At 43.8% G+C, this 57,671-nt stretch carries 52 protein-coding genes (1 of these 52 running past the window's edge); 32 read left to right on the top strand and 20 right to left on the bottom strand.

Annotated elements, in window-relative coordinates; genetic code table 11:
* The first annotated feature begins 363 nt into the window (after positions 1 to 363).
* The 5 genes from B3X18_RS03020 to B3X18_RS03040 all read left to right on the top strand — a co-directional run bounded on the left by B3X18_RS03020 (position 364) and on the right by B3X18_RS03040 (position 8,094).
* Positions 364 to 1,728, top strand: coding sequence for an MFS transporter (locus tag B3X18_RS03020; protein ID WP_005022885.1), 1,365 nt, complete (start codon positions 364 to 366; stop codon positions 1,726 to 1,728).
* A 429-nt stretch (positions 1,729 to 2,157) separates the two neighbouring features.
* The gene (locus B3X18_RS03025; RefSeq protein WP_005022887.1) at positions 2,158 to 3,408 is read left to right on the top strand and encodes an esterase-like activity of phytase family protein; all 1,251 of its coding nucleotides are present in this window, start codon (positions 2,158 to 2,160) and stop codon (positions 3,406 to 3,408) included.
* 94 nt (positions 3,409 to 3,502) lie between these two features.
* Positions 3,503 to 4,699: an MFS transporter gene (locus B3X18_RS03030; RefSeq protein ID WP_005405752.1), complete on the top strand. Its 1,197-nt coding sequence runs from the start codon at positions 3,503 to 3,505 to the stop codon at positions 4,697 to 4,699.
* A gap of 212 nt (positions 4,700 to 4,911) precedes the next feature.
* The gene (locus B3X18_RS03035; RefSeq protein WP_017400638.1) at positions 4,912 to 7,305 is read left to right on the top strand and encodes a YgiQ family radical SAM protein; all 2,394 of its coding nucleotides are present in this window, start codon (positions 4,912 to 4,914) and stop codon (positions 7,303 to 7,305) included.
* A 264-nt stretch (positions 7,306 to 7,569) separates the two neighbouring features.
* The gene (locus B3X18_RS03040) at positions 7,570 to 8,094 is read left to right on the top strand and encodes a DUF2726 domain-containing protein (RefSeq protein WP_005022895.1); all 525 of its coding nucleotides are present in this window, start codon (positions 7,570 to 7,572) and stop codon (positions 8,092 to 8,094) included.
* An 89-nt stretch (positions 8,095 to 8,183) separates the two neighbouring features.
* Here the strand turns inward: B3X18_RS03040 and B3X18_RS03045 are convergent, their stop codons facing one another.
* The 4 genes from B3X18_RS03045 to mdtD form a co-directional block, all read right to left on the bottom strand.
* Positions 8,184 to 8,537 carry a RidA family protein gene (locus B3X18_RS03045; RefSeq protein ID WP_005022898.1) on the bottom strand — a complete coding sequence of 118 codons (354 nt, stop codon included), beginning with the start codon at positions 8,535 to 8,537 and terminating at the stop codon, positions 8,184 to 8,186.
* A gap of 366 nt (positions 8,538 to 8,903) precedes the next feature.
* Positions 8,904 to 9,959 carry a DNA polymerase IV gene (gene dinB / locus B3X18_RS03050; protein WP_005022900.1) on the bottom strand — a complete coding sequence of 352 codons (1,056 nt, stop codon included), beginning with the start codon at positions 9,957 to 9,959 and terminating at the stop codon, positions 8,904 to 8,906.
* Positions 9,959 to 10,711 carry a GH25 family lysozyme gene (locus tag B3X18_RS03055; protein ID WP_005017227.1) on the bottom strand — a complete coding sequence of 251 codons (753 nt, stop codon included), beginning with the start codon at positions 10,709 to 10,711 and terminating at the stop codon, positions 9,959 to 9,961. The genes dinB and B3X18_RS03055 overlap by 1 nt, the downstream gene beginning before the upstream one ends.
* 65 nt (positions 10,712 to 10,776) lie before the next feature.
* Positions 10,777 to 12,183, bottom strand: a complete 1,407-nt coding sequence (mdtD, locus tag B3X18_RS03060; protein ID WP_034688750.1) for a multidrug transporter subunit MdtD — start codon at positions 12,181 to 12,183, stop codon at positions 10,777 to 10,779.
* Positions 12,184 to 12,443: 260 nt separating this feature from the next.
* Here mdtD and B3X18_RS03065 point away from each other — a divergent pair, with 260 nt between their 5' ends.
* A complete protein-coding gene (locus tag B3X18_RS03065) occupies positions 12,444 to 13,412 on the top strand; it encodes a hypothetical protein (RefSeq protein ID WP_034688762.1) in 969 nt (322 codons plus the stop codon).
* 43 nt (positions 13,413 to 13,455) lie between these two features.
* Here the strand turns inward: B3X18_RS03065 and B3X18_RS03070 are convergent, their stop codons facing one another.
* Positions 13,456 to 14,079, bottom strand: coding sequence for a TIGR00730 family Rossman fold protein (locus tag B3X18_RS03070; RefSeq protein WP_005017221.1), 624 nt, complete (start codon positions 14,077 to 14,079; stop codon positions 13,456 to 13,458).
* Positions 14,080 to 14,208: 129 nt separating this feature from the next.
* Between B3X18_RS03070 and B3X18_RS03075 the strand changes: the two genes are divergently transcribed.
* From B3X18_RS03075 to B3X18_RS03105, 7 genes are all read left to right on the top strand, one after another.
* A complete protein-coding gene (locus B3X18_RS03075; RefSeq protein WP_005404518.1) occupies positions 14,209 to 14,412 on the top strand; it encodes a hypothetical protein in 204 nt (67 codons plus the stop codon).
* The gene (locus B3X18_RS03080) at positions 14,409 to 16,010 is read left to right on the top strand and encodes a TerC family protein (protein WP_005405845.1); all 1,602 of its coding nucleotides are present in this window, start codon (positions 14,409 to 14,411) and stop codon (positions 16,008 to 16,010) included. Before B3X18_RS03075 ends, B3X18_RS03080 begins: the two co-directional genes overlap by 4 nt.
* Positions 16,011 to 16,074: 64 nt before the next feature.
* Entirely contained in the window at positions 16,075 to 16,554 is a 480-nt protein-coding gene (locus tag B3X18_RS03085) for a YchJ family protein (protein ID WP_034688764.1), read from the top strand.
* 37 nt (positions 16,555 to 16,591) lie between these two features.
* Positions 16,592 to 17,236: a trimeric intracellular cation channel family protein gene (locus tag B3X18_RS03090; protein ID WP_005017209.1), complete on the top strand. Its 645-nt coding sequence runs from the start codon at positions 16,592 to 16,594 to the stop codon at positions 17,234 to 17,236.
* A 37-nt stretch (positions 17,237 to 17,273) separates the two neighbouring features.
* The gene (locus B3X18_RS03095) at positions 17,274 to 18,593 is read left to right on the top strand and encodes an MFS transporter (RefSeq protein ID WP_248088790.1); all 1,320 of its coding nucleotides are present in this window, start codon (positions 17,274 to 17,276) and stop codon (positions 18,591 to 18,593) included.
* A 171-nt stretch (positions 18,594 to 18,764) separates the two neighbouring features.
* A complete protein-coding gene (gene parC, locus B3X18_RS03100) occupies positions 18,765 to 20,984 on the top strand; it encodes a DNA topoisomerase IV subunit A (protein WP_034688767.1) in 2,220 nt (739 codons plus the stop codon).
* Positions 20,985 to 21,128: 144 nt separating this feature from the next.
* Entirely contained in the window at positions 21,129 to 22,808 is a 1,680-nt protein-coding gene (locus B3X18_RS03105; RefSeq protein ID WP_286935129.1) for a long-chain-fatty-acid--CoA ligase, read from the top strand.
* A 39-nt stretch (positions 22,809 to 22,847) separates the two neighbouring features.
* Here the strand turns inward: B3X18_RS03105 and B3X18_RS03110 are convergent, their stop codons facing one another.
* A complete protein-coding gene (locus B3X18_RS03110; protein ID WP_005017201.1) occupies positions 22,848 to 23,228 on the bottom strand; it encodes a membrane protein in 381 nt (126 codons plus the stop codon).
* A gap of 108 nt (positions 23,229 to 23,336) precedes the next feature.
* Here B3X18_RS03110 and B3X18_RS03115 point away from each other — a divergent pair, with 108 nt between their 5' ends.
* The gene (locus tag B3X18_RS03115; RefSeq protein WP_034688770.1) at positions 23,337 to 23,735 is read left to right on the top strand and encodes an MAPEG family protein; all 399 of its coding nucleotides are present in this window, start codon (positions 23,337 to 23,339) and stop codon (positions 23,733 to 23,735) included.
* Between the two features lie 118 nt (positions 23,736 to 23,853).
* Positions 23,854 to 24,390, top strand: a complete 537-nt coding sequence (gene ppa / locus B3X18_RS03120; protein ID WP_005017195.1) for an inorganic diphosphatase — start codon at positions 23,854 to 23,856, stop codon at positions 24,388 to 24,390.
* 96 nt (positions 24,391 to 24,486) lie between these two features.
* Here ppa and B3X18_RS03125 read toward each other — a convergent pair whose 3' ends face one another.
* Positions 24,487 to 25,755 carry an OprD family outer membrane porin gene (locus B3X18_RS03125; protein WP_286935130.1) on the bottom strand — a complete coding sequence of 423 codons (1,269 nt, stop codon included), beginning with the start codon at positions 25,753 to 25,755 and terminating at the stop codon, positions 24,487 to 24,489.
* Between the two features lie 564 nt (positions 25,756 to 26,319).
* Between B3X18_RS03125 and B3X18_RS03130 the strand changes: the two genes are divergently transcribed.
* Positions 26,320 to 27,087, top strand: coding sequence for a TorF family putative porin (locus B3X18_RS03130; RefSeq protein WP_034688773.1), 768 nt, complete (start codon positions 26,320 to 26,322; stop codon positions 27,085 to 27,087).
* Positions 27,088 to 27,141: 54 nt separating this feature from the next.
* On the opposite strand, the gene B3X18_RS03135 is transcribed toward B3X18_RS03130, so the two are convergent.
* A complete protein-coding gene (locus B3X18_RS03135) occupies positions 27,142 to 28,626 on the bottom strand; it encodes a YifB family Mg chelatase-like AAA ATPase (protein WP_034688775.1) in 1,485 nt (494 codons plus the stop codon).
* A 63-nt stretch (positions 28,627 to 28,689) separates the two neighbouring features.
* On the bottom strand, positions 28,690 to 28,917 hold the full coding sequence (locus B3X18_RS03140; RefSeq protein WP_034675884.1) for an accessory factor UbiK family protein: 228 nt from the start codon (positions 28,915 to 28,917) through the stop codon (positions 28,690 to 28,692).
* Between the two features lie 269 nt (positions 28,918 to 29,186).
* Here B3X18_RS03140 and glnK point away from each other — a divergent pair, with 269 nt between their 5' ends.
* The 6 genes from glnK to B3X18_RS03170 all read left to right on the top strand — a co-directional run bounded on the left by glnK (position 29,187) and on the right by B3X18_RS03170 (position 34,617).
* A complete protein-coding gene (gene glnK / locus B3X18_RS03145; RefSeq protein ID WP_005017180.1) occupies positions 29,187 to 29,525 on the top strand; it encodes a P-II family nitrogen regulator in 339 nt (112 codons plus the stop codon).
* 58 nt (positions 29,526 to 29,583) lie between these two features.
* Entirely contained in the window at positions 29,584 to 30,966 is a 1,383-nt protein-coding gene (locus B3X18_RS03150) for an ammonium transporter (RefSeq protein ID WP_005017177.1), read from the top strand.
* Positions 30,967 to 31,087: 121 nt separating this feature from the next.
* Entirely contained in the window at positions 31,088 to 31,540 is a 453-nt protein-coding gene (gene nrdR, locus B3X18_RS03155) for a transcriptional regulator NrdR (RefSeq protein WP_005017176.1), read from the top strand.
* Between the two features lie 18 nt (positions 31,541 to 31,558).
* The gene (ribD, locus tag B3X18_RS03160) at positions 31,559 to 32,647 is read left to right on the top strand and encodes a bifunctional diaminohydroxyphosphoribosylaminopyrimidine deaminase/5-amino-6-(5-phosphoribosylamino)uracil reductase RibD (RefSeq protein ID WP_005022938.1); all 1,089 of its coding nucleotides are present in this window, start codon (positions 31,559 to 31,561) and stop codon (positions 32,645 to 32,647) included.
* The gene (locus B3X18_RS03165; RefSeq protein WP_005017173.1) at positions 32,644 to 33,936 is read left to right on the top strand and encodes a DNA adenine methylase; all 1,293 of its coding nucleotides are present in this window, start codon (positions 32,644 to 32,646) and stop codon (positions 33,934 to 33,936) included. Before ribD ends, B3X18_RS03165 begins: the two co-directional genes overlap by 4 nt.
* Positions 33,937 to 33,957: 21 nt before the next feature.
* Positions 33,958 to 34,617 (top strand): riboflavin synthase, encoded by a 660-nt coding sequence (locus B3X18_RS03170; protein WP_005017171.1) that lies wholly within the window; start codon positions 33,958 to 33,960, stop codon positions 34,615 to 34,617.
* 409 nt (positions 34,618 to 35,026) lie between these two features.
* Here the strand turns inward: B3X18_RS03170 and blhA are convergent, their stop codons facing one another.
* From blhA to B3X18_RS03185, 3 genes are read right to left on the bottom strand one after another with little or no spacing between them, the layout of a single operon-like run.
* Entirely contained in the window at positions 35,027 to 35,659 is a 633-nt protein-coding gene (blhA, locus tag B3X18_RS03175; protein ID WP_005017169.1) for a cell division protein BlhA, read from the bottom strand.
* Positions 35,660 to 35,704: 45 nt separating this feature from the next.
* Complete coding sequence (locus B3X18_RS03180) at positions 35,705 to 36,112, bottom strand: DNA polymerase III subunit chi (RefSeq protein WP_034671028.1); 408 nt, start codon at positions 36,110 to 36,112, stop codon at positions 35,705 to 35,707.
* Positions 36,105 to 37,553 carry a leucyl aminopeptidase gene (locus B3X18_RS03185; RefSeq protein ID WP_034671027.1) on the bottom strand — a complete coding sequence of 483 codons (1,449 nt, stop codon included), beginning with the start codon at positions 37,551 to 37,553 and terminating at the stop codon, positions 36,105 to 36,107. Before B3X18_RS03185 ends, B3X18_RS03180 begins: the two co-directional genes overlap by 8 nt.
* A gap of 154 nt (positions 37,554 to 37,707) precedes the next feature.
* On the opposite strand from B3X18_RS03185, the gene lptF reads away from it, so the two are divergent.
* From lptF to B3X18_RS03205, 4 genes are all read left to right on the top strand, one after another.
* Entirely contained in the window at positions 37,708 to 38,808 is a 1,101-nt protein-coding gene (lptF, locus tag B3X18_RS03190) for an LPS export ABC transporter permease LptF (protein ID WP_005022954.1), read from the top strand.
* Positions 38,808 to 39,878 carry an LPS export ABC transporter permease LptG gene (gene lptG / locus B3X18_RS03195; protein WP_005022957.1) on the top strand — a complete coding sequence of 357 codons (1,071 nt, stop codon included), beginning with the start codon at positions 38,808 to 38,810 and terminating at the stop codon, positions 39,876 to 39,878. The genes lptF and lptG overlap by 1 nt, the downstream gene beginning before the upstream one ends.
* 118 nt (positions 39,879 to 39,996) lie before the next feature.
* A complete protein-coding gene (gpmI, locus tag B3X18_RS03200; protein ID WP_005022960.1) occupies positions 39,997 to 41,547 on the top strand; it encodes a 2,3-bisphosphoglycerate-independent phosphoglycerate mutase in 1,551 nt (516 codons plus the stop codon).
* Between the two features lie 19 nt (positions 41,548 to 41,566).
* A complete protein-coding gene (locus B3X18_RS03205) occupies positions 41,567 to 42,754 on the top strand; it encodes a S41 family peptidase (protein WP_005022963.1) in 1,188 nt (395 codons plus the stop codon).
* On the opposite strand, the gene B3X18_RS03210 is transcribed toward B3X18_RS03205, so the two are convergent.
* From B3X18_RS03210 to gacA, 3 genes are read right to left on the bottom strand one after another with little or no spacing between them, the layout of a single operon-like run.
* Entirely contained in the window at positions 42,755 to 44,170 is a 1,416-nt protein-coding gene (locus B3X18_RS03210) for a sigma-54-dependent transcriptional regulator (RefSeq protein WP_005022966.1), read from the bottom strand.
* Positions 44,171 to 44,194: 24 nt separating this feature from the next.
* Positions 44,195 to 45,760: a sensor histidine kinase gene (locus tag B3X18_RS03215; RefSeq protein WP_005022968.1), complete on the bottom strand. Its 1,566-nt coding sequence runs from the start codon at positions 45,758 to 45,760 to the stop codon at positions 44,195 to 44,197.
* Between the two features lie 14 nt (positions 45,761 to 45,774).
* The gene (gacA, locus tag B3X18_RS03220; RefSeq protein WP_005017150.1) at positions 45,775 to 46,410 is read right to left on the bottom strand and encodes a response regulator transcription factor GacA; all 636 of its coding nucleotides are present in this window, start codon (positions 46,408 to 46,410) and stop codon (positions 45,775 to 45,777) included.
* 218 nt (positions 46,411 to 46,628) lie between these two features.
* On the opposite strand from gacA, the gene pbpG reads away from it, so the two are divergent.
* Positions 46,629 to 47,660 (top strand): D-alanyl-D-alanine endopeptidase PBP7/8, encoded by a 1,032-nt coding sequence (gene pbpG, locus B3X18_RS03225; protein ID WP_005017149.1) that lies wholly within the window; start codon positions 46,629 to 46,631, stop codon positions 47,658 to 47,660.
* An 87-nt stretch (positions 47,661 to 47,747) separates the two neighbouring features.
* On the opposite strand, the gene thrC is transcribed toward pbpG, so the two are convergent.
* From thrC to xerD, 4 genes are all read right to left on the bottom strand, one after another.
* Positions 47,748 to 48,893, bottom strand: a complete 1,146-nt coding sequence (thrC, locus tag B3X18_RS03230; protein WP_005017146.1) for a threonine synthase — start codon at positions 48,891 to 48,893, stop codon at positions 47,748 to 47,750.
* Positions 48,894 to 48,950: 57 nt separating this feature from the next.
* Entirely contained in the window at positions 48,951 to 50,255 is a 1,305-nt protein-coding gene (locus B3X18_RS03235; protein WP_005022971.1) for a homoserine dehydrogenase, read from the bottom strand.
* A 123-nt stretch (positions 50,256 to 50,378) separates the two neighbouring features.
* Positions 50,379 to 51,194 carry a DsbC family protein gene (locus B3X18_RS03240; RefSeq protein WP_005017141.1) on the bottom strand — a complete coding sequence of 272 codons (816 nt, stop codon included), beginning with the start codon at positions 51,192 to 51,194 and terminating at the stop codon, positions 50,379 to 50,381.
* A 102-nt stretch (positions 51,195 to 51,296) separates the two neighbouring features.
* A complete protein-coding gene (gene xerD, locus B3X18_RS03245) occupies positions 51,297 to 52,217 on the bottom strand; it encodes a site-specific tyrosine recombinase XerD (protein WP_034675897.1) in 921 nt (306 codons plus the stop codon).
* Between the two features lie 164 nt (positions 52,218 to 52,381).
* Between xerD and B3X18_RS03250 the strand changes: the two genes are divergently transcribed.
* From B3X18_RS03250 to ftsW, 5 genes are all read left to right on the top strand, one after another.
* On the top strand, positions 52,382 to 52,645 hold the full coding sequence (locus B3X18_RS03250) for a FeoA family protein (protein WP_005017133.1): 264 nt from the start codon (positions 52,382 to 52,384) through the stop codon (positions 52,643 to 52,645).
* Positions 52,642 to 54,495 (top strand): ferrous iron transport protein B, encoded by a 1,854-nt coding sequence (feoB, locus tag B3X18_RS03255; RefSeq protein ID WP_005017131.1) that lies wholly within the window; start codon positions 52,642 to 52,644, stop codon positions 54,493 to 54,495. Before B3X18_RS03250 ends, feoB begins: the two co-directional genes overlap by 4 nt.
* Positions 54,496 to 54,514: 19 nt before the next feature.
* Complete coding sequence (locus tag B3X18_RS03260) at positions 54,515 to 54,772, top strand: DUF6587 family protein (protein WP_005022979.1); 258 nt, start codon at positions 54,515 to 54,517, stop codon at positions 54,770 to 54,772.
* Positions 54,773 to 54,938: 166 nt separating this feature from the next.
* Positions 54,939 to 56,285 (top strand): UDP-N-acetylmuramoyl-L-alanine--D-glutamate ligase, encoded by a 1,347-nt coding sequence (murD, locus tag B3X18_RS03265; RefSeq protein WP_005022981.1) that lies wholly within the window; start codon positions 54,939 to 54,941, stop codon positions 56,283 to 56,285.
* A gap of 24 nt (positions 56,286 to 56,309) precedes the next feature.
* Positions 56,310 to 57,506 carry a putative lipid II flippase FtsW gene (gene ftsW, locus B3X18_RS03270; RefSeq protein ID WP_005017125.1) on the top strand — a complete coding sequence of 399 codons (1,197 nt, stop codon included), beginning with the start codon at positions 56,310 to 56,312 and terminating at the stop codon, positions 57,504 to 57,506.
* 5 nt (positions 57,507 to 57,511) lie between these two features.
* Here ftsW and B3X18_RS03275 read toward each other — a convergent pair whose 3' ends face one another.
* On the bottom strand, positions 57,512 to 57,671 hold the 3' portion of the coding sequence (locus tag B3X18_RS03275) for a zinc-ribbon domain-containing protein (RefSeq protein ID WP_005022982.1). It continues 71 nt past the right edge of the window; only the last 160 of its 231 coding nucleotides appear in the window; its start codon lies off the right edge, out of view; the stop codon is at positions 57,512 to 57,514.

Consider the following 57,671-nt stretch of genomic DNA (forward strand, 5'->3'; position numbering starts at 1 on the left):
GCCAGCTCATTATTCTAAAAAAGCCCCCTCATCGAGGGGGCTTTTTTTATACTTAGAGGGTTTATATAAAATAATAGTTAATTTGAGATATCATTTTTCAGTTCAATATCTCTTTAGTCTTATAAATTTGGCTTATATCCTTAAGTAACTGTTAAAATTCATAAATTTAAATATAGACTGGGTAGTTTTTTAAATTTTTTGATTTAAATGTTGATTTTTTATTCAAGTCAAGCTGACATTTTATATCATATCTTCGTTTTAATGCCTTTAGGGTATGTATTTATACCTTTAGGGTTTTAGACAAAAAGTGAATCATAATTCATTTTAGTTGAAATTATAAACTCACAGTGGAGGTGAGAACTAATGTCAACTAACATAATAAATGTCAATACGGTTATTGATCATGCCAAATTTAAGCCCTTTCATATGACTATAGTATTGTGGTGCTTATTTATTGTCATTTTTGATGGTTATGATCTGGCAATTAATGGTGTTGCTCTACCTTTATTAATGCAAGAGTGGAATATGACTGCTGTACAGGCAGGCATGCTGGCCAGTACTGCTTTAGCGGGGATGATGTTTGGTGCAATGCTGTTTGGAATGCTAGCCGATAAGATTGGCCGAAAAAAAGTTATTTTGATCTGTGTCACTTTATTTAGCGGATTTACTTTTTTAGGTGGTTTTGCTTCAAACCCGACTGAATTTGGTATTTTACGTTTTATTGCCGGGCTGGGTATAGGCGGAGTACTACCCAACTTGGTTGCGCTTACATCAGAATATGCGCCTCAAAAATTAAGAAGTACTCTGGTTACTACCATGTTCAGTGGCTATGCCATGGGCGGCATTATGGCGGCATTATTGGGGGCTCAGTTTACGCCGACCTTTGGTTGGGAGATCATGTTCTATATTGCAGGTATTCCTTTACTGATTTTACCAATCATATGGAAGTTTTTGCCTGAATCTTTAACTTTTCTGGTTAAAAAACAACAGCAGGATAAAGCCCGTAAGATTGTTCAAAAGATTATGCCTCAGGAAAGTATGACCTTACAGACCCAGCTGGTCTTAAATGAAGTTAAAGTTCCAGATGCCTCAGTTGCAGCTTTATTTAGACAGGGACGTGGTATGAGTACACTACTGTTCTGGAGCTGTTTTTTCATGTGCCTGCTTATGGTATATGCATTAGGTAGCTGGTTACCGAAACTAATGATGGCTGCTGGTTACTCTCTGGGAAGCAGTTTAATATTTCTGATGTCTATGAACATTGGGGCAGTAATTGGTACGATTGGCGGGGGAATTCTGGCAGATAAATTCCATCTGAAACCGGTGATCATCGGAATGTTCTTGATGGGGGCACTGGCTTTGGTTGGATTAGGATTTAATTCACCACCAGCCGTAATTTATTTACTGGTAGCATTAGCGGGCGCTTCAGCAATTGGCAGCAGTATTCTTCTCTATAGTTATGTTGCTCAGTACTATCCGTTAGCAGTACGTTCGACTGGAATCGGCTGGGCTTCAGCAGTTGGGCGGATTGGTGCAATTGTTGGTCCGATTTTGATTGGTTTCCTATTGGGTATGGAATTACCACATAAAATGAATTTTCTTGCAGTTGCTATACCGGCAGTCATTGGAGCAATAGCAGTGGCTTTAATTAAAGTTGTACCGATGAGTGATGAGGTAACGGAGCCTGTTATTCCGGTTAAAAAACCGCGTCGCATTGTAGAGCTCTAAAACTGTGATTAAAAAGCCTCAACTGAGGCTTTTTATTTTTATTAAATATTTAGAATAAAATAGAGCGGCCCGATCATCCTGACCGGGCCGCTCTACCTATCTGTTTAGATAGTCTCATTCGGTACAACCGGAAAAGTTTCCTGTCTATTACTTTATAACTGTTGTTTTATATATTAGAGATATTCTGTCTCTATATATTTTTATATCAGTTTAAAGCTGATAAAGACTATAGCGGTAGAAAGCCTTATTCCCTCTAAGCCAGAGACGACAGAAATTTATTATTTTAAAGATACTCAAGTTTTTATGTGACTGGAGATAATTTTCTCTATTTCATTTTCTGTAATAAGATCGTCATTAACTTTTCATCTTATTGTCGTTAGATTTTCATAATTGATTGCTTTAATTGAATAAAAATTTTTATAAGTACATATGATGAATAAGAAACTTCTATCTCTGCTTTGTTTTACAGCTCTCAGTTTAAGCGCCTGTAATGATGATGATCATGATCAGTTCTCTTCACCAGAAACCCTTACAGTACCTACCCTGATTTCATTTGCCAAACTTCCAGTTTCAACTTATGCAGAAGGCCCCGACTCAGGCGCTGCCGTATCGGGGGCTAATGGAATTTATCCGCCCTTTAAAGGGCAGCCTGTACAGGGTTTCTCAGCTGCAGTTAAAAATAATGATGGCAGTTATATGGCCATGTCAGATAATGGTTTTGGGACTCAAAACAATTCAGCTGACTATTTGCTAAGAATTTATAAAATTAAGCCTGATTTTAAAACCAAGACCAAGGGAACAGGGCAGGTGTCTGTTCAGGATTTTATCCAGCTACGTGATCCGAATAAGTTGGTTCCTTTTGAAATTGTAAATAACAATACACCAGATCGTCTTTTAACTGGGGCGGATTTTGATCCGGAATCAATGCAGCGAGTAGCCGATGGGACTTACTGGATTGGTGATGAGTTCGGACCTTATTTACTGCATTTTTCTGCAGAAGGCGTACTGCTTGATGCCCCTATTCCTCTTCCGCATCCTTTAGTTAAAGGACAGGAGCTACGATCACCACAGAATCAGCTCAACAAGGCAGGAATTAACTATATCGAACCATTGATTCAGCAAAGTGGCGGATTTGAAGGCATGGCACTTTCTAAGGATGGCCAATATCTTTATCCATTACTGGAAAAACCATTAAAAGGTGATGCCAGCGGCCAATTGATTATTTCCCAGTTTGATCTAAAGACTAAATCCTATACCGGAAAATACTATCTGTTCACGCTGGATAGCAAGGCTTCAGCGATTGGAGACTTTCAGCTCTTTAATAATCAGGAAGGCATCATTATTGAGCGCGATGCCAGCCAGAATAATCTCGGTGGCTATAAGAAGTTGATCAGGATCAAGCTGGGTGAGTCCGGCAAGGTAATTGAGCGTGAAGAACTGCTGGACTTAATTAAGATTGCAAACCCGAACCAGCTTTATACTTCGGTACGTGATGGAGACATTGGTACAGGCACACAGTTTGCTTTTCCATTTGAGACTATAGAAGATGTCGTTATTGAAGATGGCCGTACCCTGACCGTATTAAATGATAACAATTTTCCGGGGTCGAGCGGTCGTAATGCTAAACTTGCTGATGATAATGAAATTATCCAGATCCAGTTGCCGAAAGCTTTATATTAGTCTGGAAAAAATATGTAAAGCTCGTCTATGTGAAAATCAAGTCACTTTAAACTGATTTAAACAGGCGTATACTCATCAGGCATAAGGAGCTTTTATGTCTGAATTTGTAGAGTCGCAGTCTTATATCGAGTATGGGACGCGACCTTTTTTTGCTATTCTACTTTCATTGTTTCTGGCAGGCTTTGCCATATTTTCATCATTGTACTGTGTACAGCCAATGATGCCTTTCCTTGCCAAGTTCTTTGCTATCAGCCCGACCCATAGCAGTTTCCCGCTCTCATTCTCCACTATTGCACTGGCACTTGGCTTGTTGTTTGCCGGACTGATTTCAGACCGTTATGGTCGTAAGCAGGTTATGGCAATTTCCCTATTTTCGACCTCAATATTGTTGCTGGTCAGTTCCTTTCTGCCTTACTGGGAAGTTTTTTTAAGTACCCGAATGTTAATTGGCCTGGCTGTAAGTGGTGTTGCTTCAGTAGCCATGACTTATATCGGTGAAGAAATTGCACAAAAAGATGTCGGCTTTGCCATGGGGCTATATATTTCAGGGACAGCAATTGGTGGCATGAGTGGTCGTCTCATTGCAGGTGTACTACTAGATTTTATTTCTTGGCAAACTGCCACAATGATCATTGGTGTGCTTAACCTTATCATTGCTATTGTATTTTATATTGCCTTGCCCGCTTCACGGCACTTCAAGCCTTATCCGATCAATTTTTCGAGGTTTAAGCAGTCATTCACCAAAAATTTGTCAGACTCAAGACTTAGGCTCCTGTTTGCAGAAGGCTTTTTATTGATGGGCTGTTTTGTAACGGTCTTTAATTATATTAGCTATCATTTACTGGAAAAACCGTTTGAACTCTCTCAGGCCTGGATTGGCCTGATTTCAATTGCCTATCTTTCAGGCATCTATAGTTCACCGCGGGCCGCAGGTTGGGGTCGTAGATATGGTCGGGGTAAAGTTTTACCAGCCATGTTTATCTGTATGATCTTGGGGTTATGGATTATGCTGATTCCCTCAATCTGGTGCATATTGCTGGGTCTGCTGATTTTTACCTTTTCTTTCTTTGCAGCACATTCTACAGCCAGTAGCTGGGTATCTGTACAGGCTTTACAGTATCGAGCAGTCGGCTCTTCACTTTACCTGTTCTGCTACTATTTGGGTTCAAGCGTATTAGGCAGTAGTGGCGGGCTGGTTTGGGAGAACTGGGGCTGGGGTGGTTTAACGGTGATAATTACCCTGTTTCTCGGTCTCGGTCTCATCATCTCATTACGTTTAAACCGCAGCTGACCCTCTTTTATTATTCTTGTTAAAACTGCGGGTATGAATATTTTAATTTCAAAAAATCGTTTTTGTACAAAGATTAGCCGATATAAATTGTATCTCCTTGTTTATAAAATTCTTATAGTCAAGAAAGATGAACAGGTTTCATGTTAAAATGATCGGCTTTCATCTTTGATCTTTTTTTTGATCTTCCATCTGCCAGCCGAGAATTGCTAGCCATGTCTACTGCTTATACCGCTCAGACTGCGCCAAAAGCGTTGTTTGATTACGACAAATATTGGGCGTCATGTTTTGAACCTGCGCCATTTTTGCCGATGTCACGCGAGGAAATGGATCAACTCGGCTGGGATAGCTGCGATTTTATTTTAGTCTGTGGCGATGCCTATATTGATCACCCTTCATTTGTGTCCGGAATTATCGGACGCGTATTAGAGGCACAAGGTTTTCGGGTTGGTATTATTGCGCAGCCAGACTGGACCAATGTCGATGCCTTCCGCGCGTTGGGTAAACCGAATGTTGCCTGGGGTGTAACAGCAGGTAATATGGATTCCATGATCAACCGCTATACGGCTGACCGTAAAATCCGTTCAGATGACGCCTATTCTCCAAACAATGTACCTAACAAACGTCCAGACCGTGCAGCAACTGTTTATTGCCAGCGCTGCCGTGAAGCTTTTCCAGATGTTCCGGTCCTGTTAGGCGGAATTGAGGGGTCACTACGCCGCATTGCACATTATGATTACTGGTCAGATAAAGTCCGTCGCTCTATCTTAATGGATTCGAAAGCTGACCTGCTCATGTACGGCAATGGTGAGCGTTCAATTATCGAAGTAGTGCATCGTCTAGCCAAAGGCGAAAAGATTCACGAGATTACTGATGTTCGTGGTACAGCATTTATTATTAATAAACATAATCGTGCCTCCAAGGCCCAGTTTATCGAAATTGCCTCGAATGACGTAGATACGGTGGGTCGTGTTGATCCTATCATTAACCCGTATGTAATGACTGAAGATATTGATGGCTGTGAAATTGAAAAAGATAAGGGGAATTCACTAACCCAATATCAGAATTTCCAGAAAGAAATTGTTCATAATCCGATCGTGCGTGAAGGGGACCAGCTTGAACCGGATACACAAATTGTGCAATTGCAGCCAGCATCCAAAGCCATTAAACACAAGTTACCTCCACGTGAGCTGGCAGTAATTCGCTTGCCTTCATTTGAACAAGTTGCAAATGATCAGGTACTGTATGCCCATGCTAACCGGATTCTGCACTTGGAAACTAATCCTGGCAATGCGCGTGCACTAGTGCAGCGGCATGGTGAGCGTGACGTATGGCTAAATCCGCCGCCGATTCCATTGACTACTGAAGAAATGGATTATGTATTTGACCTGCCATATGCACGTCTGCCACATCCATCCTATGCCGATGCACGCTTCCCGGCTTTTGATATGATCAAGTTTTCGGTAAACATCATGCGTGGCTGTTTTGGAGGTTGTACGTTCTGCTCAATTACAGAGCATGAAGGACGGATTATTCAAAACCGTTCGGAAGAATCAATTCTGCGTGAGGTTGAAAAGATTCGGGATACCGCGCCGGGCTTCACAGGTATTATTTCAGATTTAGGTGGCCCTACTGCAAATATGTACCGTTTGCACTGTAAAGACCCTGAAATTGAGAAAAACTGCCGTAAACCTTCATGTGTCTATCCGGGCGTTTGTCAGAATCTGCATACTGACCATGCTCCATTGACTCAGCTTTACCGCAAAGCACGGGCGATTAAAGGAATTAAAAAAATTCTTATCGGTTCGGGACTGCGCTATGACCTTGCCGTACTCAATCCCGAATATGTGAAAGAGCTGGTACAGCACCATGTGGGCGGCTATCTGAAAATCGCACCAGAGCATACTGAGAGAGGTCCATTATCGAAGATGATGAAACCTGGTATTGGTACTTATGACCGCTTTAAACAGATGTTTGACCGCTTTAGTAAAGAGGCAGGTAAAGAACAGTACCTGATACCTTACTTTATCGCTGCGCATCCGGGTACAACTGACTATGACATGATGAACCTGGCGGTCTGGCTGAAAAAGAATGGTTTCCGTGCCGATCAGGTCCAGACTTTCTATCCGTCACCTATGGCGACGGCAACGACCATGTATCACACCAGTAAGAATCCACTGGCAAAAGTGGCACGTTATACTGAAGATGTTGATATTGTAAAAGGTGAAAAGCGTCGCCGCTTACACAAGGCTTTCTTGCGTTATCATGATCCAAATAACTGGCCAATGCTTCGTGAAGCTTTAAAAGAAATGGGGCGTCAGGATCTGATTGGTAATTCCAAACAGCATCTGATTCCAACCTATCAGCCGCAAGGGATTGAGGGCGAATATAAATCGGCGCGCAAAAAGAACTCGACAGTAGCTGGAGATTCACAAAAACGTGTTACCGGTGTGAGAGGACAAGGACAAAATCAGGGGCAGAACCAGCGGCCGAAAAAAGGGCAGATGCTGACCCAGCATACAGGTTTACCGCCACGTGAAACAGGTGAGAAGCGCCCTTTTGAATTGACCAAGAATAAGCGTAAAGGTAAATTCAAAACTCCCCATTAATTGATCAAGGCACTTCGGTGCCTTTATTTTTACACTCGATAATTCCGATACGGATAACATTCGGTAAAGAAAAAACTGTATAAATAGATTGCCTACTGTTTATATGTATTTAAGATAAAACAGATAGGCAGGAATATGACCAACTGACTTGCTCTTACTGCCAAAATCATTTAAGTTGGACCGGTGAGTTTTAAATTTTTAACTAGAATAAAGCGGTTATAAACCGAGCTGATTATAAAAATAGATTAAAGGATTAATATTATTATGTTTTACCTGATTATAGCAGGCCTTATTGCACTGTGTGTTGTAGCAGTCATGCTCTTTAACAGACTCAAGCCCCGTGACAAATATGATAGTGCGCTCAAACGCCGTGCAATTTTCAGTCCTGCCCAACAGTTGACTTTTAACCGCCTGCAACAGGTATTACCAGACTACTATATTCTGGCTCAAGTTTCTTTCGATACATTACTCACCACTAAATATAATCATACCCGTATAAAATATCAGCATATGATTGCTGACTTTGTGATTTTAGATCGAGAAAGCCAAATTTTTGCAATTATTGAAATTGATGATGCATTGAGTTTAAAAAAATTAAAATATCAGCATTATCAGTGTAGTTTACTTGAAACGGCAGGTTATAAAGTGGTGCGTTATAAAGGTGTACCTGAATATGAGCAGCTTCGTTCTGATTTTTTGGGAAAGCTGCCGCTAGCAGGAGTAGCTTCCTCCCGCTCTCCCCAGTTTGAAAATATTATGCACTACCGAGACTGTGTAAGACAGTATTAGTAAAATTAAGCTGTTATTTTTAATAAATTCTATAAAACTGTATTAAGACACCCGACAAACGTCAGGTGCCTGTTCTGCTGATCATGAGGTTAGGGTAAAACTGCCGTAACAGTCATTTCAACCAATACATCTGGAGCATAAAGTTTAGCTTCAACACAGGTTCGTGGTGGAGCGGCACCCTCTGGTACCCAAGCATCCCATACCTCATTCATGGCAGCATAATCCTGCTCAATATCTTTGAGAAATATAAGTACTGACATAATATGAGATTTGTCTGTACCTGCCTCAGCCAGTAGCTTGTCAATCAGCTCTAGTGTTTGGCGTGTTTGTCCCTGTATATCTAGACGGGTATCTTCAGCCAGCTGACCGGCCAAATGTACCAGTTGGCCACTAATAGTCACCTCACTAAAGCGTGGAGTGGTATGCAGACGTTGTACAGGCATGTTTTACTCGACATTTAATTCATGAATGATGAGTTACCATAACATGCAGCTATTTCTCAGTAAAATTGGAAATGAAAAGTAAACTAAAATCGAATTATTAAAAACAAAAAATGAATGAGAGGAATTATAAGAAAATATTGTGCAGTTTTATATGTTATACCCTGACTGTCGAGTTGCCCTGTAACATTCGGATTTGATCGTCACGCCAATCACAGGACAGCATGCTAAAAGTAAAGGTGATTTCTAGCATCTCAAAGTACATGGATAAATGTACTGCACTGTCTAGAGTACCTTAATCTATAGAAAAAGCGAGCACAAGTTGCTGGATTTTTCTCCGGTTGATGAAAGAGTAACCAGAAATGGACCTCACCATAAACTCAATTGGTTTTCCTGTTGTGCTTGTTGCAGCTGGTATACGCCTACACCAACCAGACGGAATAGTGAATTTTCACCAATATGCATTTCTTGTAGCAGCAGCTCTACGGCTTGGGCAAACTCTAGTACAGAGCGTAGTGGCAGGCGGAAGCTTTTACTGTGTTGCAGGGTCTGAAAGTTTTTAAGTCGCAGTTTTAAACTGATCCCGCAGGCAACCAGATTCTTATTGATGAGGGATTGCCAGACTTTTTCAACCAGTATTGGCCAGTAAGAATTACATTCCTGCAAACTTAAGTCTCGATCAAAGGTAATTTCCTTGGAAATCTGTTGGCGCTGTCGATTGGCCTCTACCGGACGATGGTCAATCCCTTGGCCATAGAGATAAAGCTGCCGGCCATATTTACCAAAATGCTGAATAAGAAGACTTTCTTCAACCTGCTGTAAGTCTCCCAAGGTATCTAGCTTTAACTGCTGCAGTTTTTGCTGCATGACTTTACCAACGCCCGGGATTTTCTTTAGGGGCAGGTCTTGAATAAAAGCCTGAACCTGATGAGGTTTAATTACACAAATGCCATTAGGCTTGTGCCAGTCGGAAGCAATTTTAGCCAGAAATTTGTTAGGAGCGACGCCAGCTGAAGCAGTCAGATGAAGTGTTTTAAAAATATCTTCACGAATCTGCATTGCTACAGCCGTAGCACTAGGCAGGTTTTTCAGATTTTCAGTGACATCCAGATAAGCTTCATCTAGTGAAACCGGTTCAATTACCGTAGTGTATTGCTGAAAAATGTGATGTATCTGGGCTGAAATAGCCCGATATTTAGCAAAGTCCGGCTCAATCACATACACATCAGGACATAATTTTCTTGCTTGAGTCATCGACATGGCTGAACGCAGACCAAAACTGCGGGCTGGATAAGAAGCGGCCGCCACTACAGCACGAGGGTGGTGGGAGGCAATGACCACAGGCAAATGTACTAGTTCCGGCCGCTCCCGCAGCTCAACTGACGCATAGAATGCATCCATATCGATATGAATAATCTTGCGCATCAGAGTTCAGGACTCAGACCGATATTTTTCAGATAACGCTGCCATTCTGCGGGACTGCCCCGGTAGGCATTCAAATCTACCGGTTTGGGAATTCCCTTAATTTTCCCCTGACGGCTGTACTGCCAAAAGCTCCAGGCACGTTTATCCTTCAGCTCGGGCATTCCATCATAATCACGAATCCAGAGTGGGGTATGTGGAAAACTGTCGGTTAGTACCAGATGATAAAAGTTTTTGGATACATAAAATATGGGCGGCTTGCCATAGTGAGTTTTCAGGCGGTCATGCATCAGCTGGATTTCTTTAAGTAACTGCTCCTTGGTATAGGTATTAATACAGTTACTATCGTATTCAAGATCAATTACCGGAGCAAGCGCGTCTGCTTTATGCGGTACAGTCTGTATAAAATTATCGGCCTGTACTGCGCCATTACGGCATAGGCGGTAAAAATGATAGGCGCCTACGCGTAAGCCTTGTTCGCGTGCAGCCAGCCAGTTGTGCTGGAATTTACGGTCCTGAAAATCTCCTCCTTCTGTCGCCTTTAAATAGACAAACTGATAGCGCTTGGGAGAAATTTGCTTCCAGTCAATATCACCCTGATGATGCGAAACATCAAAACCCTGAACAGGGAATTCTTCTCCCGCCTGTGGCCGGTTGCTAAATACACTCAGCAGTACTAAACCCAGTAGCAGCAGGCTTCCAACAACGGCCAGCATCCATGACCAGGCAATTTTTGGCGAAATAGTCTGAGGCATAACTTAGCAGGTAATAGGCAGAAGGCTTAAGCATAAACTGCTTCTACTAAAAGTTCGAGTCAAATTCAGGACTCCGGCTGTATCTGCTTTTCATCTGGAACACGCCAAAAGATCAGCACTGCCAAGATATTGATCAGACCCAGGCAGATCAAGGCAGAATGAAAGGCCTTGCTAACATCAACTGGACCATAGTAATTACTAAAAATATTAATCAGTGTACCAGCCAGCGCTACCCCGATACTCATGGAGACCATCTGAATCATGGAAAGAAAGCTATTACCTTTACTGGCATCCTGCTGGGGCAAATCTTTTAGGGTCAGAGTATTCATTGATACAAACTGCAGGGAGTTAAGCAGACCCATTACCAGAAAATGTAAAGTTCTTAACCAGATGGGTGTATCGGCAGTAGTCAAGGCAAAACTGGCAATAGTTAAACCGACCAGACAAGTATTGGCAATAAGAAAACGGCGATAACCAAATCTTGAAATCAGCGGCCTGATCAGTGGTTTAGAAATCAGGGAACCCAAAACCAGTGGAATCATCATCAGACCGGTCTGTAGCGGACTGATATCAAATGCAACCTGTAACATTAACGGCAATACAAAGGGAATTGAATTTCCACCGAGCCGTGCAAAAAAGTTACCTAATATTCCAATTGAAAATACAGGATTTTTTCGGAACAGGCTGCTACGGAACAGGGCATTCTGATGCCAGTGTGCATGCGTAGCATATGCCATCATAGCGATGGCTCCTACAGCAAATAATATCCAGCCTAAGGTATTGGAGTAGTTTTCATTAGAAATCACTTCAATAGACAGTGATATACCGACCATACTCAGCACAAGCAGAATAAAACCACTAAAGTCAAATGAACTGACATTGGCTTCGGTGACATTCGGCATGGCTTTAAAGGTCATGATACAGCCGAGCAGACCAATCGGAACATTAATCAGAAAAATCCAGTGCCATGAAAATGCTTCAACAAACCAGCCACCGAGAGTAGGGCCCATCAATGGCCCAAGCAGCCCTGCCAAGCTCATCAGGCTCATGGCTGAGAGGAATTGTGTGCGCGGAATAATTTTCAGCATAGATAGCCGGCCGATGGGCAAAAGTAAAGCAGCACCAGCGCCCTGAATTACCCGGAAAAACAACAGCTGGTTCAAGTTTTCAGACAGACCACAGCCCAGTGAAGCTAGGGTAAAAATTACAATGGCTGAAAGATAAGTATTGCGCACACCAAAACGGTCAGCCAACCAGCCACTTAGTGGAATACAGGCTGCCGAGGCCAGTACATAGGCCACCACTACACTATGCATCTTGAGCGGGTCTTCATTCAGCTGCTCGGCCATTGCCGCAATTGCCGTATTGACAATGGTGGTGTCCAGACCTTGCATGAAGAAGCCGATTGATACCAGAAAAACTAAAAGACGGTATTCAGCTTGTACAGGTTGATGCTCAGCGGTAACAGCCATAATATTATAAATAATGATATTTTTTGATAGTTTATCGAATCTAGAATAAAAGTCCTGTAGTGCTCTGTACTTTCTCAGTAATGATTAATTTGCAAATAAGCCCCACATTAAAATATTTTATTTATTCTTTAAAGGTAAACCTCTCAGAAAATTCTCGTCATCAGAATGTCATGAAGCTGCAATAAAAATGTCATAATCTTGTCACAGCCGACCGCTTGGGGCAGTCGTGATACTTATTCTTCAAGAGAATCCTGACCTCTATGACAATCGAAATTTTTATGATTGTAGGCTTCTGTCTAGCAGCTTATTCAATTGTCGGAAATGATGTGCCACAAACCTTAGGTACGTTTATTTCATCCAATGCACATCGTCCCTGGTGGGTACTGTGGTTATATACTAGCAGTATTCTAGCGGTAGTGCTGATGTATGGCTGGTGGACTTCGGGTATCGGCGATGCTTCTTATGGACGTCTGGAAACCATTCCCTTTCCTGAAGAAGGAATTACCTGGTTATATATAGTTCCTCCCATATTACTGATTCTGCTCACGCGCTACGGTATTCCGGTCAGTACTACTTTTCTGGTTCTTACTATTTTCTCGCCAAGCAGTCTGGGTTCAATGCTGACCAAATCGATGATGGGTTATGCAGTGGCTTTTATTGTGGCAATTTTGGTTTATCGATTTGTCATTAAAAGAATCTCTGTTTATTTTAGCCAGACCCGGCATCATCCTACCCCCAAATTCTGGGTTGGTCTGCAATGGGTCTCGACTGCATTTTTATGGAGCCAATGGCTGATTCAGGATCTGGCCAATATTTTCGTTTATGTTCCCCGTGTAGTTCCTTTTGGTTTTATGATATTTGCCATTTCAGTCTTTATTATTTTGCTTGGCGTCATTTTTTACCAGCGCGGCGGGAAAATCCAGAATATTATTGATACCAAAACAGGTGTAGCAGATATTCGCTCAGCCACCATTATTGATTTTATCTATGCCTTTATTCTGTTGGTGTTCAAGGAATGGAGCAATATTCCGATGAGTACCACCTGGGTCTTTTTGGGTCTCCTGGCCGGGCGTGAGTTTGCCATGTCAATGCACCTGGTTGAAGTAAACCGGCACCGGACTTCACGCAATGTCAGTAAAGATGCCATGAAGTTGCTCTTCGGACTGGCTGTAAGCGTACTTTTGGCAACCACCTTACCTTGGCTCTATCAGCTGATTTCGGGGACATAATATTAAAAAAACGGGCCTAAGCCCGTTTTTTACAGTTAGTTGACTAAATTGCAAAGCGGCTTGGACTGTTCAGGTTCTTCATTGCATTAAAGATGGCTTTACTGTGTTCACACACTACAATTTTGGCGCGATGCTGAGCAGGCAGAAAACCTTCTTGTACTGCATGATCCAGCTGGTTGATCAGTGCATTATAAAAACCATTTACATTATATAAAATCATCGGCTTCTGGTGCTGATTCAGCTGCCCCCAAGTGGCAATTTCCAGAATCTCTTCAAAGGTACCCAAACCACCCGGCAGGGCAACAAAAGCACTGGCTCGTTCTGCCATGAGTGCTTTACGTTCATGCATGCTTGCAACAATATGCAGCTCTGTTAGCTGGTTATGGGCAATTTCATAATCCAGCATAAATTCTGGAATTACCCCTACGACTTCACCGCCAGCTTCCAATACGCTGTCAGCCACTTGACCCATCAGGCCGATACTGGCACCGCCATAAACGATGCCAAACCCATGTTGTGCCAGTCCTTGGGAAAGTTCAATTGCTTTTTCACGGTAAATTGGATTGTTGCCCGGACGCGAACCACAATATAAAGCTACCAAATGCTGAGTTGTTCTTGGTTCAGGATTAACTGGGGCATTTCTCATTTCTAGTACACTATTCATCATTATATTTTTACCTTAGCATGTTCTTTTTTCTCGCTCTAGCTCTAGCTTAAGTAAAAAATATGACATCTTCAGTAGAAGGCTATAATGGTTTTACATAGGGTTTGTATCAAGTTGGTGAAGAGCACAAGATTGAAAAACAAAAAAGATGAATTTCTAAAAAATCTTGCCTATACTGAAAATCTGTTAAACAACATATTGATCAACATGGGCAGTGGTTGTAGTCGCTCCGAATATCCTGACTTTTATAAAGAAAAAATAGTGACCCGAATCCGGGACTTCAGTAACAGTTCTCCAAGAGAAAGTGTAAGTCGCCAGCAGGAGCATGTTCAATGATTTTTGAATGGATGTCTGATCCTTCTGCTTGGGTAGGCCTGGTTACTCTGGTCGTTCTGGAAATTGTACTGGGTATTGATAACCTGGTATTTATTGCCATTCTGGCTGAAAAACTGCCGCCACATCAGCGAAATACCGCGCGTATTTTGGGTCTGATCCTGGCTCTGGGGATGCGGCTGATCCTGCTTGCTTCTATTGCCTGGGTGGTCACCTTAACTGATCCTCTCTTCCATATTTTTGATCATCCGTTTTCCGGCCGTGACTTGATTCTGCTGTTCGGTGGGGTATTCCTGCTCTTTAAGGGGACTATGGAACTGCATGAACGGATTGAAAGTAATCATGCACATAAAGAAGAAAATCCGGTACATGCGGCTTTCTGGATGGTTATTGTCCAGATTGTTGTGCTTGATGCGGTATTCTCGCTTGACAGCGTGATCACGGCAGTAGGCATGGTGAAAGAGCTTTCGGTCATGATGATTGCAGTCATTATTGCTGTAGGAATCATGTTGTGGGCATCTAAACCACTCATGGAGTTTGTCAATCGCCACCCGACCGTAGTGATCCTGTGTCTAGGCTTTTTGATGATGATCGGCTTCTCGCTGGTGGTTGAAGGCTTTGGCTTCCATATTCCAAAAGGCTATCTGTACGCTGCAATTGGCTTCTCGGTGCTGGTAGAAATGGTCAACCAGACCATGCGTCGTAACCAGGAAAAGCTGGTAACCACCACTGATTTACGTTATCGCACTGCCTCAGCAGTGATGCGGATGCTCGGCGGTAAAAATACCAGCAATAGTAATGAGTCACCATCAAACGAGCCGGAAGATGTGCTGGCAACACGCGCCTTTGCCGATGAAGTTTTTGATGAAAAAAATGGTGTATACCACAGTGTAATGGTGCAGGGCGTACTTGGACTTGCCGAAAGACCGGTCAAATCCGTGATGACTCCACGACCAGAGCTTGAATGGATTGATCTGGATGAAGATGCTGAAGTCATTAAAGAGCGTCTCTTAAGCATGACGCATTCCCGCCTGATTGTGGCGCATGGAGAGCTTGATAATATTGCCGGTATTGCATTGACCCATAAAGTCCTGAATGAATACATTGAAACCGGGACTCTAAATTTCGAAAAACATCTGCGTGAACCGGTGATTGTGCATGAAAATGCTCAGGTTCTGATGGTAATGGAACAGTTACGTCAGGCACCCTTACAGATGGCAATTGTTTTAAATGAATATGGTTCTATTGAAGGTATCGCTACACCGATTGATGTACTTGAAGCCATCGCCGGTGAATTTCCGGATGAAGATGAGCTGGAAGCGGCTGCAGAGAGCCTTGAGGATGGTTCACTGATGCTGGAAGGCTCAACCGATATTCGACATGTGTCCTTATTGCTGGGCCGTAATTTGGTTGACGAAAGTGAGCAGTATTCAACGTTATCGGGTTATATGTTGTATCACTTGGGCCACTTACCTGTAAATGGTGAAAAGCTACAGGCAGATGGGCATATCTTTGAAGTGGTCACCATGGACGGTCATAAAATTGAGAAAATCCATATTATGACCAGTGACCAGCCGGCATCTGATGAAGAATATCGTTAGAAGCTGTATTAGAAAATTCGCTACAATAGCCCCTTCATAAGGGCTATTTTTTTGGATTCAGCTTATGTCAGGCGCATCATGTCCATGTGGTAAAGGCTTATATAAAGATTGCTGTGAACCTCTGCATAGTGGCAAAACCCGAGCGGTACATGCTGAACAGCTCATGCGTTCGCGCTACAGTGCTTTTGCTTTACAGCAGATTGGCTATATCGTAAAAACTACAGCATCTGGTCAACAGCCTTATCTCGAAGTACCTGCTATACAGCAGTGGAGTGAGACAAATCGCTGGTTAGGACTTGAAGTAATCAACTTTAAAGAAAAGCTGACCAAACATCATGCTGAAGTCGAATTTAGAGCTCATTATCATGATGGCGAGCAGCCACAACTTCATCATGAAATATCGTATTTTGTGCAGCAGGCTGGGCAATGGTTTTTTCTGGACCCGACGGTTGATATGCCGGTTACCATGAAACAGCCATGTATTTGTGGTTCAGGCAAAAAATTTAAGCAATGCTGTGCCCCTTTTCTGGTAACTTTAACTTAAAATAGCGCTATTTTTAGCCTGGACGGAACACAGGGCAATGCTTCTCACTATAATTTATATTATTGCAATTACAGCCGAAGCCATGACTGGCGCTTTATCTGCCGGGCGACGCAGCATGGACTGGTTTGGTGTAGTGCTGATTGCCTGCGTGACGGCATTAGGAGGAGGTTCGGTCCGGGATGTGCTGCTGGGTCATTATCCTCTCACCTGGGTGAAACATCCTGAATATTTAGTGCTGACCTGTGCAGCGGCTTTTTTTACCATTTTGATTGCTAAATGGATGCGTCATTTACGGAATATCTTTCTGGTTCTGGATGCCTTGGGTCTTATTGGTTTTACTATTATTGGCTGTCAGATTGCCCTGCAAATGGGACATGGTTTCGTAGTTTCGGCAGTTGCAGGAGTGCTTACCGGAGTCTCTGGTGGTATTTTGCGAGATATTCTATGTAACGACGTGCCTCTAGTATTCCGCCGTGAACTGTATGCCAGTATCTCTTTTGTTGCAGTGATCTGCTACTGGAGCTGTCTGAATCTGGGTTTATCGCTTGAACTGACAGTGATTGCAACTCTGGTATTTGGCTTTACCTTGCGGTTGATTGCTATTTATTTTGGTCTGGAAATGCCAAAATTTATTTATAAAGATGAAGACGATAGTTCAGCCTCTTCTAAAGATTTGTCCTGACCATCAATCAAAACTTGAATTACCAGAGTACTGCAGCATGGATTTAGTCTCACGAGTACAGCGCCTGCCAATTGGCAGATTTCATTATACCCTGTTATGGGTAGTGGGTCTGGGCTGGATGTTTGACGCCATGGATACCGGAATTATTGCTTTTATCATGGCGACTCTGGTCAAGGACTGGACACTGACACCGGTACAGAGTGGCTGGATTGTCAGTATCGGCTTTGTAGGAATGGCTATTGGTGCTGTTTTTTCAGGAGGGCTGGCTGACCGTTTCGGACGGCGTACAGTATTCGCGACTACGCTGGGAGTTTATAGCGTGGCTACCGCACTTTGTGCTGTAGCTCCGAATCTTACCTGGTTGCTGATTTTTCGTTTTATTGTGGGCTTGGGGCTGGGAGGGCAGTTACCGGTTGCAGTAACACTGGTCAGTGAATATGTACCGGCACATGTGCGTGGCCGTTTTATTGTACTGCTGGAAAGCTTTTGGGGTTTAGGTTGGCTGGTAGCAGCTCTGATATCCTATTTTATTATTCCCAGCTTTGGCTGGCATGTGGCTTTCTTAATTGGTGGACTGCCTGCTTTATATATTTTTATTATTCTTAAAAAAGTACCGGAGTCTGTCCCTTATCTGATTAACCGTGGTCGGATTAATGAGGCGCATATATTAGTACAGCAACTGGAACGCCAGTGTGGTGTAGAGGTAATAGAAACACTAGAGGTTCAACCGGTTGCTAGCCAGAAAAGTGTTTCGTTCAAGCAGCTCTGGTCAGGGCAGTTTGCGCGTCGCAGTCTGATGTTATGGCTAATCTGGTTTGGGATCGTCTACTCTTATTATGGAATTTTTACCTGGTTACCTAGCCTGCTGGTTAAACAGGGTTATAGTATTGTCCAGTCCTTTGAATATGTCCTGATTATGATTTTGGCCCAGCTTCCAGGTTATATTGTGGCAGCCTGGCTGGTCGAGAAATTAGGCCGTAAAATCACTCTGGCGGGTTTTATTGGGTTTTGTGCAGTCTCGGCCTATTTCTTCGGTCAGGCTTCTAGTGTCAGTATGATCATGTTCTGGGGCTGTCTGATGTCTTTCTTCAACCTCGGCGCATGGGGCGTACTCTATACATATACCCCGGAACAGTATCCGGCCAATATCCGGGCTTTTGGTTCAGGCTGGGCTTCAGCCGTTGGCCGCATGGGCGGCATACTGGCGCCACTGGTAGTGACACAAATGATGGTAGCAGACCATGGCTTTAGCCATGTGTTCCTGATGTTTACATTGGTCCTAGTTGCTGTAGCGCTGGTGATCATTATTCTGGGTGAAGAAACCAAGGGTAAAACACTGGAGTCAATTGGTCTGTAAAGTTGGGTTATCTCATGGTTTTCCGGTTGCCTAAAAATTCCAAAACGTTTAGTTTCACATCATAAGACATAAATTGTCGCACTGTATTCCGGCATACTCTTGTGTATCTGGCAGGTGCGGCATAGCATAAGAACCCAGATAAAAACGATTGATTTAGGATTATAGGTTGTTATGACAAGCCTTGCGCATCATGCGACAGAAAACCGCTCAGTAGCAGAATTTACCGAACAGGCTTACCTGAACTATGCCATGTATGTAATCATGGATCGTGCCTTACCGCATATTAGTGATGGCCTTAAACCTGTTCAACGCCGTATCGTTTATGCTATGAGCGAACTTGGTCTGAAACACAGTGGCAAGCCAAAAAAATCCGCGCGTACAGTGGGTGATGTGCTGGGTAAATATCATCCGCATGGTGACTCGGCCTGTTATGAAGCTATGGTATTGATGGCACAACCGTTCAGCTACCGTTATCCGTTTATTGAAGGCCAAGGTAACTGGGGTTCACCGGATGATCCAAAATCATTTGCAGCCATGCGTTATACCGAAGCGAAGCTGTCCCAGTATAGTGAAGTATTATTGTCTGAACTTGGGCAGGGCACAGTAGAATGGCAGGATAACTTTGATGGCTCGCTTAAAGAACCGGTAACCTTGCCTGCCCGCGTACCTAATATTCTTATGAACGGTACTACAGGCATCGCGGTTGGTATGGCAACAGATATTCCGCCGCATAACCTGCGTGAAGTCATTAAGGGAACTATTGCATTAATCCGTAATCCGAATACCAGCGAGGCCAAACTGGCCGAGTATATTCCAGGGCCTGACCTGCCGACTAAAGCTGAAATTATCACCTCAAAAGATGAACTGCTAAAAATCCAGTCTACCGGGCGTGGCAGTTATCGTATGCGTGCAGTGTATACGGTCGAAAAAAATGAAATTATTATTACTGAGCTGCCTTATCAGGTCTCAGGCTCTAAAATTATTACCCAGATTGCTGACCAAATGCAGGCCAAAAAGCTGCCATTAGTTAGTGATCTTCGGGATGAGTCTGATCATGTCAATCCGACCCGCCTGGTCATTGTCCTGCGCTCTAACCGGGTAGATGCCGACACTGTGATGAGCCATCTGTTTGCTACTACGGATTTGGAAAGTAGTTACCGTGTCAATCTGAACATGATTGGTGCCGATGGGCGTCCACAGGTTAAATCTATCCGGAAAATCCTGCTGGAATGGATTGAAATCCGTAAAGAGACAGTTACCCGCCGACTGCAGTATCATCTCAACAAGATTGAAAAACGTCTGCATATATTGGCCGGACTTTTAATTGCCTATCTGGATATTGATACTGTAATTCGCATTATTCGTGAAGAAGATCATCCTAAGGCCGTACTGATTCAGACCTTTAAAATTGATGAAACCCAGGCTGAGGCAATTCTTGAATTAAAACTGCGGCACTTGGCCAAGCTTCAGGAAATAGAAATCCGTCAGGAACAGGATGAGCTTTCGGCACGTGCTGCTCTTATTCGTGAACAGCTGGCTAATCCTGAGTCTTTAAAGAATCTGATTATTGGTGAATTAAAAGAAGACGCCAAAAAATTTGGGGATGGGCGCCGTTCTCCTATTGTGGAGCGTGAAGGTGCGGTTCAGATGCGTGAGCAGGACCTGATTCCGGCAGAACCAGTCACTGTAATTCTATCAGAAGCAGGCTGGATTCGCTCTGCTAAAGGTGCAGATGTCGATGCAGAAAAGCTTAACTATCGTGCTGGAGATCAGTATTTAAGTCATGCTTCTGGTAAAAGTAACCAGCGTGTTTATATTCTGGATGAAACCGGCCGGAGTTATGCACTGGCTATCAACAGTCTGCCTTCTGCAAGAGGTTTGGGAGAACCGCTCAGTTCTAAACTTTCTCCAGCGAATGGCGTTTCCTTTATTCAGATACTGGTTGAAGAAGATGATCAGGAAATTATTGCGATCAGTTCTAAGGGTTATGGCTTTAAAACCCAGGCAAAACAGCTGGATACTAATGCCAAAGCCGGTAAGGCATTTCTCAGTATTCCTGAAGGTGGCAAAGCTTTACCATTGCTGGTAAATCCAGATTGCTCTCATCTGGCCTTATTAACTGATACAGGCCGCTTGCTGGTCTTACCCGTGTCAGAATTGCCAAGTCTCAACAAGGGTAAAGGAAACAAGTTGATACAACTTGAGCAGGACGAGCAGCTATTATCTATGACAACTTTGAATTTAAATGAAATAATTCAGGTAATTGCAGGTCAGAAAATTCTTAATATAAAACCGGGCGATTTAGATAAATACTTAGGAAAAAGAGCGTCTAAAGGGCAACTTCTGCCAAGAGGATATCAAAAAGTAAATAGACTCCTGATTCAAAGATAATACTAGCATCCATGTTCATAAATACGTTATATATGTGAATGTATTCGTGAAGATGGATGCAATGATCGAGCATAAACAAGTTAAAAAATAGGCTCGTCATTGAAAAATATTTGACTAAGGATATTGATTGGAGAAAATGGCATTATGGAAAAGATTTGGTTCGCTGAATACCAAAAGACAGGGATACCGGAAACTGTAGAATTACCCCCAGAAGATACCTCGCTGGTCGATATTTTCGAACGTAATTTCCAAAAGTTTGGTACACGTGATGCCTTTATCTTTATGGATAAAGCCATGTCCTTTAATGAACTTGAGGAAGCAAGCCGCAAGTTTGCTGCCTATTTGCAAAGCTTGGGGTTAGCAAAAGGCACACGTGTTGCGGTTATGATGCCAAATGTCCTGCAATATCCTGTTGTTGCACTCGGTGTATTCCGTGCCGGCCTCATATTAGTCAACGTCAACCCGCTTTATACGGCGCGTGAACTTGAACATCAGCTGAATGATTCAGGTTCTGAAGTATTGGTTATTGTAGAAAACTTTGCTTCTGTCTATCAGGCAATTATCGGTAAAACACCGGTCAAGCATGTGGTGGTTGCTTCGGTAGGCGATATGCTGGGTACCTTGAAAGGCACACTGGTAAACTTTGTCCTGCGTAAAGTACGCAAGCAGATTCCAGAATGGAATATTCCGGGGCACAACAAGTTTAATGCAGCACTGGCAAAAGCTAATCCAAGCAATTATAAGCGCCCCAATCTGACCTTAAGTGATACTGCTGTTCTTCAGTATACGGGCGGAACTACAGGGGTATCCAAAGGCGCCGAACTGACACATCGGAATCTGGTTGCCAACATGTTGCAATGTGACGGTATTTTTCAGAGCAAATTTGGTGCAACAGATGGGGACAAAAATGACCGTATTTTCTGTGCGCTACCGCTTTATCATATCTTTGCATTTATGGTTTGTGCCCTGTATGGCATGTATAAAGGCCAAGCAAACGTTCTGATTCCTAACCCGCGTGATCTACCAGGCGTTATTAAAGAGCTGCGTAAATATCAGCCATCATTCTTCCCGGCGGTTAACACACTGTTCAATGCACTGGTGCATAACGAAGAGTTCAAGCAGCTTGACCATAGCAAAATGAAAATGGCTATGGGGGGCGGTATGGCTGTACTGCCATCTACGGCTGAAGCCTGGAAACGGGTTACCGGAACTACTATCATTGAAGGTTATGGCTTGTCTGAAACCTCGCCAGTGGCAACTGCTAATCCACCAGCCTCTACAGAATTTAGCGGCACGATTGGTATCCCACTGCCATTAACAGAAGTGGCTATTCTGGATGATGATGGTAATGAAGTTGCTTTGGGTGAGCAGGGAGAAATCTCGATCCGTGGTCCACAGGTAATGAAAGGCTACTGGAATCGTCCGGAAGAAACTGAAAAAGTCATGACTAAAGACGGCTTTTTCCGTACCGGTGATATCGGCATCATGAATGACCGGGGCTATGTAAAAATTGTAGACCGTAAAAAGGATATGATTCTGGTTTCTGGCTTTAATGTTTATCCATCTGAAATTGAAGAAGTGATTGCTAAACATCCTAAAGTACTGGAAGTGGCTGCTATTGGTGTGGCAGACGAGAAATCAGGTGAAGTGCCTAAACTGTTTGTGGTTAAAAAAGATTCTTCCTTAACAACTGAAGAAGTTCTGGCATTTGCTAAAGAAAATCTGACCGGTTATAAACGCCCGCGTTATGTGGAGTTTATGGAAGAATTGCCAAAATCAAATGTTGGTAAAATCCTGCGTAAAGATTTACGAAAAACTGCTTAAAATAAAAGCGCCTTCGGGCGCTTTTTTATTGTCCTAAAATTATTTTTTCATTAACCACCGGTCAAAATAAGGCCGTCCAATACCCACTATACCGAGAAAAATAAACATCGTACCAAACTGACGACTTAAACCTGAAATATGAAGAGTTTTATAGGTCAGAAAGTTATCAATCAGACAGTAGATGAGTACAATGACCAGCCAGTGCCAGAGTGGTAAACGTTTAATACCAACTGCATAAAAGGCTATAGTCAGGATAATAAAAGTACCCAACCAGGATGCCCAGTTCATATTGGCACAGATAACACTCAGTAAAAATGCAGTAATAGGCAGTACGATCTTAAAAACGCGGTCAACTTGACGCTGATGCTGCTGCTGTTTCTCCAGCACTTCAAACATATCTTTTTCATCAGGTGCTAACATGCCGTGTTCACTCATCAGATTTATAAAAACACTATATTTAACAAAATTTGTCGCTAAAACACCATGCTATGATATATCTTTCACTGGGAATTGATGAGAACAATATTCATGCATGGCATAAGCGGGATCATTTATATCATTTTAGCAGCTTGTCTTTTGCCCTATGTATTTACAGGCATTGCCAAGATGGCTGGTGGATTTAAAGCCAGAGATAACCAGAATCCACGTGAATTTCTTGCCCAGACCAAAGGTGTTGCTGCCAGGGCCAATGCGGCACAGCAGAACGGTTTTGAGAGTTTACCGCTTTTTATTGCGGCAGTGTTAATGGCAGAGTACATGGTCGTACCACAGAGTATTATTATGACCTTAGGTTTGGCCTATCTGGTGTTACGGGTCATCTATGGTATTTGTTACCTGGCCAATCTGGCTATGTTGCGCTCGATCATCTGGTGCCTTTCACTACTTTGTCCAATATTTCTACTGATTATTACCATCAAGATTAGTTGATTAAAGCATTGCTCAGATAAATCTTCATTTTTAGTGAGCTGGCGTTATAATTTCATCGGTTTGATCCTGTCCGTAATAGTGACAGGATCTGAAGACTTCACTGTTAAAGAGTACGGCTATGAGCTACAGCAATATCCCAGCGGGTAAAGATGCACCAAATGACATCTATGTAATTATTGAAATTCCTGCAAATGCAGCACCGATCAAATATGAAATTGATAAAGACTCTGATGCACTATTTGTAGACCGTTTTATGGGTACCGCCATGTTCTATCCAGCGAACTATGGTTATGTGCCAAATACTTTATCGTTGGATGGTGACCCACTAGATGTCTTGGTTGTTACACCATATCCGGTTGAACCAGGTTCAGTTATTCGTTGCCGTCCAGTCGGTAAATTGAACATGGAAGATGACGGCGGTGTAGATGCCAAACTTGTTGCTGTACCACACGAAAAGTTAACACCAATTTATAAAGACGTTCAAGAATATACCGATCTGCCACCTTTATTGATCAGCCAAATTGAACATTTCTTCCAGCACTATAAAGATCTTGAACCAGGTAAATGGGTTAAGTTAAGTGGTTGGGAAGGTGCAGATGTAGCTAAACAAGAAGTGTTGAGCTCAATTGCTGCCTATGCTGAAGCAAATAAATAATTTGTCTTAGGCCCAGCGTTCTTATTCTGATAATTAAGGGCGCAATAAAAAACCTGCATAATGTGCAGGTTTTTTTCACTTAAATAGTTCTAAAAATTAAAATAATTTCACAGGAACATCTAAGAATATACGCCATTCATTAGTATCACCAATGTACATACCTTGGTATGCATCACTTGCTCGATAGTACGAGTTACGGATACGAAGGCTTGCATCTTTAGCAAAACCAGATTGAACGGTATATTTTACCTGATTGAAGAATTCACGTTCTTGAGCATCATCCGTAGTTGGAGTTTTGATATCCCAGCCGTAAACAAATGCAGTCGTCCAGTTTAATCCCGGTATACCGTAGTCATTGAGGTTAAGATTGTATTGAACTTGAGCTGACTTTTCATGGTTTCCAATGAAGTCAGAAAGGTATGAGTTTGGCAAATAGATACTTTGGAAACCATCAGCATTATAAGCATAGTCATAACCAGTATTGCCTGTATTTTGCTGATAGGCGAGCATTACCGTATGCGCGTTCTGGTTATAAGTTCCAGAAATTGCCCAAATATTATTTGAACGGTCTGCCGGATTACTTGCTGTCGTATAACCAGTTAATGCATCTCTATCCCATTCAGTATGATAACCACTGAAGTCATAAGTAATAGAACTGTCATTAGTTAAAGGCAACTTGTAATTAGCATTTACATAGTGACGCTCTAATTTATCCTTAGAGTCTAAACCGTAATATGAAGCATTGAGCTGGTCATTAAACTTGTACTTGGCGCCCCAAACTACTGCACGATCAAGGTTGTTTCCGTCTGTAGAAATCTGATCCGACATCTGGTCTTTAGTAAATTTACCGGCAATCAGTTCCAGATTTTCAATTTCACGGCTGTTTGCCAGTACACCTGTAAAGTATTCAGGGACCAAGCGTGCAGTGTTACTTGCCAGTACGGGCAAATCCAGAACTTGAGTACCATAGCGGACTGTGGTGTTAGACATACGAGCTTTCACAGTTGCGCCACCACGAGCCCAGTGGTCATAAGGTTCCCCATTACTGTCACGAGGAATCATATTGTTAGCAGAGTTTTTATTATCCCCGATTTTAAATGATAAATCACCGACAGCTCCTACCCCGAAGCCAACGATACCTTTAGTAAAACCAGACTCTAAATTAAAAATGGCTGTTTGTGCCCATGAACTTGTGTCATGAACACCATTTTTTTTATCACGGTAAAGATAACCGTTGCGGAATAAAACTGATCCTTCAGCATCTTCGACAAATCCTTTCGCTTCACTTTGTTCGCTAGCGTAGACTGAGGTTAGGCCAATAGCATGAATTAGAACTGCTAAAGTAAGTTTTTGGACTTTTAGCATTGGAGCCTCATAAATAAGATAAATTACTATTTTGTTTAGAAAAAACACAAAATCAGGTTAGATTTTATATAAAGTTTATAAAAAAATAACGTTTTTATTATCTTTATTACACTAAAGTTATGCAATATTTACATTTATAATAATTTAAGTAATCTTTTAAAAAACTCATTATAAGATGTTTTATTTTAAAATTTACTTTCAAATCAGAATATTATTTTAAGAAGAGAGTTAAATAAAAGTACTTTTATATAATAATAATCATTATTACTAACTTGAATTATGGTCTTGAATAAAAAGTGTATCGCTTTATCTGAATTAAAATTCACAACCAAAGTCGCAGTATTCTGTTTACATTATTAAAAATAATAAGGCCCACTGAAGTAAATTTTGTTATTTAGACATTTATTTGATTTTTTAAGTAGGTCCCAGTCCAATAGCAAACTTTAATTTATTATTATTTGATCATTCTAAAAACAATAAATTGGCATAACTATTGCTAAGTCTTAGGCGTGAATTTTAAAAACAAACCAAACAATACACGCCACTCTCTAAAGGGGATACAAGATGTCAAAAAATATTCTTAAAGCTGCTCTTTTTACAGTTATCAGTGGAGTTTCTGGCTTAAGTCTCGCAGAAGAAACCCGGCCTTTTCCTTTTCCGGGAGAGGTTACCGGAAATATCGGAGTATTTTCCAGCTATAACCTGCGTGGTCTAACGAATGTTCCTGAGAACTCGGATGCAACTATACAAGGTGGGCTGGATTATAGCCATCCATCTGGGTTTTATGCGGGGTATTGGGGTTCCAGTCTGGACTATTCTTTGGCTGATTACGATCCACTGACTGAAAGTTATAAGGGTGGTGACTCCTTTGAGCATGATTTTTATCTGGGTTATAAAGGTTCAATCAATGAAGATACCGGCTTCACGATAGGCGGTACTTACTATTATTACTATAACTCAGATGTTGACTCTGACGGCTTTGAAACACTGCTTGGCTTAAATTATAAAGATTTTGGTATTACTGCCCAGACGCTGACCCAAAATACCACTTGGGGTAATCAGGGTGATACCTATCTGCTAGCCACTTACAGCCGGGCTTTACCACAAGCTTTTACTGCAAATTTTGCTCTGGGCGCTTATTACTATGGTGATGATGACGAATTTATTACGACGACAGAAGATTTCAATTTCAGACATTTTACTGTCGGTTTAAGTCACCCTTTAGGAGATACCGGAGCCAATATGAGTCTGGATTATATTATTGGTGGATATGACCGTATGGATGATAAACAAAAGAATAAAGTGGTACTTGGCTTAAAATACAGTTTTTAAGCATTCTCAGAAATAAAAGCCAAGCTGATCTGAATCTGTCTTGGCTTTTTTAGTTCAGGACTGACTGCGGTAAGAAAGCGCTTCACTTAAATGACTTGTCTGGATTTCTTTGGAAAGTGCCAGATCAGCAATTGTTCTGGCTACACGTAAAACCCGATGATAAGCACGGGCAGAGAGATTGAGTCGTTGCTGTGCCATTTCAATTATACGTAGTGAGCTTTGGTCCAGCTGTGCATGCAGTTCGAGCTGTTTAGGGGAAAGCAGCTGGTTAAGGCAACTCTGGCGTTGGAGCTGCTGTTTATAAGCTAAAATGACACGTTTCCTGACTGTGTCTGAATTCTCAGCAGGTGTGGTTTGCTGGAGTTCATGCGCCTGCAAGGGTGGCACATCAATATGCAGATCAATCCGGTCCAGCAATGGACCGGAAATACGGTTCTGATAGCGCTTGATTGCATCGGCTGAACACTGGCAACGGTTATCCTGATTAAATGCATAACCACATGGACAAGGATTCATAGCTGCTACCAACTGGAAGTTGGCCGGAAAAGTCATTTGCCGGGAAGCCCGAGAAATAACAATTTCCTTAGACTCGAGTGGCTGACGTAAAACTTCCAGTACTTTGCGGTCAAATTCAGGAAGCTCATCTAGAAATAAAACACCTAAATGTGCCAGAGTGATTTCACCAGGCTTGGGTTGCGAGCCGCCGCCGACCAGCGCAATAGCAGATGCAGTATGGTGTGGAGCCCGAAAAGGCCGTTGTCCAAAGGGATGCTGAACATTGGCAATTGAATAGATACTGGCAACTTCAAGATTTTCCTGGGCATTGGGCGGAGGTAAAATGCTGGGTAACCTTGAAGCCAGCAGGGTCTTTCCAGTTCCAGGAGGGCCCTTAAAAAGTAGAGAGTGACCGCCTGCTGCTGCAATTTCCAAAGCACGCCGTGGGCGCAGTTGCCCCTTAATATCTGCCAAATCCAGTTTATAATCTTGAGCAGCTTCAGGTAGTTTCCTTTTAACCGGTAATAATGGCTGTTGCTGTAGTAAATGCTGGCAAACCTGTTTTAGGTGCTGTGCTCCGTAGACCTGAAAGTCAGGGAGCTGCGCTGCTTCCATTGCATTTGCTTCTGCCAGTATCAGCTGATGCCGTACTTTTTGACATGCCATGGCAATTGCCAGTGTGCCGCTTACCGGACGCAAGCAGCCATCTAGAGCCAGTTCACCAATAAATTCAATCTGTTCTGTACTTTGTTCAGGGAGCTGGCCTGAAGCAACCAAGATTCCCAAGGCAATCGGTAGATCTAGACGTGAACCATCTTTGGGCAAATCGGCAGGAGCCAGGTTAATAGTAAGGCGTTTGGTGGGAAACTGAAAGCCGCTATTAATGATCGCCGAGCGAACCCGATCTTTACTTTCACGTACTGCGGCTTCAGGAAGCCCTACAATAGTCAGGGAAGGAAGCCCCTGACTCACATGAACTTCAACTTCAATAGAAGGCGCATGTAGCCCCAGCACCCCCCGGGTATAAATTTTGGCAAAAGACATTTTATTGTTCCGTTATGATCTTATTTTTGTTGATTATGGTCTTCAAGTGCACTGTTAAGGTGCTTATTTTTTGTTCTTTAAAGTCTCTTCCAGGATATTGACCTGTTGCGTAAGCTGTTCGAGACGCAAATTGGCATTTTGTAGGGCAACACGCTGCCGTTCCATTTCCTGTTTAGAAACCAGATCCATTTTTTCTACAGCTTCATTTAATAAAGCCCTTAGATTTTTCTCAATATCTTTTTTAGGTTGGTCTATCTGCTCAAGAATGGCCTGTAATAGGGTTTCAATCATAGGGAATCCAGAAAATTATAAATATGGGCATACTTTAACACTGCTGAGGGGTATACCCTAGCCTGTTGAGTACATATAAAATTTTATATATTGAACAAGTTAAAATTACATATAAAAATGTTTATTTTTTAAAGTTTAGTCAAGCTGATCAAGTATAATCAAGCGTACGTCTCATGCCAAAAAATTCTATTTTCCCCAACCTTTAGAGATTATTGGCATGAAAATTGAACATAAAACCTTACTGGTGAAACAAGCCGAAGGAAACTGAAATGAAGCTCGTAACTGCAATTGTAAAACCATTTAAATTGGATGACGTGCGTGAAGCCCTGTCTGACATCGGTGTTCAAGGTATTACTGTAACTGAAGTCAAAGGCTTTGGACGTCAAAAAGGCCACACTGAACTATACCGTGGTGCAGAATATGTTGTTGATTTCCTGCCAAAAGTAAAAATCGAAATTGCGATCAGTGATGATCTGGTGGATTCAGTGATTGAATCTATTACCCGTGTTGCCAGCACAGGAAAAATTGGCGACGGGAAAATTTTTGTGACCAATCTGGAACAGGTCATCCGTATTCGTACTGGCGAAACAGGACCGGATGCTGTCTAAGTTGGCATAAAGTTTGCTGAGTAACTGATAACTCAGAAATAAAGGTTGGGGGACACAAATGAAAAAAATGCTGCTTGCGCTCAGTCTGTCGGGCGCACTTTTAGGTGGATCAGCGGCTTGGGCCGAACCAACACCAGCTGATTCCGCCGTTACTGAAACTGTGGTTTCAACTTCATCTGACTCTACAATAATAACTCCGGCCGAACAGCCGGCTAATATAGCGCCTGCCGAAGAAGAGGCGCAGGCCGATTCAGGTGATACCGCTTGGGTGCTTATCTCTACTGCACTCGTTCTGCTAATGACAATTCCAGGCTTGGCTCTATTCTATGGCGGTATGGTCCGCAAGAAAAATGTTTTAAGTACAATGGCACACAGCTTTGTGGCTACTGCCGTAGTAAGTATAGTCTGGATTGTGATTGGTTATAGTCTGGCATTCAGCGAAGGTAATGCCTTTGTTGGTGGACTGGACAAGCTCATGCTTATGGGAATCGGGCCGTCTGCTGTGCAAGGCACCATCCCGGAAATTCTGTTTATTGTATTCCAGATGACCTTTGCCATTATTACGGTAGCTATCATCAGTGGTTCGATTGCCGAGCGGATGAAATTTGGCGCATTTATTACTTTTGTCGCATTCTGGGTGGTGCTGGTCTATGCCCCGATTACCCATTGGGTATGGGGTGGTGGCTGGTTAGCCAATGATGGTGCGCTGGACTTTGCTGGTGGTACTGTAGTTCATATCAATGCTGGTGTAGCAGGTCTGGTGGCTGCCTATATGCTGGGTAAACGGATGGGATTAGGCCGTGAATCTATGGCGCCACATAATCTGACTCTCACTATTCTGGGCGCCAGCCTGTTGTGGGTAGGCTGGTTTGGTTTCAATGCCGGCTCTGCACTGGGTGCAAATGGAGCAGCAAGCTACGCTATGATCGTGACTCAGGTGGCAGCAGCCGCAGCTACAATCGCCTGGCTGGTGGCAGAAAAATTTGTACGTGGCAAGGCCTCAGTACTGGGTGCTGTTTCAGGAGCGGTAGCTGGTCTGGTGGTTATTACTCCGGCCGCAGGTTTTGTGACAGTAAGTGGCGCATTAATTATGGGGCTGATTGGTGGAGTATCATGTTTCTGGGGCACTACAGCTCTTAAACGGTTACTCAAAGCCGATGACTCGCTGGATGCCTTTGGCCTGCATGGAGTAGGCGGTATTGTCGGGGCAATTTTAACCGGTGTATTTGCCAGTGAACTGATTATGGGTGATGCAGTTCCTACCGACATGATGAAACAGTTGTGGGTACAAGTAGAGGGTGTGCTGGCGACTATTGCTTATAGCGGCATCTTGACCTTCGTGATTCTAAAAATTATTGATCTGGTGATTGGCCTGCGTGTCTCTTCTGACGATGAACGTATGGGTCTGGATTTAAGCCAGCATGGGGAACGCATCGAATAAGCGGGAACCTGATGACAGGCAGCCCTACGGGGCTGTTTTTTTATGGCAGAACTGGCGAAAGTGCAGCAATATGCAGAATTTTTGCTACACTAGGTTAAGTTGATCATTTCTATTCAAGTCTATGCATTGTCCATTTTGTAATGCCGCAGACAGTAAAGTCATTGATTCGCGTCTTGCTGCCGAGGGCTGCCAGATCCGCCGGCGAAGAGAGTGCATCAATTGCGGTGAGCGCTTTACGACGTTCGAAAGTTATGAAGTCGTCATGCCGCGTGTCATTAAATCCAATGGAAAAAATGAACCGTTTGATGAGGCCAAGCTTCGTCGTTCCCTGATGCATGCCCTGCAAAAACGCCCGGTGACTCAAGAGCAGATTGAAACGGTACTGAGCGATATTCAGCTTCAAATCCGTCGCTTGGGTGAACGTGATGTTAAATCGCAGACTATCGGTGAAATCGTCATGCAGTCTCTGTTTGCACTGGACCATGTAGCCTATGTAAGGTTTGCATCGGTATATCAGGACTTTCAGGATGTTGAGGCATTTCGGCGCCAAATTGAACAGATGCAGCAACGTTAACAGAAGCGGAGAAAGGTAGTGAATAGCGGACTTGACCAAGACTATTTTTATATGCGGCGTGCCATTGAGCTTGCGCGTCTCGGTCAGTATTCAACCAAGCCCAATCCGAATGTTGGCTGTGTAATTGTCAAGGATGGCCAAATTATTGGTGAAGGCTATCATCCACGCGCGGGACAGCCTCATGCCGAGGTATTTGCGTTGCGTCAGGCGGGTGAGCAGGCTCAAGACGCAACTGCATATGTCACGTTGGAACCCTGTGCACATTATGGCCGTACTCCTCCATGTGCAGAAGCATTGGTCAAACATCAATTAAAAAAAGTAGTAATTGCCTGCCCTGATCCGAACCCGCTGGTCGCAGGTAAGGGTATAGCCATTTTAAAACAAGCTGGTATCGATGTGGAGAGTGGTATCTGTGAAAATGAAGCGGTACAGCTTAATTGCGGCTTTTTGAAAGCCATGGCTGTAGGCATGCCTTATGTACGCCTCAAAGTAGCTTCCAGTCTCGATGGTCGTACAGCAATGGCTTCAGGTGAGTCAAAATGGATCACAGGTAAAGCTGCCCGGCAGGATGTGCAACATTGGCGTGCAATTTCAGGAGTAGTGATTACCGGTATACAGACAGTGCTGGCTGATGACTGCCAGCTGAATGTACGTTGTTTACCCGGAACTGATTTGCAGACCGTTGTGCAGCCCAAACGGCTGGTACTGGACCGTCAGGGGCAGTTACCGTTAACGGCCAGAATATTGGCTAGTCCGGAACAACTTATGGTAATGGGACCCTTCCGGCAGGAACTTGCCGACTTAGGCGTGATACAATTACCGTTACAGCCTTTAAAAGGGTTATTACAGACCTTATGTAACCAGTATCAGATTTTTGATGTGCTGGTTGAAGCGGGAGCAACGCTTTCTTCTGCCTTCTTGCAGGAAAAACTGGTTGATGAGATGATCAGCTATGTTGCACCCACTTTTTTGGGGCAATCTGCCCGTGCGATGTTTAATGCTGAATTTATCAGTATGGCTGAGCAACTTCGTTTTAAGCTGGAAGATGCTACAATTGTAGGTGATGATCTCCGCTTAAGGTTAATCCCTACTCAAGAGACAGTATGAATTCAGAGTCTTCGGTTTATCACAAGCGTCGTCATGCCGCCCGCACGACAGATGAATATCTTTTTCATCAGCTGGTTCCTTATCTGGGTAACAAGCGCCGACTACTCCACCTGATTTTAGAAGCACTTGAAATTACTGGTACCCTGAATCAGGGCAATAAACGTGCCCCGATTTTTGCTGATTTCTTCGCTGGTAGCGGAGTGGTTTCACGTCTGGCCCGTCAAAATGGCTATCGTGTGATTGCCAATGACTGGGAACCTTATAGTCATGCACTGAATCATGCAATCTTGTCCTGTGTAGAGGCGCCTGCTTTTAAAGAGCTGGGCGGCTATCAAAAAGCAATTGATTATTTAAACCGTTTGCCTGAAGTCAAAGGCTGGGTGACCCATAATCTGTGTCCGCGTAATGACGAAGTTTATGATCCGACTCGTGACAGACTGTTCTTTAAGCGTCGCAACGGTATGCGTATTGACGCTATTCGCCAGCAGATTGCAACCTGGCAGGCACAAGGTGCAATTGATGATGTTGAGATGAGTGCCCTGCTTGCGCCATTGCTTTATTCTGCCAGTTTTGTCAGTAATACCAGTGGTGTATTTAAAAGTTTTCATCAGGGCTGGGGAGGAAAGACCCAAACAGCCCTGGAACGAATTGAATCATTATTGTGGCTAACGCCTGGCCGTTTCTGCGAAGTAGGTGAGCCGAACAAGCCGGCTGCTGAAATGTGGTGTGTAGATGCCCAGCATCTGGCTAATCAGATGAGTAGCTTTGAGGTCGATGTCGCCTATCTGGACCCGCCTTATAACCAGCATGCCTATAGCAGTAACTATCATGTATTAAATGCATTAACTTTATGGGACCAGGTGGACTTGCCGAGCCCGGATACCAAAGGCTATAAAAGTGGGATTGACCGTGCTTGGCGCAAAGAACGTCCAAGTCCATACAATTCATCTAAACATGCTAAAAAAGCTTATGAAAAGCTGCTGTCAACGATTAATGCACGCTATATTCTGACCAGTTATTCAACTGATGGTAATATAGAAGCCAAGGATTTGCTGAAGGCCAATCTGGAGCGTGGCAAAGTGACACTGCTCACGCAGGATGTACCACGTTATCGGGTCAGCAAGCAGCGTCAGTCAGAGCGGGCACGTGTACTTGAGTTTATTGTCATTACCGATACCCATGCCAAATCCGGTCCGCCTTTACGTCAGCTGCTCAGCCAGCTTTATCATTTTGCTGAACTTGGTGGTGTAGATACCTCCGGCGTGAGTACGCAATTAGCCCTGTGGTAAATTATTTAAGAGAAGAGATCTATGTTTACAGGCATTATTGAAAGTCTTGGAAAAGTACAGAGCCTGCAGAGCGTAGGCGGAGATGTACGGTTACGGATTCAGACTGACCTTGATATGTCTGATGTAAATTTGGGAGACTCGATCGCGACCAATGGTATCTGTCTGACCGTGATTGAATGGGGCGAGAACTGGTATGCAGCGGATGTTTCACGAGAAAGTTTAAACCGTACTACATTAGGGCAATGGAAAGTTGGACAACCGGTCAATGTTGAAAAGGCTATGCTACCGACTACGCGTTTCGGTGGCCATATTGTCAGTGGCCATGTTGATGCGGTTGGTGAAATCACCTTGGTCCGTGAAGATGCACGTTCTGTTTACTATGAAGTGACTGCTCCAAAAGAAATTGCCAAGTATCTGGCCGAAAAAGGCTCGATCACTGTAGACGGTATCAGCCTGACCATTAATCATCTGCGTGGTAATATCTTAAGCCTGAATCTGATACCGCATACTGCCGAGCGCACCAATATCAGTACCTGGAAAACAGGCAGCAAAGTTAATCTGGAAGTAGATGTGTTGGCACGCTACATTGAACGTTTGTTGCTAGGTGATAAAGCTGCTGAACAGAAACCTGAGTCTTCTATCAGTATGGCATTTCTGGCAGAAAATGGTTTCTTGAAATAAGCTTAATAATTTGCTTTTAATATAAAAAACCGGCCATTATGACCGGTTTTTTATATTAAAATTTGATCATAGTGAGTACAGGATATATTGCTGGGCTTTTTAAAATGGTAGTTTCTTTCAGTCTAAATCAGCCTGTTTCAGATGCATGAGATAAAAATACAGATATAGAGAGAAAATCTGCACGACTGATCAATAAATCCTGTGTGGAGACAGTCCACTGTTCACCCATAGAAATTTGTGAAATATGAGCAGAGAGTGGGCTGGTTGAGTGTATCCATAAATCTTCCTGAGCATCTGATAACTGGTCCTACTGCTGTAATGAGCACGATTCCGGCAGTATATGTCTATTGCACTACCTTGTTGCTAGCCAGTCTTATGAGAGCTCACCAGCCTTACCGGTTTTAAGCATCTAATCTTGGATAGATGTCTTAAACTTTGTATTTTTCAGGATGTATTCGATCTCTTCATGAGCTGCTGCCTGTAACCTGGCACGAAAGGCACTCACTGCCTGTTCAATCTGGGTATCTGCTTCAAGCTCTAAACGCAGGCGTACACTTTCAAGTTCAGTGAGAATTTGTTCATCCTGAACTTTCAGAAAATATTTCTGGGCGTAATCAATGGCTGGAAGCTCAGGATTTTTATGATAACGTGAACTGTACTCCAGTGTTTCCTGACTCAGCATCTGGTTCAAAATATACAGCTGCTCAGTCTGTTGATGAAACTGACGAGCTTCATCTTCATATAGCCCGGCATTATAAGCAGTTTGGTCGGCGCGTTTTTTCGCCAGAGATTTTTCTAGAGCCCGTTGTTTGCGAATACGGGCCTGTTCCAGCAGTTCTGCTTTGAGTTCAGCGTAAGCAGTTTCAATTCTCTGCTGTGATTCAAGCTGAGCTCTCTGCTCTCTTGCCTGCCAGTTCTGGATAGAAGTTTCTGGTCGCAGTAATTCACAGATTCGCTTGAGGTCATCTTCATATACTTGCCGGACAGGTTCCGGAGTATCCAGCCAGCGCTTTTTAAAGTCTTGACCAATATTAAGGGCCACCTGATTCTCCTCTAGATCATTTCATGTATATGGTATAAAGCTGATTTACAGTTTAAATGTGCGGGGTTGAATACCCAGTTGCCGGTAAGTTTTATATTTTTCCCGACCAGTTTGCTTGGCAGTTTCATTGTTTTCAATAATTTCAATTATATGTCCAAATTCTTCAACTGGACCAAGCGCTTTGTCAGAAAAATTAAACACCAGCCAGTCTAATTCAGCAGGCAGCTCGGCAGAAATACACACCGATGCATTAACCTGGTCAATGCCATGACCAATAAAACTGGCTGTATCGAAACTCCATAATGCTTCATCCAGCTGCTGCTGCATACTTGGATCGGGGCAATATAGCCAGATTCTGGCAGGCTGCCGCAAGATCTTACGGCATAAACGGCAAGCACTTTCTACTTGCCGTTCCTGACTTTTTTCAAACAGATAAAAACTGACCTTAGCCATTAGCCGCTGCACGGTTTGCTAAAAATTGCATCAGCATTGGAACAGGGCGGCCAGTTGCGCCTTTTGCTGCTCCAGATAACCACGCAGTACCGGCAACATCAAGATGTGCCCAGCGGTAATCTGTGGTAAAGCGCTGCAAAAAGCAGGCTGCAGTCACTGAACCGGCCTGTGGCCCGCCAATATTGCCCATATCTGCAAATGGCGAGTCAAGCTGTTCCTGGTAATCGTCCAGAACCGGCATACGCCATACACGGTCATGGCTCTGCTCTCCGGCACGGGTAATTTCGGCTGCCAGTTCATCATCTGGTGTAAACAGGCCAGAAAGTACTTTACCCAGCGCTACAACACATGCCCCGGTTAAAGTAGCAATATCAATCACCAGTGCAGGATTAAAACGTTTTACATAAGTGAGGGTATCGCAGAGTACAAGACGGCCTTCAGCATCAGTATTCAGGATTTCGACAGTCTGGCCACTCATGGTGGTAACGATATCACCCGGACGGGTAGCGTGTCCGGAAGGCATATTCTCAGCAGCCGCAACTGCTCCAATAACATGAATTGGCAGTTTTGCTTCACACAGTGCACGTATGGTCCCTAATACCGAAGCGGCACCACACATATCAAATTTCATTTCATCCATGCCTAAACCAGGTTTAAGTGAAATACCGCCCGTATCAAAGGTAACACCTTTACCCACCAGTACTACTGGTGCCTCTTCGGTTTTTACTTTATATTCCAATGTGATGACACGGCCCGGACGGTCTGAACCTTTACTTACAGCCAGAAAAGCATTCATGCCCAGATCAGCCATCTGCTGTTCATTAAGTACAGTAACTTTTAACAGATCAGGATATTGAGCCGCCAGTGCCTGTGCCTGTTCGGCCAGATATTCAGGAAAGCAGATATTGCCCGGACGGTTACCTAAATCCCGTGCAAAATTTTGTCCCGACTGTACGGCATGTAAAAGCGTTAGCTGTTGCTGGCTCAGGCTGCTCTGAGGTGCAACCAGTTCAATATGTTCCAGCTGGAACTCATTTTTCTTTGATTTAAATTCATCAAACTGATAAGCCGCCTGAGTCAGTCCAAGAGCAAACAGGTAGTGAAATTCATCAGGTAGTGCTGAAATATCAATAGTGATGTGCTTGAATTTTTTTTGTGTAGATTTAATAACAGTTTGTGCAATTTTTGCTAACTTGGCTGTTTTAAACTCACTTACCTTATCGAGCCCCAGCAGTACAGCATTCTGATGAGCTGAAGTCTGAGCGATTAATGGCAGGCATTCATTCAAACTACCCTTGAACTGTGTCGCGTCTATTAAAGCCTTTAGTTCATTGAACTGGTAGGCTGTGGCAGGCTGTTCAAGGTTTTCAGCATCAGTCAGAATGATCAGATGTTGACTGGAAGTCAGAGTAGAGGAAGAGGTATTAATTGTCAGTTTCATATGTCTTTCATGCCTATTCAATAGCTTGATTTATTAAACCATTGAAACATTTCCTTTGATAGCGTTTCAATAAGCAAGTCCGTGATAGGTTTTATATTTTTAACATTCGGGTAAACTAGCGCTAGTTCCGATTGGCCTTTTTGGAAGATTAACTTTGATTATCCGGCGTTATCTCGTCAAGCAAGTAGTTTCGACTTCACTGGTGGTCATTGCCTTATTGACCCTGATCATGATGGGCGGGCGTCTGATCAAGTATTTCGGCGTCGCAGCGCAAGGACGGCTTGATGCCAGTATTCTGCTGAGTATTATTGGCTACCGTTTACCGGAATTCTTGACCCTGATTCTTCCACTGGGATTTTTTATCGGTTTAATGCTGGTTTTTGGCCGTCTTTATGTTGACCATGAAATGGCAGTGCTGAACGGAAGTGGTATTAGCCGTAACCGGCTAGCACGTCTTCTAATTCCCCTGACACTGGTTTATATGCTGGTACAGAGCATATTGATGCTGTGGATGTCGCCATGGGGAATCCGCCAGTTTGAGCAGTTGACCACCAGTCAGGCTGTGCGTACCGGTTTTGATCTGGTCAGGCCTAAAGAATTTATTTCTTCAGGTCCTTATACGATTTATGCCGGTTCACTTTCGGAAGATCATAAAAACTTAAAAGAGATATTTTTTTATCAACGGGCAGAAAAGCCGGGTAAACCTGATGTCATGATTCTGGCCAAAGAAGCTACCCGGGTAGAAATGATGGATGACAGCGCCAATGTTGTTGATCTGGTGCAGGGCCGCCGTTACGAGATTTATCCGGGTCAACCGCGCTATTCACAGGCAGAGTTTGAAAGTTACCGGTTACGTTTGGAAAATGACAAGACTGCAAATTTTGAAAGTGATGATGTTGCTGCACTTACCACCAGTAAACTCTGGGAACAGCGGGCTGACCCGGTGGTGGCAAGTGAACTGGGGTGGCGGATATTTGTACCGTTTGCCATTATGGTCGCATTAATTCTGGCGATGGCGCTTTCTGAGGTCAGCCCACGCCAGGGACGCTACATGAAGTTATTTCCGGCTTTGCTTATTTTTGCCAGTCTGATTGTAGCGCTGATGGCCATTAAAACCCGGGCCAGTAAGGATGAAATCGGAATCTGGGCCTATCCGGCAGTTTTGCTGGTATATGCTGTTGCTGGCGCTCTCTTTTCCAGAAAGCAGAAACTGGCCCCTAAACTTAAGAAACAGATCAAGCGAGTAAGATCCTAATGCTGGCACGTAGAATTGTTGCAAAACATGTTACCAAAACCACAGCGCTCGCCATGCTGGGGGCAACCGTCGTGCTGTCTATTTTGCAGGTCCTGTTTACTTATCTGGGGGAGCTGGGAAATCTGAAAGAAGGCTATAATGCCTGGCAGGCACTATTGTATGTGTTATGGAGCGCACCACGTTATATTTATGAAATTCTACCGATTTCGGCATTGATCGGTGCAGTTTTAGGTTTAGGGACGCTAGCTTCAAACAGTGAATTAATTATCATGCGTGCCGCCGGTATCAGTCTCTGGCGGATTGTTAGCTGGGTAATGCGTTCAGCCTTATTACTGGTGATTTTATCTTTTGCCTTGAGTGAATGGGTTATTCCTGTAACTAATGAGCGTGCCGAAAGTGTAAAAAGTCACCGTTCAGTTGCACAGCTGGGTGAAGTCAAAGGCTACTGGAGCCGGGAAGGCCAGCGCTTTATTTATATTGATTATGCTAACTCGCAAGGAAATCTGCGTAATGTACAGGTAGTCGACTTCGATCAGGATTACCGCTTGCAGGCTTTACTAAATGCTGACTCTGGCCAGTTTGAACAAGATGGCCAATGGCGTTTACAGAATTCTGTACAGGTAGACATTCTGGAAGCTGGTAATGCAGTACAGCATATTGCTGAACAGCAGCCTCTCGCACTGGCGTTAAAACCTAAATATGTCCATATGGTAACACTAGACCCAGAAGATTTATCTCCAAGTCAACTAATAAGCTTCATGCGTTATATGGAAGAATACAGTCAAGTACCCAAAACCTATCAATTGGCCTTCTGGCAGAAACTGGCTTCACCATTTGCCCTGATTACCTTGGTACTGATTGCCTGCTCATTTATTTTCGGTCCTTTACGTCAGCAATCGATGGGCTTCCGGCTGGTTATTGCGCTGTTTATCGGTCTCGGCTTTTACTATCTGCAGGATTTTCTTGGCTATGCCAGTCTGGTCTATTCACCTTCTCCAGTCTGGTTTGTCTTTTTCCCGATTCTGCTGATGTTTATCGGTGGTAGTTATTTGTTATATCGGGCACGCTAGACCAATTGAAGGAACTGATAGACGGGATCGTCTAAACTCATCTCGACTACATAGAGTCTTAAGCCAAAATTGGTTAAGATAGCCTGATGAATTTGCAAACAGAAAAGAGTGTAAAAACATGACGGATGCGACAACAGGCAAAATTCCACACGTACTGGTCATCATGGATGGCATAGGTCATCGTGAAGCGGTTAAGGACAATGCCTTTCTTGCGGCAAAAACACCCAATCTGACCGCTATGAAGCAAAAGCATCCGCATGGTCTGATTTCTGGATCTGGAGAGGACGTGGGGCTTCCAGATGGACAAATGGGTAATTCAGAAGTGGGCCATATGAATTTGGGTGCTGGTCGAGTGCTATATCAGGACTTTACTCGTATTACCAAGGAAATCCGTACCGGAGCATTCTTTGAACATGAAGTGCTGGTTGATGCCGTAGAGAAAGCGAAGACAGCTAACGGTGCAGTACACATTATGGGGCTGCTATCCGAAGGCGGAGTGCATTCACATCAGGACCATATTATGGCCATGTGTGAACTGGCGCTTAAACGTGGTGCACAGGTCTATCTGCATGCTTTTCTAGATGGCCGCGACACGCCACCAAAAAGTGCCGAGTCATCTTTGCAGAAGCTGGATGCCTTATTTGCCCAATACCCGGGTCAGGGGCGTATTGCTAGCCTGATTGGCCGCTATTATGCTATGGACCGTGATAACCGCTGGGATCGTTTAGAGCAGGCCTATCGGCTGTTAACTGAAAGTGAAGCACTGCGCGTAGCAATGACTGCAACTGAAGGGCTAGAGCAGGCCTATGCAGCAAATGAGACAGATGAGTTTGTAAAAGCTACTCGTATTGGTGAGCCTGTAAAAATTCAGGATGGCGATGCAGTGGTCTTTATGAACTTCCGTGCAGACCGCGCACGCGAACTGACCCGTGCTTTCGTGGAAAAGAATTTTCAGGGGTTTGAACGGAAGGTTGTGCCAGCATTATCCAAATTTGTGATGCTGACCCGTTATCAGGCCACTATTGATGCACCGGTTGCCTATATGCCGGATGCTCTGGTTAACTCTCTGGGCGAGTACCTGTCCAATCTGGGCAAAACCCAGCTCCGTATTGCCGAAACTGAAAAATATGCTCATGTGACTTTCTTTTTTAGTGGCGGCCGTGAAGAAGAATATCCGGGTGAAAAGCGCATCCTGATACCTTCTCCAAATTTGGCAACTTATGACCTTAAGCCTGAAATGAGTGCCTATGAAGTCACGGATGAACTGGTCAAGGCTATTCATTCAGGTGAATATGATCTGCTGGTAGTAAACTATGCAAATGGTGACATGGTCGGCCATACCGGTATATTTGATGCCGCAGTAAAAGCGGTTGAAGCAGTAGATACTTGTCTTGGTCGGGTCTATGAAGCAGTAATGGCCAAGCATGGACACATGCTGGTAACAGCCGATCATGGTAATGTTGAACAAATGCAAGATTACCAAAGTGGTCAGGTCCATACCCAGCATACCACTGAACTGGTTCCTTTCATCTATGTCGGACCGACCTCTGCAGAGATTATCGAAGGGGGAGTACTTGCCGATGTTGCACCTACTTTGCTAAATCTTATGAAATTACCTGTACCGGCAGAAATGCAGGGACGTAATCTGATTCAGTTAAGTACCTCTTAAACAACGATAGGTGAATCATATGCTCCAGCACTGGAAATACAGGGCAATAATTGCCGGCCTATTAGGGTGTTGGAGTAGTACTATTCTGGCTGCCAATACGGCTAATGATGCATTTGTGCCTGAGTTAAATTCACCAGTGACGCAAGAAGATTTTGCTGAAATTCCGGTTGAGTCCATTCAGCAGTTTGTCGAGATTTATGGAATTGTAAAAGATAACTATGTTTCCGATAAGACTGATGATGAACTGTTCCAACAGGCAATTAGAGGATTGGTCAGTGGGCTGGACCGTTACTCACGCTATCTTTCAGCAGAGGATTACCGTGAACTGATTCAATATACTGAAGGAGATATTGCTTCAATTGATTTTAATTTAAATTATGATGCGCATGATCGCCAGTGGCGGATCCGTGATTTAAAAGATGGCTCGGACTCTTCCAAACTGGGATTACGCAACGGTGTATCCGTCTCGCGTATTGATAACCAGGAACTTAAGAGTCTGAACCATAGCCAGGTCAATAACCTGTTATATGGTACTGTCGGTTCAACGCTAGAAATGCAGCTGGGCAATAACGCCACACCGATCAGTTTGGTCCGTAACAAGAAGATTGAAGCCGATATTGAGCCGATATTGATTCATAACCAGCAGGTTTTGGTACTCAAGGTACATGTATTCCAGCAGGATACTGCTAACCAGATTAAATCACTTATTGAAGAGAACCAGTCACCACGTTTGAAAACAGTCCTGATTGATCTGCGCAATAACCCGGGTGGATTACTCTCGGCTGCGGTTGAGACTGCAGATCTATTCCTGAATCAGGGCGTTATTGTTTCCACCAAAAGTCGTTCAGAAGGCAGCCAGCAGTTTCAGGCTTTACCGGGCAATGAGTTCCAGAACCTGAAAATGGGTATTCTCATCAATAACCGTTCTGCTTCTGCGGCTGAGGTGTTTACAGGAGCTCTAAAAGCTCAGAAACGAGCTTGGGTTATTGGTGAAAAAAGCTATGGTAAAGGTGTAGTCCAGAAGTTATTTCCCTTACCTAATGGTGCAGCACTACAGATGACGGTGTCACATTATTACACTCCAGACGGCAACATGATTGAAGGCCGTGGTATTCAACCGGATCAGCTATTTCCGATGAGCCCAAGTATTAAAGAAGAAACTTATCTGGACAATGTGGCAGAATTACTATTAAAGAAATATCCCTGACTACTCATCATCGGTATCCAGCCCAAATTTTTTAAGTCGATAACGTAAAGAGCGAAAACTCATTCCAAGTTTTTTAGCAGCCAAAGTCCGGTTCCAGTGTGTCTGGTTCAGTGCAGTGAGCAGAACTTCTTTTTCAATATTTTCCAGATATTGCTCCAGGCCTTCGGCAGGAATTTTCCTGTGAGGGCTCAACGGAATGACTTGGTCCGTTAGCGGTTCATGATTAATTTGGCCTGCTACAAAATTTTGGACATTGCGCAAAGGTGCACTTTGTAGTTGGGGTAAATCAATATATTCATTATCACTTAATGTGATCGCACGTTCGATAATATTACGCAGTTCACGCACATTCCCCGGAAAATATTGCTGCATCAGAAATTGCTGGCCGCGCTCGGTCAGAATTTTATTGGGAATATCCCACTCCTTACATACTTCCTGAATAAAATGTTTAGCCAGCAGAAGAATGTCATCTTCACGTTCACGCAGGGGGGGCAGAACAATATCCATGACATGAATCCGAAAGAAGAGATCCTGCCGGAACTTACCTTGCTGTACTAGTATTTCCAGGTCCTGATGACTGGCACTAATTACACGAAAATCCACATCAATTTCCTGATCACTACCAATCGGACGGATTTTCTTTTCCTGTACGGCACGGAGTAATTTAACCTGCATGGCCAGAGGCAGTTCAGCAATTTCATCCAGAAACAAGCTACCGCCATGGGCAGAATAAATTAGTCCCTGTTTGTCCTGACTTGCGCCGGTAAAACTTCCCTTTTTGTGTCCAAACAGCTCACTTTCCATGAGATCGCCTGGAATAGCGCCACAGTTAATAGCAATAAATGGCCCGTCACTGCGGTTACTTAAGCGATGCACCAGATTAGCCACTACTTCCTTGCCTGTACCGGATTCACCAGTAATAAAAACCGGTGCCTGTGAGCGGGCAATTTTTTTCAAGGCAATTTTGAGCTGCTGGATTGGCAAAGAAGTGCCAATCAACATCCGATTTTCCAAAGCATCTTGAACCAGTTGCTGAGCCGATTGAGGCGTATTGAGTGCTTTTTGAACCAGTTGCTGTAGATGGGCCTGATTGACAGGTTTACTGACAAAATCAAAAGCTCCAGCCTTGAGTGCTGAAATAGCAATTTCCATATTGCCATAGGCGGTCAAAACGGCGATCGGTGTACAAGGATAAAGTTGTGAAACATAATGGACTAATTCCAGCCCATTGCCATCTGGCAAATTCAGATCAGTCAGGCAGGCATCATAAGCATGTTGCTGAAAAAGTTTCTTTGCCTGCTCCAGTCCATGTGCAATGTGGGTCCTGATATTGATTTTGGCCAAAGACATTTGCATTAAAGTACAAAGGTCTTCCTCATCATCGACCAATAATATAAGTGCCTGCTGATTTGTCATGATGTTCGAAAAACCTGGTTAATTCTAATAAATAATGGAGCATTCGATTCGAAAACATGCGCCTTGTTGTTGCTTAACATAAGTAAGTTTTGCATGATTAGCCTCACAAAAACTGTGAGATAAATATAATCCTAAACCAGTTCCATTGATTTCGGTACTAAAAAAGGGTTTAAACAATTGTGAAATATCGCGCTCTGCTACGCCTTGACCAAAATCAATGACATCAATCCAGCCGCGTTCTTCTGTGCCATGTACCCGTATAATAATAAAAGACTGCTCTGCTGAATTATGCCTTAATGCATTACGGATCAGATTAATAAGCACTTGACGTAGCTGGAGTTCATCAAAATAAATCCAGATATCCTGCTCAATCTGTAGCTGTACAGCCTGTTTTATATCGATCAGGTCTTCATTTAAAACTTGGGCAAGAAAACCTGATAATCTGATTTTAGCAGGCTCAGTCGGACTGTTACGTGCCATATTCAAGGTATCATGGATAATCTTGTCAATACGTTGTGACTGCCGGTCAATCATGCTAGTGAGCATCTGCAACTGTTCTGGCTGGCTGTCAGCTAATAATTCATTAGCCTGAACAATAGCTGCCAAAGGATTACGAATTTCATGGGCAATACTGGCCGAAAGCTGTCCCAGTGCCATCAGTTTTAATTGTTGTACCTGCTGCTTGATTTTCTGGGCATCCTGCAATATCAACAAGGTTAAAGCTTGATGAGGCACAAGAAGTTTCTGAACCTGTATATCGACACTGTAAGGTGAAAGCTGCGATTCAAACAAGAATCTTTCACCATCTTTTAAGTCACTAAACCGGATAAGCGTATACAGGTCTGGCTGGAGTTTACGTAGAAAATACTTTTCATCAGTAAAAATCGGTGGAATACCTAGTAATGAACAGGCTGCCGGATTATTTAAAATCACCTGCTGCTGCTCATCTAAAACTAAATAGCCTACCTCAATTTGCTCCAAAATAGCCCGGTTAATATTCTGTAGCTGGTTAAGCTCAATAGACTGATAAAAATTCAGATTTTCCAAAAGGCGAAACCGCTGTACAGCAATCTGTCCAATGCCATACATCACAAAAAATAAAAAAGCTAATAAAGCACTATTACTGATACTGTTGAGATGGGAGCTGTTAAAAAAGCTTCCTACTACCTGCTGGTAGATCACACTAATTACAGCAACCAGTGTGATAATTAAAGCAAGCTGCGGCCTGAGTAAAATTGTTGCGGCAAAGACCGTCACCACAAAAAGTAGACTTAAGTGCAGATTGGGTCCACCCAGTGCAAAATTTAGCAGGCTAAAACAGCATACATCTACTATAAACAGTAAAATAAGCTGCTTCGAAATTTCAAAAGGTAGAATTTTATAAAAAATCAGCTGGATACAGCTGATCAGGGCATAACCGACAATACTATAAAAGTACAGGTCAGGATGCTGGTAGTCTTGAGCAACAGTCTCAAGGGTTAGTGCAAAAATAATATTAAGACTAAGTGCTAAAACAAGACGATAAGCACTGTACCACTCTCCCAGACGGTAGATGGTCTGAAGCAGTGAGGCGGGGCGTAGAGGGGCCATCTTTACGCCTATACTTAAGGTTTAATCAAGCCATAGCGGATCGCCAGATGGGTGAGTTTCACGTCACTATCAATATCAAGTTTTTCAAATATACGATAACGGTAAGTATTGACTGTTTTAACACTGACAAAGAGCTTGTCTGCAATTTCCTGAGCACTGATACAGTTCACTACCATCATGGCGACCTGCATTTCCCGTTCAGACAAGGCATCAAAAGGAGACTGCTGTGTATCAGAAAGATAAGAACTGGCCAACTGTTCGGCAATATCAGCACTAAAATACTTGCCTCCTTGCATGACCTTATTAATAGCACGTACCATTTCTGTAATAGGTGCACCTTTAGTGATATAACCTTTGGCACCAGCTTTAAGTAACAAAGACGGGTAAGGTTCCTCAGCTAAACCGCTGACCGCCAGAACCTTGGTTTCAGGGGCAGTCTGTAAAAGACGACGGGTCGTTTCTACTCCGCCAATACCTGGCATGTTCACATCAAGTAAAACTACATTAGGATGAAGCTGCCGGACCAAAGCAATGGCTTCTTCTCCAGACTCTGCTTGCCCGATCACCTGTACATCTGCATGATCTTCTAACATACGACAAATGCCAGTACGTACCAATTCATGGTCATCGACGACTAAAATAGTGATCAACTTGGCTCTCCTTAAACTAAAAAATCATGATTTTTGTTACATAAAGCAAAATTAGCTTGCAATGAAACGACAAAATTAGCAATCCTATCTCTAAAATTGAACGAATAGATATGCACAATTACCTAAGCGATAAAAAGCTACGGGTTTTGTACAAATGTAAGGCATATTTGAGGTAATTAGCAAATCGCGTTTTGCCTCTCCAAGACGAGTATACCGCCGTGAAAAATTCTAAAAAGTCTTTAATGCATGTGCTAAGCATGTCTGTCCTGCTTGGCCTGAGTTCAACGAGCTTTGCAGAACTCATTGTGAACTCCTCTCCGGGAGGCAGTAACTCTGCATCACTTAACTGGTCATCAGAAGATGTCAGCCAGTTTATGAATGCTGATGAACCATCCCCACAAGGTTCTACCAGCGTTACTACCACTATTCGTCAGCAAAATAGTCCAGCAGCCACTCTGAAACCTAAAACGGTTCAGATTATTAACTCAACCTCGTATGTGAACCAACCTTCAGTGAATGCCCGTGCAGCACTGGTCATGGATGCACAAACAGGTGAGGTGTTGTTCAGTAAAAACACCAACACAGCATTACCGATTGCATCAATCACTAAATTGATGACTGCCGTAGTGACTTCTGATGCACGTCTAAATATGTCAGAAGAAATTACTTTGCAACCTATTGATTTTATTGGTCCTAAAAAAGCCAGTTCTACTCTGCGTGCCGGTGACAAAATGAACCGTGCAGAAGTTCTGCTTTTTGCTTTAATGAAGTCTGAAAACCCGGCAGCGGCGGCTCTCGCACGGACCTATCCAGGCGGAAAACCGGCATTTGTAGCAGCAATGAATGCCAAGGCACGCGAGCTTGGCATGCATAGTGCCAAGTTTTATGAATCTACGGGTCTGGATGCACGTAATGTCGCATCTGCCCGTGACTTGGGTATTCTGGTAAGTGCTGCTTCTCAGTACGGCCTGATCCGCCAGTTTTCAACAACACCCACCTATGATTTTAATCTAGGCTACCGTGTGCTTAAATCGAATAATACCAATGCACTGGTACGTAACGGGGGCTGGAATATTAACCTGTCTAAAACCGGATTTATTAATGAAGCAGGCCGCTGTGTAGTTATGCATGCAACTGTAAATCAGCGTCCGGCTATTGTGGTGCTATTAGGTGCGTCAGATACCCAGTCTCGTAATAATGATGCAACCCGTTTATTTAGCTGGCTTAATCAGCTTCCTAAGAATATTTAACCCAAACCTCACGAGCTGATGATAGAATTTAGCTCTTAAGCATATAAAAAGCCCTGTAGAAACAGGGCTTTTTATATTCAGACCAGATTATTTTTCCATATTGGAGAGAATAGAGGTCTTAACATCATTCATTGTGGCGTCAATCGTCAGCATGACCGCATCAGCACATTGCTTGATTGCTGTATCTGGATCTTTCAAACCGTTTCCTGTGACTGTGCAGACAATAACTGAACCTTCAGCAATTTTACCCGCCTTAATATCACGGATCGCACCGCCAATTGAAGCGGCTGAAGCAGGTTCTACAAATACACCTTCATACATCGATAACATACGCTGTGCGTCTAGAATTTCGCTATCTTGCAGTTCATCAAACCAGCCTTCAGAATCACGTACAACTGCTTTAGCATGGTTCCAGCTTTGTGGATTACCAATGCGGATGGCTGTAGCCACAGTCTCTGGCGCAGCTACGGGAGCACCACGCAGGAAAGGAGCAGCACCTGAAGCCTGATAACCCACCATAACAGGTAGGCCTTCAGGCTTAGGTCCAGTAAAGGTATCTGTTACGGCATCATAAATCACTTGCTCGAACTGGTCAGCAGGCTGATTGGCAACAGCTTCAGTATAGCCCATCCAGTGCGCAGTAATATTTCCGGCATTACCTACAGGCAGGCAGTGATAATCCGGTGCGCGGCCAAGAGCTTCTACAATTTCATAAGCAATCGTTTTCTGGCCCTGTAAGCGGAATGGATTAATTGAGTTAACAATAGTTACTGGTGCCTGATCGGCAACTTCTTTCACCAGACGCATACCATCATCAAAATTACCACGGATTTGCATAGTGATTGCACCATACATCATAGCCTGAGCCATTTTACCCATCGCAATTTTGCCTTCAGGAATCAAAACAAAAGCTTTGATACCGGCACGTGCTGCATAAGCAGCCGCAGCTGCCGAAGTATTGCCTGTAGATGCACAGATAATTGCTTTAGAGCCTTCCTCAACCGCTTTGGTTACTGCCATGGTCATGCCACGGTCTTTAAATGAACCAGTCGGATTAAGACCTTCATACTTCACATAAATTTCAACATCTTTACCAATAATACGTGGAATATTCTCAAGCTTGATCAGCGGCGTATTACCTTCGCCCAGAGAAATAGCACGAGTCGTTGCTGAAACGGGCAAACGGTCACGATAACGGTCTACAAGACCGGTATAACGGTTGGCATTAGACATGATGATGTTCCAAATATGAGGTAGAGCTGGTGAGAGGGTTAAACCCTCTCCACCTGATTAACTATCAAGCGATTCTAAACGAATTCGCACGATTTCGCCACGAACGGCAGATAAAGCCTGAATTTTTGCAAGAGCTTCATCCATTTTTGATTCTACAATCGGATCAGTCATGATGACGATTGGAATAATATCTTTAAGGCGCGGTTGCTGCATGATGGCATCGATACTAATACCGTCACGACTTAATATGGTGGTGATATCGGCCAGAACACCAGTCTGGTCTTCAGCATCAACACGGATATAATAGCCTGTAGTCATTTCTTCGCGGCTCAGGATTGGCAGGTCAGTCAATGCCTCAAAAGCCAGCTGCGGAATAGTACCTGCACCATCTTCGGTATAGGAAATGTCCCGCACGATATCAACTACATCAGCCACTACTGCAGAGGCTGTTGGTCCGGCGCCGGCACCGGCACCATAGTACAGGGTAGGGCCAACAGCATTGGCCTGAACCAGTACAGCGTTTTTCACACCATTTACATTTGCAATAAGCTGTTCCTGAGGTATCAGGGTTGGATGTACCCGTAACTCGATACCAGCACTGGTACGGCGGGCAATACCCAGATGTTTGATACGGAAACCTAGTTCTTCAGCATATTTGACATCTTGAGCAGTAATCTTGCTGATACCTTCGGTATACACCTTATCAAACTGCAGTGGGATACCGAATGCAATTGAGGCCAGTAACGTCAGCTTGTGTGCAGCATCGATCCCTTCGACATCAAAGGTCGGGTCAGCTTCTGCATAGCCCAGATCCTGTGCTTCTTTAAGTACATCAGCAAAAGCACGGCCTTTTTCACGCATTTCGGTCAGGATAAAGTTACCTGTACCGTTGATGATGCCAGCCAGCCAGTCAATACGGTTAGCAGCTAAACCTTCACGAATTACCTTAATAATCGGAATACCGCCCGCAACCGCAGCTTCATAAGCGATCTGTACTGCATGATCATCGGCTGCCTTGAACAGTTCATTACCATGTTCGGCCAGCAGCGCCTTATTGGCAGTAACCACCTGTTTGCCATGTTTAATGGCTTCCATGATGACTTCATAGGCCGGATGAATGCCGCCCATAAGCTCTACCACTACATCAACATCAGGCTGACGTACAATTTCAAGCAGATCAGCGCTTTGCTTGACTGTAGCCGGTAAATCCAGGTCAGGACGTGGACGGCGGGTACCGACGTGGGTGATTTGAATTTCTCGACCGGTGCGACGTTTAATTTCAGCAGCGTTTTGTTCTAATAGTTTAAGGGCTCCACCACCCACGGTCCCAAGACCGAGTATCGCCAGACGAACTGGTTTCACGTCACACTCCATACATCATTAAAAACTTGAATAGGCCTAGATCATAGCTAAAAAAACCGCCAGACTCTAGGGTGAAGATTGATTATCTTCACCTATAAAAAATATTTAGGTTTTATATAAAAATTAATTATTTAAGCGTTTTAACAGTTCGTCTGGTGCAAGGTAACCTCCTAAGTATTCACCCTCACTGTTATAAATCGCTGGTGTTCCATTAACTCCCATACGGTGGCCCAATTCATACTGTGCACGAACTGGAGTTTTACAGGTTGCAGCAGGAAGCTGTACTCCCTGAATAGCCTGCTCAAATGCAGCAGCGCGGTCTTTACTGCACCAGATACTTTCCATCGCAGGGAAAAGCTGATCTCCACGTGGCCAGGCAATATAACGTACTTCGATGCCCTTGGCGGTGATTTCATCCATATGCGCATGCAGTTTCTGGCAGTATGGACAGCTAACATCGGTAAATACGTAAATTATGTGCTGGGTTTTATTTTTAGCTGGATAAACGATCAGATCTTCAGTTTTCAGTTCCTGTAGATAGCGTTTATTCTCAACTGATTGCAGGTTTTCACTCACACTATGCAACTCCTTGTCCCCTAGACGGATCACATCACCTTGAATCAGATATTTACCATCACTGGTGGCATAAACTGACGGCATTCCCTCGAGTGAAACCCAGTACAGGTTTGGCACTTCTGTTGCCTTGACATCAACCACTTTGGCATTAATGTTGGCCTTCTTGAAATGCTGTTGCAGTGTCTTGATCAGACGTTGCTGGGCATTACGCTCGGATAGGTTGGATGCTTCACCTGTTGCAGGAGCAGTTGCAGTTAAGGTATTGGTATTGCCTTGGTTATTCTTGTCATTAGAACAGGCGCCTAGCAGGAGAGTAGTACTCATGGCACACGCCATAAAAATTTTCGAACGGGTAAATAACATAGACAACCCTTATTTTAAACATTGTGTTATTTGAAGATGTTTAGCATAACAAAAATATGGGGCGTGAGTTCAATCTTCATGTGCTGTTTTACCAGCTTATTCTCAAGCCCTAGGATGATGAGCTGCATGCAATTGCTGCATACGGATCTGAGCTACATGAGTATAAATCTGGGTAGTGGATAAATCACTATGGCCCAGCAACATCTGCACTACACGAAGATCAGCACCATGATTAAGTAAATGTGTGGCAAAAGCATGTCTTAATGTATGTGGGGAGAGCTCTGCCTGTATACCGGCCTGAAGAGCATAACGTTTGATGGCATACCAGAAATTTTGCCGGCTCATAATCCCGCCATGCTGAGTTAAAAACAGATAGTCTGTGGCACTTTTATAGAGTTGTGGCCGTGCTTCATTGAGATATTTCTCGACCCATTCAATGGCAACCTGTCCCAAAGGAACTAAACGTTCTTTGTTGCCTTTACCGGTAATACGTAGATAGCCCTGTTTCAGATTAATCAGCTCCAGCCTTAAATTTAACAGTTCGGTGACCCGCAGTCCGCAGGCATATAGAACTTCCAGCATAGCCCGGTCCCGCAGTCCTAGTGAAGTATTGGTGTCAGGAGCATGCAGCAGGTGTTCAACATCGAGTTCAGACAGATCTTTAGGAAGCGCACGGCCAAGCTTAGGCGTTTTGTGTGTGGCAACCGGATTATCGCTTCGTAATTGTTGTTCACGCATAAATTTGAAAAATGAACGTAAGGCTGACAGTGTCCGTGCAATTGAACGGGGACTTTTGCCCTGTTTAGTGAGTTCAAACAGAACATCAGCAATATCTTCACTGTTCCAGAGCGGTAGCGGAGTAGAGGGACAATATTCACTACACTGGATCAGATCGGATAAATAAGCATTCCGGGTATGGGGACTAACGGTCTGTGCAATTAAAAAATCACGAAAACCCTGTAAAAAACTTAAATGTTCCGGAATCTGCACCGAAGAGGGGATACGTGGTTTTTTATTGAGCATTTAATCTGTTCCAATCCATCTCTTTATTACTTGTCAAACTGTAGTTTAAAACAGGGTGATTGTCGATTTGTGCAGAAAAATAAAATTGAAATCGATCCCTATTTGTTAATTATTCTCATTTGTTTGTTATACTGGCCGGGCAAAAAATATTAGGATTAGATGCGGTGCGTTTATCAGAGCTAAAAGTTAAGCAAACTGCCATCATTACCAAGGTCAACCGGACTTTGGATGGCACTTCAGAGCAGTCTGACCTTGTAGCAAGCCGATTGGAAACCTTGGGCTTTGTTCCGGGAACTCAGGTTCAGGTCATTACTAAAGGGCTATTCGGTGGTGATCCAATCCTGATCCAGATTGGTTTTACCCGTTTTGCCCTGCGTAGAGCCGAAGCAGAGAAAATTGAAATCAGTAAAGAAGGAACACCTGCATGAGTGAGCCCTTACGTGTTGCCCTTGTGGGAAATCCTAACTGCGGAAAAACTTCTTTATTTAATCATTTGACCGGTACCCGCCAGAAAGTAGCCAATTATGCTGGGGTAACGGTTGAACGGAAAACGGGGTTTTTCGAGCTGCCTTCGGGCCAGCAGGTGCGTGTACTGGATTTACCTGGGACCTACAGTTTAAATGCCACCAGTCCGGATGAGGCCATTACCCGCGATGTAGTGCAAGGCAAAATTACTGAAGAAGGCCAGCAGGATGTATTTTTGTGTGTGGTGGATGCAACCAATTTGAAACTGCATTTAGGGCTGGTCATGGAAATGATCGAGCTTGGCCGTCCGATTCTGCTGGTTCTGAACATGATGGATGAAGCACGTCGTCGCGGCATGCAGATCAACACACAAAAGCTCTCTGAACGCCTGGGTGTAAATGTGGTTGAAACTGTGGCTGTACGTAATGCCGGGGTTGAAAGCCTGATCAATTCACTGGATCAGCGCAAGTTTGATGTGCCACATACCGAACTCAGTGGCTTATCAGGCAGTACTCATCAAAAGATCACCCATATTTTAAAAGATGTGGTGAACTATATTGATGAGGAAGATAAACGTACCGACTTTTTTGACAAGATTTTCTTGCATCCAGTCTTGGGGCTGCTGAGTCTTGCCTTGATGATGTTTGTGATTTTTCAGGCGGTTTTTGCCTGGGCTGCGCCCTTTATGGACGGGATCGAAACTTTCTTTGGCTGGCTGGGTGAAACTATCAGTCCTTATATTTCTCAGCCACTTCTCAACAGTTTGGTGGTTGACGGTATTATTGCCGGCGCAGGCGGGGTTGTGGTGTTCTTGCCACAGATTCTGATTCTGTTTTTCTTTATTTTAGTACTGGAAGAGTCTGGATATTTACCTAGAGCAGCATTTTTGCTAGATAAACTGATGTTCAAGGCAGGACTGAGTGGTCGGGCATTTATTCCTTTACTGTCCAGTTTCGCCTGTGCAGTTCCCGGTATCATGGCAACCCGCAGTATTAGTGATCCACGTGACCGTTTAACCACTATTCTGGTGGCGCCACTGATGACCTGCTCGGCGCGACTGCCAGTTTATGCATTATTAATTGCTGCCTTTATTCCGGAGCAGACAGTCTGGGGCTTTATGAATTTGCAGGGCCTGGTCCTGTTTGCTTTATATATGGCTGGTATTGTTAGTGCACTCTTGGTGGCGACCATCATGAAGTTCTTCTATAAAGATAAATCTCAGCATACCTTGCTAATGGAATTACCAAGTTACCGCTTTCCGGATATTAAAAATATCTGGATTGGCTTGCTGGACCGTGGCAAGATTTTCTTGAAACGCGTGGGCGGCATTATCTTTGCACTGTCGGTTCTGCTCTGGTTTCTCTGTACATTTCCGCAGCCACCAGCAGGCGCGACTATGCCAGATATTGACTATAGTTTTGCCGGGATGCTTGGCCACTTGATGCAGCCAATCTTTGCCCCACTTGGCTTTAACTGGCAGATTTGTATTGCCCTGATTCCGGCCATGGCTGCGCGTGAAGTAGTGGTTGCAGCTCTTGGAACCGTTTATGCCCTGTCTGCAACTGATGAAGATGCGGTATCACAGGGACTTTCACAGCTGATCAGTGCAGATGGTAGTGGCTGGTCACTGGCCACCGGTCTGTCTCTTCTGGTATGGTTTATTTATGCCCCGCACTGCCTGGCAACACTGGCAACAGTACGCCGTGAAACCGGTTCATGGAAAACAGTGGCCTTTATGACCACATATCTGTTTGGTCTGGCATATTTTATGTCATTCCTGACCTATCAAATTGCTTCACATTATTTTGCTTAAGTGAAGAGAGGAGGTTGAGATGGTTGAAATGATTATAGTCGCGCTGGTAGTGATCTGGAGCGCAGTGGTTGTCTTCAAAAAGGTCTTCCCAAAAACTGCCAATTCGGTCTTCCTCAGCCTTTCTCGTTTCTGTGAGCAGAAACAGTGGTATACACTGGCAAAATGGTTAAAACCAAAGTCGACCAGTAGTGGCTGTGGTGGGAGCTGTGGTTGTGAGGCCAAACCAGATATGAAACAGATAAAAAATGATGAGGTAAAGCCTATAAAATGGCACTAATCCTTGAATAACAATAACTGCAACTATAAAAAGCCGTCCAAGATGACGGCTTTTTTACGCGCTGACACAAAAAAAATGAGGTTAAAAGCAAAACAGAAAAAGCTTTCAAAATCTCAAAGTGCTACCATTTCGTCAGTTTCTAAATACACATAGATGCGGGGCAAAAATGTTAATACAGCGTGGCGGATTAAAAGTCGTGGCCGGTTTGGGCATCTCGGGCGTATCTGCCGTGAATTTACTTCATGAGCGTGGTTATCAGGTGGCTGTGACAGACTCACGGACCCATCCACCAGGGCATGACCAGATTCCTGCAGGTATCCAGACCAGTTTCGGACAACTAGATACCGAGTTACTGCTACAGGCTGAAGAAATCATTTTAAGCCCCGGTCTCGCGCCACAGCTTCCTGAAATTCAGCAAGCTATAGCAAAAGGAATTCCAGTAGTAGGTGACATCCAGTTGTTGCGCCGCGCCACCGAGGTGCCAATTGTAGCGATTACCGGATCGAATGCTAAAAGTACCGTGACCACACTGATTGGTTTAATGGCAAAAGAGGCTGGGAAAAAAGTCGCAATAGGCGGGAATTTGGGTCGTCCGGCGCTTGATTTACTTAAAGATCAGCCAGAACTGATTATTCTGGAACTATCAAGTTTTCAGTTAGAAACCACTTCACTGTTAAATGCCGAGGTGGCAGTCGTGCTTAACATGAGTGAAGATCATCTGGACCGGCATGGTGATATGCTGGGTTATCATGCAGCCAAACACCGGATTTTTCAGGGCGTTAAAAAAGTCGTCTTTAACCGTGATGATGCCTTGAGCCGCCCTTTAGTTCCTGATGCTGTGCCAGTACAAAGTTTTGGGCTGAATGCACCAGATATGAACCAGTATGGTGTACTGCGTGATACAGACGGTACACTCTGGCTAGCTCGTGGCCGCGAGCGCCTGCTGAAAAGCACAGAAATGTATATCCAGGGTACGCATAATATTGCAAATGCACTAGCCTGTCTGGCTTTAGGTGAAGCTATCGGTTTACCTTTAAATTCTATGCTAGAAACATTAAAAAGCTTTAAAGGCTTGGCTCATCGCTGTGAATATGTCGATACGGTGAATAACGTACGCTATTACAATGATTCTAAGGGAACCAATATCGGTGCAACTCTGGCGGCAATTGAGGGCTTAGGCGCAGCCATAGCACCCCGTAAAGGTAAGGTTGTGGTCATCTTAGGCGGACAGGGCAAAGGGCAGGACTTTAAGGCTCTTCGCGCAGCAGTTCAGCAATATGTCAAAACAGTGGTACTGATTGGTGAAGATGCACTGAAGATTGAACAGTCAATCGAAGGCAGTACTGAAATTCTGAAAGCTGCAACTTTACAAGAGGCGGTACAGCTATGCCATGCCAAGGCAGATGCAGAGGATGTGGTCGTGCTGTCTCCTGCATGTGCCAGCTTTGATATGTTTAAAGGTTATGATGATCGAGGTCATCAGTTTGTTGCTTGTGTAAAAGCATTGGTCTAAAAGAAGAAAGATAAGGAAAGGTCTATGGCTGGGTTTGCTCAGACAACCATTAACAAGGTCCAGCAGTGGTATGAGCGTTGTGCACCACGAATACCGGCTGAAATTACAGCGCGTAATGTTCTGATTTTCTGTGTTGTGGCATTGCTATGTCTCGGGTCGGTGATGGTTGCATCCGCCTCGATGCCCTATGCCGAGTATCTGCATGAAAATCCGTTTCATTATATTATACGTCACGCTCTTTCAATTGTAGTTGCAGCGATTGCAGCATTTCTGACTTATAAAATTGCCCTGAATGTCTGGTTTAAAAATACATTCCCATTATGGCTCATTACTATTGTATTACTAGCCGCCGTGCTGGTCATCGGGACTGAGGTAAATGGTTCTACCCGCTGGATCAGGCTGGGCGGTTTTACTTTGCAACCCACCGAAATTGCAAAGGTAATGATGGCAATTTTTACCGCAGACTATGTGGTGCGCCGTGCTGAAGAAGTGCGAAATCACTGGAAAGGTCTGGTGCGTTTAGGTGCAATCATGGCTATTACTGTAGGCCTGATTGTGGCAGAGCCAGACCTCGGCGCTACGGTGGTTATTGTCATGATGATGCTGGGTATTTTCTTCTTGGCCGGTGCACCGCCACGAACCTTCCTGATCTTTTTAGGCGCCGTAGTTGCAGCAATCGTATTCCTGATCCTGTTTGAGCCTTATCGATTCCAGCGACTGATTTCTTTCGCCGACCCTTGGGCAGATCCGCTCGGTGCCGGTTATCAGTTGTCTAATGCATTAATGGCATTTGGCCGGGGGGAGTGGTTTGGAACCGGACTTGGGCATAGTGTACAAAAACTGTCTTATCTACCAGAAGCGCATACTGACTTCATGCTGGCCGTCTTGGGTGAAGAACTGGGCTTTTTTGGTATTTTTGTAGTCATTGGCCTTTCTTTTACCATGCTTGCCTGCTGTATCAAAATTGGCCATCGTGCATTGCAACATCAATACCTGCGTGCAGGCTATCTGGCTTATGGTATCAGTATTATTTTTCTGCTGCAGATTCTGGTTAATGCTGGCATGAACATGGGCCTTATGCCAACCAAAGGACTAACGCTGCCTTTCATTAGTTATGGAGGAACCTCACTCATGATGTGTGCTGTAATGATCAGCCTGATTTTAAAAATTGATGCCTCTACTCAGGTCCTCAATCCAAACCGTGAAGAATCCAGCTTTTAAATTTTCTAAATCCGGGCATGCTCCAGTACCATGCCCGGCATTTCATGGCCACAATGCAGGCATTTTACAAGTTCTCCTTTAGCCTTTGACAGGGGCAGGAGAGGTATAAAAAATAAGGAAAAATACTGACGTTGCTGCTTCAGTTCATAAGCGCTGCGTGTCCGG

Source organism: Acinetobacter sp. UBA6571, assembly GCF_002434085.1.
Lineage (GTDB): Bacteria > Pseudomonadota > Gammaproteobacteria > Pseudomonadales > Moraxellaceae > Acinetobacter > Acinetobacter radioresistens.

Coding starts and splice junctions, on each gene's coding strand:
- B3X18_RS03045 (WP_005022898.1), bottom strand. CDS start 8,537: ATGCCTGTACAACGTCTGCATACCACTCCACGCTTTAGTGAGGTGACT.
- B3X18_RS03095 (WP_248088790.1), top strand. CDS start 17,274: ATGGATTTAGTCTCACGAGTACAGCGCCTGCCAATTGGCAGATTTCAT.
- lptG (WP_005022957.1), top strand. CDS start 38,808: ATGCTGGCACGTAGAATTGTTGCAAAACATGTTACCAAAACCACAGCG.
- B3X18_RS03240 (WP_005017141.1), bottom strand. CDS start 51,194: ATGTTATTTACCCGTTCGAAAATTTTTATGGCGTGTGCCATGAGTACT.
- parC (WP_034688767.1), top strand. CDS start 18,765: ATGACAAGCCTTGCGCATCATGCGACAGAAAACCGCTCAGTAGCAGAA.
- B3X18_RS03065 (WP_034688762.1), top strand. CDS start 12,444: ATGACAATCGAAATTTTTATGATTGTAGGCTTCTGTCTAGCAGCTTAT.
- B3X18_RS03165 (WP_005017173.1), top strand. CDS start 32,644: ATGAATTCAGAGTCTTCGGTTTATCACAAGCGTCGTCATGCCGCCCGC.
- murD (WP_005022981.1), top strand. CDS start 54,939: ATGTTAATACAGCGTGGCGGATTAAAAGTCGTGGCCGGTTTGGGCATC.
- B3X18_RS03025 (WP_005022887.1), top strand. CDS start 2,158: ATGATGAATAAGAAACTTCTATCTCTGCTTTGTTTTACAGCTCTCAGT.
- dinB (WP_005022900.1), bottom strand. CDS start 9,959: ATGCGCAAGATTATTCATATCGATATGGATGCATTCTATGCGTCAGTT.
- B3X18_RS03035 (WP_017400638.1), top strand. CDS start 4,912: ATGTCTACTGCTTATACCGCTCAGACTGCGCCAAAAGCGTTGTTTGAT.
- thrC (WP_005017146.1), bottom strand. CDS start 48,893: ATGTCTAATGCCAACCGTTATACCGGTCTTGTAGACCGTTATCGTGAC.
- B3X18_RS03135 (WP_034688775.1), bottom strand. CDS start 28,626: ATGTCTTTTGCCAAAATTTATACCCGGGGGGTGCTGGGGCTACATGCG.
- B3X18_RS03070 (WP_005017221.1), bottom strand. CDS start 14,079: ATGATGAATAGTGTACTAGAAATGAGAAATGCCCCAGTTAATCCTGAA.
- B3X18_RS03125 (WP_286935130.1), bottom strand. CDS start 25,755: ATGCTAAAAGTCCAAAAACTTACTTTAGCAGTTCTAATTCATGCTATT.
- glnK (WP_005017180.1), top strand. CDS start 29,187: ATGAAGCTCGTAACTGCAATTGTAAAACCATTTAAATTGGATGACGTG.
- B3X18_RS03105 (WP_286935129.1), top strand. CDS start 21,129: ATGGAAAAGATTTGGTTCGCTGAATACCAAAAGACAGGGATACCGGAA.
- B3X18_RS03055 (WP_005017227.1), bottom strand. CDS start 10,711: ATGCCTCAGACTATTTCGCCAAAAATTGCCTGGTCATGGATGCTGGCC.
- B3X18_RS03150 (WP_005017177.1), top strand. CDS start 29,584: ATGAAAAAAATGCTGCTTGCGCTCAGTCTGTCGGGCGCACTTTTAGGT.
- B3X18_RS03090 (WP_005017209.1), top strand. CDS start 16,592: ATGCTTCTCACTATAATTTATATTATTGCAATTACAGCCGAAGCCATG.
- B3X18_RS03085 (WP_034688764.1), top strand. CDS start 16,075: ATGTCAGGCGCATCATGTCCATGTGGTAAAGGCTTATATAAAGATTGC.
- B3X18_RS03030 (WP_005405752.1), top strand. CDS start 3,503: ATGTCTGAATTTGTAGAGTCGCAGTCTTATATCGAGTATGGGACGCGA.
- xerD (WP_034675897.1), bottom strand. CDS start 52,217: ATGCTCAATAAAAAACCACGTATCCCCTCTTCGGTGCAGATTCCGGAA.
- nrdR (WP_005017176.1), top strand. CDS start 31,088: ATGCATTGTCCATTTTGTAATGCCGCAGACAGTAAAGTCATTGATTCG.
- feoB (WP_005017131.1), top strand. CDS start 52,642: ATGAGTGAGCCCTTACGTGTTGCCCTTGTGGGAAATCCTAACTGCGGA.
- B3X18_RS03185 (WP_034671027.1), bottom strand. CDS start 37,553: ATGAAACTGACAATTAATACCTCTTCCTCTACTCTGACTTCCAGTCAA.
- ftsW (WP_005017125.1), top strand. CDS start 56,310: ATGGCTGGGTTTGCTCAGACAACCATTAACAAGGTCCAGCAGTGGTAT.
- B3X18_RS03115 (WP_034688770.1), top strand. CDS start 23,337: ATGCATGGCATAAGCGGGATCATTTATATCATTTTAGCAGCTTGTCTT.
- B3X18_RS03170 (WP_005017171.1), top strand. CDS start 33,958: ATGTTTACAGGCATTATTGAAAGTCTTGGAAAAGTACAGAGCCTGCAG.
- B3X18_RS03210 (WP_005022966.1), bottom strand. CDS start 44,170: ATGACAAATCAGCAGGCACTTATATTATTGGTCGATGATGAGGAAGAC.
- gpmI (WP_005022960.1), top strand. CDS start 39,997: ATGACGGATGCGACAACAGGCAAAATTCCACACGTACTGGTCATCATG.
- B3X18_RS03130 (WP_034688773.1), top strand. CDS start 26,320: ATGTCAAAAAATATTCTTAAAGCTGCTCTTTTTACAGTTATCAGTGGA.
- B3X18_RS03180 (WP_034671028.1), bottom strand. CDS start 36,112: ATGGCTAAGGTCAGTTTTTATCTGTTTGAAAAAAGTCAGGAACGGCAA.
- B3X18_RS03215 (WP_005022968.1), bottom strand. CDS start 45,760: ATGGCCCCTCTACGCCCCGCCTCACTGCTTCAGACCATCTACCGTCTG.
- B3X18_RS03140 (WP_034675884.1), bottom strand. CDS start 28,917: ATGATTGAAACCCTATTACAGGCCATTCTTGAGCAGATAGACCAACCT.
- B3X18_RS03260 (WP_005022979.1), top strand. CDS start 54,515: ATGGTTGAAATGATTATAGTCGCGCTGGTAGTGATCTGGAGCGCAGTG.
- ppa (WP_005017195.1), top strand. CDS start 23,854: ATGAGCTACAGCAATATCCCAGCGGGTAAAGATGCACCAAATGACATC.
- B3X18_RS03040 (WP_005022895.1), top strand. CDS start 7,570: ATGTTTTACCTGATTATAGCAGGCCTTATTGCACTGTGTGTTGTAGCA.
- mdtD (WP_034688750.1), bottom strand. CDS start 12,183: ATGGCTGTTACCGCTGAGCATCAACCTGTACAAGCTGAATACCGTCTT.
- B3X18_RS03020 (WP_005022885.1), top strand. CDS start 364: ATGTCAACTAACATAATAAATGTCAATACGGTTATTGATCATGCCAAA.
- B3X18_RS03110 (WP_005017201.1), bottom strand. CDS start 23,228: ATGTTAGCACCTGATGAAAAAGATATGTTTGAAGTGCTGGAGAAACAG.
- B3X18_RS03080 (WP_005405845.1), top strand. CDS start 14,409: ATGATTTTTGAATGGATGTCTGATCCTTCTGCTTGGGTAGGCCTGGTT.
- B3X18_RS03205 (WP_005022963.1), top strand. CDS start 41,567: ATGCTCCAGCACTGGAAATACAGGGCAATAATTGCCGGCCTATTAGGG.